This window comes from Paraburkholderia dipogonis (assembly GCF_046027395.1).
GTDB lineage: Bacteria > Pseudomonadota > Gammaproteobacteria > Burkholderiales > Burkholderiaceae > Paraburkholderia > Paraburkholderia dipogonis_A.
This window is the reverse complement of sequence record NZ_JAQQEG010000001.1, coordinates 230,364-288,034: the sequence shown is the minus strand read 5'-3', so window position 1 is coordinate 288,034 and position 57,671 is coordinate 230,364. Positions and strand designations below refer to the sequence as shown.

Below are 57,671 nucleotides of genomic sequence, written 5' to 3'. Positions count from 1 at the left end.
GCCGCTGGCCAGCGAGAGATAAGGATTACTCGACACCGCCACGCCCGGCAACAACACCGCATTGCGGAAATACGGCCGATGATCCCAGCGCGCATCGCGCGGATTCGCCACGGGTTGCAGCGACGCCCCGTCGGTACTCCAGGCCGGCCCCTGCACCTCGTGACCAATCTGCCTGCCCGCGTCGTCGAGAATGAAACAACTGATGCAGCGATCGAACCTCGCCAGCGAAGCGAACGCTTCTTCCATCGCCACGCCGGCCAGCAACGCGTCGGCCGCGAGCCGCAAGGCGACCCGGTAAGGCTCCACTTCGGTTTCGAACAACGCATGCTGATGCGCCCGCCCCTGGGCGATCACATCGAAAGCCTCGTCGATGCGCCGATGCACCGACTCCGGCGGCGCGATCTCTTTAGCCGGCCGCCCCAGCAGGTAGCCCTGCGCGAAATCCACATTCGATTCCACTGCGAGAATCAGTTCCTCCGTGGTCTCCACACCTTCCACGACCACCAGCATCCCCGCCAGGTGCAGCAGCGACACGAGCTTCGGCAGAATCGGCTGCCCGGTGCCGTGGCCCGTCGCGCGAATCAGTTCGCCGTCGAGCTTGACGAGGTCCGGGCGAATCCTGAACAGGCGGTCGAGATTCGACTGGCCGGCGCCGAAATCGTCGACGGCGATCAGGAAGCCGTGCTTGCGATAAAGCGCCGCCGCCCGCGACATGTCGTCGACGCTGCCGCCATGCGATTCGAGAATCTCCAGAATCACGCGCTCAGGTTCGAGTCCCACGGCCCGCACGATCGTCGCCAGTTGATCGGCGTAGCCTTCGGCAATGAACGTGGCCGGCAGAATGTTGAGGAAAAGCCACGCGTCGTCCGGCAGCGACTTGCGCGCATGGGCCAGATGCACGACGTGACTCGCGCGGTCGAGCGCGCCTTCGTCGCTCGAGGGCCTGGGGGCGAACAGCACCGCGGGCGGCACCAGCGTGCCGTCGTCCTGCTCGCCGCGCAGCAAGGCCTCGAAGCCCACCTGCTTCTGATGCGACAAACTGTAGAGCGGCTGGAAATGCGAGGTGAGGTAGTACTCCTCCCAGCGATGCCGCCGCACTGCCGCGCCGCTCTCGCCGGATCCGTCGTCGGCCAGCAGTTGCAGCGCTTCGCGTGGCAGCGCGCGCTCGGCGCACACCCGGTTTCGGCCGGAGTGCTTGGCGCGCAGCAGGGCTTCGTCGGCGCGATCGAGCAGCACCATGATGCTTTCGCCGTTGCGGTGCTCGGCCACGCCGAAGCTCGCGGTCAGACGGCCGTCCGGCCGCTCGATCGCGGCAATCGCCTGGCGCAGCCGCTCGGCCACATGAAGCGCGCCGGTGAGACCGTCGCGCAGCAGAAGCGCGAATTCCTCGCCGCCGATCCGGCTCACGCTGTCGTCCACGGAAACCTCTTCCATCAGCACCTGGGCGACCTGGTAGAGCGCGTGGTCGCCGATCGCATGGCCGAAGCGGTCGTTCAAGGATTTGAAGTTGTCGATGTCGAGAAAGATCGCGCTGATCCGCGTATCCGGCGAGACGGTGTCGAGGCGGCGCTCGGCCTGCTTGACGAACGCACGACGGTTTTGCAGGCCGGTCAGCGGGTCGGTCGCGGCGAGTTGCGCGAGCTGGCTCTCCAGCAGAAAGTGGTTGCGGCGAAACCGGTAGAAGCCGAAATGAAACACCGCGGAAGTCGGCACGCCGATCGCCACGATCCACATCCACACGACGGTCTCGACGTCATGCGTCAGCGGCGTGCCGAACAGCAGCGCGAACGCCGTCGTATAGAAGAGCACGCTGCCCGTGATGAAGTGCGTCGGCGTGAGCCACAGCGGCGCGGCGCAGATCGGTATTACCACCATCGCGGGCAGCGTCCACAGCAGCGGCTGCGCGACGCCGGCAATGTTCACCGCCAGGCCCGCCACCAGCACCTGCGAGTAAGCGACGCCGATCAGACCGAAGAGCCACGTCGACTTTGCGCGCGGGATCGCCAGCACCAGCAAGGCGAGCAGCAGCGCGCACGCGAGCCGGTAGGCGAGCGGCGCGGCCGGGCCGCCGACCAGGTTGCGCGCCCCGATGAAGCACAGGAACGCGACCACGGTGAATGCCATGGTCACGGTGGACAGCGGACGCTGGTGTTCGAGCGAGCGCCGGTGGAAGCGATCGCGCAAACCGGTGTCGGACGGGTGCTGCGTTGAGGTGGAAAGCATATTGATAGATATCAGGCTGGTTCCGGTCACTCTGCCAATGGATATCGGCAAATGTCTGATAAATATTTATGCCTTCCCCACAAATAGAACGAAGAATGCTCCTTCGCGGCCTCCGCCCTACGCCGCCATCACGCGGTTGCGGCCCGACGCCTTCGCGGCATACAGCGCGCCGTCCGCGCGCGCCATCAGTTGGGCGAGCGATTCGTCGCGCCGAAGCTGGTCCACGCCAACGCTGAAGGTGTACCGCAGCCCACGCGGCAATTCGTCCGGCGCGGCCCCGGCCAGCCCGGCCCGCAGACGGTCGAGCAGGCTCACCGCTTCGGCGGTGGTGGTGGCCGGGCACAGCACGCCGAATTCCTCGCCGCCCAGTCGGCCGAACACATCGCCGACCCGCAGGTTGCGGGCGACGAACGTGGCGAAGTGGTTCAACACCTGGTCGCCGGCGGCGTGGCCGTAGTTGTCGTTGACCGCCTTGAAGGAGTCGATGTCGATGATCGCCAACGCCACCGGCGAGCGGGTTCGCAGCGACGCGTTCAGCAGCGCGTCGCCGATCGCGAGAAACGCGCGGCGCGACAGCGCGCCGGTCAGGTCGTCGACATTGGCCAGCCGTTCGAGGCGTTCGGCGAGGCGGTCGTGTGCCAGCATCACCACCCCGATCGAAAGACAGGGCGGCGCAAGAATGCCGAGCGCGAGAAAAATGATGTTGGACGGCGACACTTGCAGAAGGCCGGTCTGGGTCAACAAACCGAGGCCGTACATGAGCCCGCGCGAGGTATGTCCGGCGCATAGCAGGACGGCTGCCACCGCGAGGAAGTAATAGCTGTAGCGCGGCCGGTTCGCAGGACGGCCGCGCAGCATGATCACGGCAAGCGCGGCGTAGAGGCCTGCGTGAAATGCCGACACCAGCGCGACGCGCGCGTTGAAGTCCGGCGCGGCGAAGGTCCAGTACGAGATGCCGAACAACACGACGACGAGGCCGACGTAAGCCGGCCACGGCCGCGCGCGGCGCCCCAGAAAACGCAAGCAGCCTTCGACCACCAGCAGCAGCGAAGCCGCCAGTAACGCGTTGGACGCCACGAAGGTCAGCCAGCGTGACGCGTGGCCTTGCAAGGCGAAAGCGAGCAGCGCGACGATCGCGACCGCGTTGGCAGAGATCCAGTAACCGACGCCGGGAATCGCCGCGCGCCACAACGAGCCGAGCACGGCCATCGCCATGGCGCTCGACAACACGGTGACCAGAAGAATACTGAGTGGATTGAGCATTGCAGTGAATGAATCAAATGGCATCGTGAACATGCGCCACGCACGCACGTGCTTTTTTGTACGCAACCCGATGCAAGTTCGCAAGCTTAGCGGCTCGGGCAAAAGTTGGGGATGCGAGGCCCCCGAAAGATTTAGAAAGACTTACCGGCGACCGTGATCGCGCTGCTTGAGCGCAATCGCGAAGCGTTGCATTTATGACGAAACGAAAGCGCTCAATCAATTGACGTAGCCAGCCGTTAATCGAGCCATGACCGACGCATTCTTACCGGACAGTCATGATGGGTAAGCGAACGGGCGATTCAGGCAGCAAAAATTACTTAATCGAAAATGCATCCATTGCAATCGATTGCGCGTATAAACAGACGAATGGAAAGTGGCTAAAAGTTAATGTCTTAAGTAGACTGCTTCGAAGTGTGGTGGACAGACTAGACAACCCGGTAAAACTAACCTAGGCCGCGTGCAATACGCGATTTCCCGCACACTTTTTCTTTGCACCCGGCCGTGGGCCTCCGATTTTTTAAGCGGCTGAAGCAACAGCCATTTCCCGGAAAACATGGTCCCAATTCTCGATTACCTGCTGGAACGCCAAATCTCGCCGCAGTGGCGCGGCATGCTCACCGCGTTGGCCACCGAGTTCGAAGCGCAGATCGGCCCCGACGAACTGCGTCAATTGATGCACCGCGTCGGCAGCCGGTTTGCGGCGGCGCATCCGCTGCCCGCCTGCGACTCGACCGCCGAACTCGCGCGGACCTTGAACCTGTACTGGCATGACATGGAATGGGGCTACGTCGAATTGGCGGACGAACCCGAGTCACTGCGCATCGTTCACTACTGCGCGCCGTTGCAGGCATTCGGCGGCACGGCGCTTGCGTGGACGCCGGCGTTTCTCGAAGGCGTGTATCAGACCTGGTTGAGCGCGTTGGGCGCGCAAGGCTTGTCGGTCGCGCAAACGAGCGGGTACAGCGAGGACACCGCGATCGAATTTCGTCTGGGCCGTCATCCTGTTTGAACGCCGCACGTTGATGAACATGTGGCCCGGATAGGTGGGCCGCGTTTGTGAATGGACACAGTAGCAACGAGTCGTAGAGGAACGCGCCAGACCGGTGCGCGTGAAGTAGCAGTGAAGCAGCAGCGTTTCAGGGCCGCGAACGCAAGTCAGGATCGGGGCAAGGGTAGGCATGAATAAGACGGCGGCACTATGAGCTCATCGAGCGACATCGAAAAACTTTTCGATCATTTTGGCGGTGACGCCAACGCGTACCAGGAAATCGGCCGCGAAAACGAAGCGCGTTCGGCGCGCACCCGCTGGCCGCTATTAGTGACGCTCGATCTGACCCAGCCGACCATTCCCGCAATCGGGCAGCGTCGCGAGGCCAAGCCTCAGTCGCACGCGGTCGAGGCGCCGGTGGCCGTCGATCGTCAGGACACCACGCCAAAAGACGCGGCTTCCGTCACGCGAGCGAAGGCGCCGCTGTTCACCCGTTCGCATCGGCGCGACATTCCGCCGGTCGCCGTGGCCGCGCCGGCGACCGTGCCGAAAGGCGCGTCGCGCTTTGGCGAACTCGAAGCGAAAGATGCCGCGATGTCGCAAGCGGGAGCGAGCGCTGTCCGTGGGGAGGCCGCGGCGCCGGTGGTTGCGCAAGCCGCGCCGATCGCTGCTCCGGCTCAGTTCGCGCCGGCTGATGCTCCGGCTGCTGTGCCGACTCGATCCGCGCCGCTTGCTCCCGCAAATCAATCCGCGCAGGCCGCATCCGTGCCGCCCGCCATTCCTTTACGTCCGCCAGTGACGCAAACGTTTTCGTCCGCCGCTCCCAGTTGGGCGCCGGCGCCGGCGCCTGCTTACACGACCGCACCGCCCTCACCCGCCGTGCCGGCGCAACCCGCTTCGATCCTCGGCAAGCTCTTTGCGCCGGAACCCGCATCCGCACCTACGCCGCCGCAAGCGGCCGCGACCCGCGGCGAATCCGCGCCGTTGCAAGCGGTCTTCGACCGCCTGCGCGGCACGCCCGCCCAAGCAGCCGCAGCACCGGCCGGCGCCACCCGCGCCGTCACGCCCGCCACCTCCAACTCGTGGCTGATCAACGGCCCGCGTCGCTCATGAAAGTCATCGCGGTGGTGTCCGCCAAAGGCGGGGTCGGCAAGACCACCCTCGCCGCCAATCTCGCTTCCGTGCTGGCCGCCGGCGGCCGGCGTGTGATCGCGCTCGATCTCGACCCGCAGAACGCGCTGCGTCTGCACTTCGGCGTGCCGCTCGACAGCATCGACGGTTTGTCGCGCGCCACGCTGACGGGTGATCCGTGGCAATCCGTGATGTTCGACGGCGTCGACGGCGTGACCGTGCTGCCCTACGGCGCGTTGCTCGAAGACGACCGCCGCCGCTTCGAAGCGCATATCGACCAGGAGCCGCGCTGGCTCGCGCAGTCGTTGCAGAATCTGCGCCTCGACGCATCCGACATCGTGATTATCGACACGCCGCCGGGTTCTTCCGCATATGTCCGCACCGCCCTGTGCGCGGCCACCTTCACGCTGAACGTCGTACTCGCCGACGCCGCGTCGTACGCCGCGATTCCGCAGATGGAGCGGCTGATCGAAACTTACGCGGCGCCACGCGCCGAGTTCGGCGGCGAAGGCTATGTGATCAACCAGATCGATCAGTCGCGCCAGCTGACCAAGGACGTCCTCAAGGTGTTGCGCCAGATGCTCGGCGCGAAGCTGTTCCCCGGCGTCATCCATCTCGACGAAGGCGTGAGCGAGGCGCTCGCGTGCGACACCACGCTGATTCACTACGATCCACTCAGCCAGGCGGCCGCCGATTTCCGCGCGTGCGGCACGTGGCTGGCGGCGGCGCTCGACGCGATCGCCGTCTCGCCGAGGAACGTCGCATGAGCACGACTCCATCGCCGGGCCTCGAACCCGCCGAGCCGTCGCGGCTCGAACGCTTCGTCGACGCGCGTTTCTGGAACAGCCGCATCGTCACCGGACTCGTCACGCTGTTCGCGCTGGTGATGCTGTACTTCGTGTTCACCGTACCGCTCGCCTTCTACGAACAGTTGACGTTCGCGACCTGCTGCTTCGTGACCGCGCTGATGTTCCGCCGCCTGCAAGGCCGGTACGCGACGATGGTGATGATCATGCTGTCGGTGGTGACTTCGGGCCGCTATATGTACTGGCGGCTGACCGCGACCACGTACTGGGAGCATCCGCTCGACGCCGGCTGGGGTCTGCTGCTGGTCGCCGCCGAAGTCTATTCGACCATCGTGCTGCTGCTCGGCTACTTCCAGACCGCCTGGCCGCTCAAGCGCACGCCGATGCCGCTGCCCGCCTCGCGTGACCAATGGCCGACCGTCGACGTGTTCATTCCGACCTACAACGAGCCGCTCTCGGTGGTGAAGCCGACCATCTACGCCGCGCTCGCGCTCGACTATCCCGCCGAGAAGATCTCTATCCACGTGCTCGACGACGGCCGCCGCCCCGAGTTCAAGGCGTTCTGCGAAGAGGTCGGCGTCAACTGGACCATTCGCACGCACAACCGCCACGCCAAGGCCGGCAACATCAATGAAGCGTTGAAGATCACCAGCGGTGAATTCCTCGCCATCTTCGACTGCGATCACATTCCGACCCGCTCGTTCCTGCAGATCGGCCTCGGCTGGTTCCTGCGCGACAAGCTGCTGTCGATGCTGCAAACGCCGCACCACTTCTTCTCCGCCGATCCGTTCGAACGCAATCTCGGCACCTTCCGCAAGGTGCCGAACGAAGGCGAACTGTTCTACGGCCTCGTGCAGGATGGCAACGATCTGTGGAACGCCACGTTCTTCTGCGGCTCGTGCGCGTTGCTGCGCCGGACCATGGTCGAGGAGATCGGCGGCATCGCGGTCGAGACCGTGACCGAAGACGCACACACCGCTTTGAAGCTGCACCGTCTTGGCTACACCACCGCGTATCTGGCGATTCCGCAAGCCGCGGGGCTCGCCACGGAAAGTCTCTCCGGCCACATCGGCCAGCGGATTCGCTGGGCGCGCGGCATGACGCAGATTTTCCGGATCGACAATCCGCTCACCGGCAAGGGCCTGAAACTTGGCCAGCGCCTGTGCTATCTGAACGCGATGATGCATTTCTTCTACGGCATCCCGCGTCTGGTGTTCCTGACCGCGCCGCTGTCGTACCTGTTCTTCGGCGCGCATGTGATCGAAGCCGCCGCCGGCACGATCGCGATCTACGCACTACCGCACATGATGCACGCGAGCATCACCAACTCGCGTATGCAGCGCTCGTTCCGCCATTCGTTCTGGGCCGAAGTGTATGAATCGGTGCTGGCCTCGTACATCACCGCGCCGACCCTGCTCGCGCTGATCAACCCGAAGCTCGGCAAGTTCAACGTGACGGCCAAGGGCGGCCAGATCGAGAAGAACTACTTCGACTGGGCGATCTCGCGGCCGTATCTGTTCCTGCTGTTGCTGAACCTGATCGGCTTCTGTGTGGGCGTCGTGCATATCTACTTCAACTGGCATGTGCGCAGCGTGGTGCAGACCACCATCCTCAACCTCGGCTGGACCACCTACAACATGCTGATTCTCGGCGCGAGCGTGGCCGCCGCGAGCGAACGCCGGCAAATTCGCGCGGTGCACCGCGTGGCGATGCAGATGCCCGTGATGCTGAAATTTTCGACCGGCCGCACGCTCGCCTGCGAAACCATCGACTACTCGGAAGGCGGCGTCGGCGTGGCGCTGCCCGCCGCGATCCAGGTGCCGATGCACGAACGCGTGACCGTCTCTCTCTTTCGCGGGGACGAGGAATACGCGTTTCCGGCGACGGTCGGCTTCACCGCGCCGGGCCGCGTGGGCCTGCGCTTCTCGGCGATGACGCGCGAGCAGGAGTACGAGTTCGTCAAGACCACCTTTGCACGCGCCGACGCCTGGACCGGCTGGGCGGAAGGACGGCAGCAGGACACGCCCCTGCGCGGCCTGTCGCATGTGCTGACGGTCGGCGCGCGCGGCATCGCGGGGCTGTTCGAGCATCTCTACGCCGACCTTCGCAGTTCGATGAAAAGCCGTCCAATGGACGTCAAGAAGCTAAAAACGAAAGACTGATCTATGCGCAACCGGATGGCGAAGGGCAACATCGAACGCTCGAATCACGAGCGCAGTGGGACCGGATTGAGCATGCATCGCGTTGCACGTTCCGGCTCGCAACGGCTGATACGCGGCCTCGCGTGCTGGCTCGCGTTGCAGACGGCGCTGACCGCGCCGCTGGCGTCGGCGGCTGAGGTCGTGGCGGCGGCCCGCGGCGGCGCGAGTTCGGCGGGCGCTGTTCAAAGCGCCGGTGCAACTCCAGGCGCTCCGGCTGCGACCGGCGTCGGCAGCGTGAGCGCGCCGACTCCGGCGGTGCCCTACGATCCGAACGCGATGGCGCAACCCCAACTGGCGACACCGACGCCGGCGCTCGCCGCGTCGTCGGTGAAAGCGTTGGGCATCAGGACGCCGACCACCGCCGAGCCGGGCACGCTGGTGCCGGGCGGCCGCCGTCAAACGCTGACCTTCGCCGACCTCGGCGCGCTCGATCCGCTGCAATTGCGCGGCACCGATGGCCAGAACGGCGTGGCGTTCTCCGTGCGCGGCGACGAAGTGGTGACGGGCGCGGTCCTGCATCTGGTGTACAGCTACTCGCCCGCGCTGCTCGCGAATCTCTCGCAGCTCAAGGTGCTGGTGAACGGCGAAGTCGCTGCCACCCTGCCCGTGCCGCACGAACAGGCCGGCATGCTGGTGGCGCGCGACGTCTCGATCGATCCGCGCTTCATCACCGAGTTCAACCATCTGAACGTGCAGTTGATCGGCCACTACACGACGAGTTGCGAAGACCCGGCGAACTCCTCGCTGTGGGCCACTGTCAGCAATGCGAGTTCGCTCGATCTGACCTATGCGTCGCTCGCCAGCAAGCCGGATCTGGCTGCGCTGCCGCAGCCGTTCTTCGACCGACGCGACGTGCGTCGGCTGGAGTTACCGTTCGTGTTCGCGCAAAAGCCGGGCAACGCCACGCTCGAAGCGGGCGGCATCGTGGCGTCGTGGTTCGGCGCGCTCGCCGGTTATCGCGGCGCGGTGTTTCCGGCGCAACTGGATAACGCGCCGCTGTCGGGTAACGCCGTCGTGTTCGCGACTTCCGATCAACGTCCGGCCGGCATCAACATCCCGGCGATCTCCGGCCCGACCATCGCGGTGGTCGATCGCGAGGCGCCGGCGCGCGGCAAGCTGCTGCTCGTGCTCGGGCGCACCGAAGCCGAACTGAAAACCGCCGCGAAGTCGCTCGGCATCGGCCAGAACACGCTGACGGGCCAGAGCGCGACCATCACGCAACTCAACGAACTCGCGCCGCGCGCGCCGTACGACGCGCCGAACTGGTTGCCGACCAACCGTCCGGTGCGCTTCGGCGAACTCGCCGATCCGCGCGATCTGACCGTGTCCGGTTACGACGCCGACGCCGTGCGCGTGAATCTGCGTGTGCCGCCCGATCTGTTCATGTGGCACACCAAGGGCGCGCCGATCGATCTGCGCTACCGCTACACGGTGCGGCCGCTACGCGACCGCTCGTCGCTCAACGTGAGCGTGAACAACGGCTTCGTGCAGGCGCTGCCGATTCCGGCCGAATCCGCTTCCGTGTTCGATCTGAGCCATTACTTCGCCACCGTGCTGCCGGACAAGACCGCCGAAGCGCGCCGCACCCTGCACATTCCGCCGCTGCTGCTGACGCCGCGCGCGCAGGTGCGCCTGCACTTCTACTACGACATTCCGAATACCGGCGAATGTCACGGACGTCTGCTCGACAACGTGGTCGGCGCGATCGATCCGAACTCGACCATCGACCTCTCGTCGTTCCCGCACTACATGGCGCTGCCCGATCTGGCCGCGTTCGCCAATAGCGGCTTCCCGTTCACGCGCATGGCGGACCTCTCCGAGACCGCCGCGATCCTGCCGAACGACGCCGATTCGAGCGACTACAGCCTGTATCTGCTGACGATGGGCCGCATGGGCACCTCGACCGGTTATCCGGTCACGGGTGTGTCGGTCGGCACCGCCGACGACGCCGACAAGTTCGCCAGCAAGGACCTGCTGATTTTCGGCGCGCCGGGCAAGCAGCCGTTGTTGCAACGCTGGGCCAAGTCGATGCCGTTCTCCAGCGACGGCGACTCGCGCACCTTCCAGCTCACCGACATCGTCTTCAAACTCGAGGACTGGTGGCATGGCGAACGCGGCGTCGAGCGCACGCCCGCACGCGCCGATCTGACGCTGGTGAGTTCGAACGGCGACGCGCTCCTGACCGGTTTCGAATCGCCGCTGCAAAAGAACCGCAGCGCCGTCGCGCTGGTGAGCGCGGCCGGCCAGTCGGACGCCGACCTGTCCGCGGCGCTGCTCGACTCCGACGTGCTGCCGCAGATTCAAGGCGCGATGGCCGTGATCCACGGCCGCACCGTCACCATCACCTCGAACGGCGAGGCGTATTACGTCGGCCATCTGTCGCCGCAGGAGTATCTGCGCTGGGCGCTGTCGTCGCATCCGCTGCTGTTGATGCTGGGCGGCGTGCTTGCCGCGCTGATCATCGCGGGCCTGTTCTACCGGACGCTGCGCTCGATCGCCGCGCGCCGCCTGAGGGACTAATAGGACTGATATGCGGGTTCGAATCAACAAGAAAATCGGCGTGGCGCTGACGCTCGGACTGGCGGCGTCCACGAGTTTCGCCAATCTCGTCAAGGTGGCGCAGACCACCGCCGCACCCGGCGCCTGCGGCGACTGGAGCGGCTATCGCGCGTTCGTCGAACGCTTCGTGCAGGCCGACGGCCGCGTAATCGACTACTCCACGCCGGCGCAGCAAACCACCTCCGAAGGCCAGTCGTACGCGCTCTTCTTTGCGCTGGTCGCGAACGACCGCGCGACCTTCGACCGGCTGCTCGGCTGGACGCGCACCAATCTCGCGGGCAATCAGTTCGACGCGCAGAACATGCGGCTGCCGTCGTGGCAATGGGGCAGAAAAGCGGACGGCTCGTACGGCGTGCTCGATCCGAATTCCGCCTCGGACTCCGACTTGTGGATCGCTTACGATCTGCTGCAAGCGGGCCGCCTGTGGCATGAAGCGGGTTATACGCAGTTGGGTGAAGCGCTGGCCGCGCAGATCGCGCGTCAGGAAATGACCACCTTGCCGGGCGTCGGGCCGATGCTGCTGCCCGGACCGCAAGGCTTCAAGAGCGGCGGCGTGACACGCCTGAATCCGAGCTATCTGCCACTGCCGGTGCTGCGCTCGCTCGCGCGCGAAATACCGAACGGTCCGTGGGGCAAGCTCGCCGACAGCGCGTACAAGCTCATCAAGACCACCGCGCCGCAGGGCTTCGCGCCCGACTGGGCAGCCTGGCAAAACGGCCAGTTCGTGGTCGATCCGAAAAACGGCGACACCGGCAGCTACGACGCGATCCGCGTCTATCTGTGGGCCGGTCTCGCCTCGGCAGCGGACCCGCTCGCCAAGCCTTGGCTTGCGGCGCTCGGTGGCATGCGCTCACGCGTCGCGCAAACCGGCTTTCCACCGGAGAAGGTTTCGTCGACCACCGGCGCGGCAAGCGGCGAAGGACCGCTGAGCTACTGGGGCGCGCTCGCGCCGTACTTCAAGACGCTCGGCGACGAGCACGGCCTCGGCCTCGCGCGCACGCATCTCGCCGCGCTCGACGCCGGCGTACCGGGCCGCGAACCGGTTTACTACGATCGTGTGCTGGGCTTGTTCGGCACGGGTTTTATCGACGGCCGCTATCGTTTCGACGAAGCCGGACGTCTCGTGCCGAGTTGGAGAAACGCATGCGACTGAGCGCCCTCGCGTTGTCATTGCGCCTCGCGCTGAGCCTCACGGCCGTCTGCTGCGTGGCGACGGTTTCGCCGGACGCGTTGGCGCAGGCGTCGAAAGATCCGCTGAACGTGTTGATCGATCAGGGCAAGTACTGGCAATCGCATCAGCGCGGCGACCTCGCCGAGCAGGCGTGGCAAAAGGTGCTGCGCATCGATCCCAAACAGCCCGACGCGCTCTTCGGCATGGGCATGGTGCTCGCCGACCGCAAGGACGGCGCCGGCGCGCAGCAATATCTGGCGCGCCTGAAAGCGGTCGCGCCGAACTATCCGAATCTGGATGAACTCGGCCGGCGCCTCGGCGAATCGAGCCTGCGCGACCAGACCGTGAACGACGCGCGGCGGCTCGCGCAAAGCGGTCAAAGCGCGAGCGCGGTGCAGGAATACCAGCGCGCGCTGAACGGCAAACCAGCCACGCCTGAATTGCAGCTCGAGTATTACCAGGCGCTCTCCGCAACACCGCAAGGCTGGGATCAGGCACGCCGCGGTCTCGAACAACTCGCGCGCGACAACCCCGACGACCCGCGTTACGCCCTCGCCTACGCGCAGCATCTGACCTATCGCGACGTGACGCGCCGCGACGGCATCGCGCGGCTGCAGAAACTGGCGGGCGACAGCACGGTCGGCGCGTCGGCGAAAAAGAGCTGGCGTCAGGCGCTGTTGTGGCTCGACGCGCGGCCCTCCGATGCCCCGCTCTATCAGGCGTATCTGCTAACCGCCTCCGATGACGCCGCGGTCAAGGCGCGCTTCGATTCGATGGTGCAGCAGGACAGCGCGGCCCGCGCCCGCTCGCAGGAAAACGCTGCCGTGGACGCGCGCGGCCGCACGATCGCTGATGGTTTCGCCGCGCTCGATCGCAACGACGTGGCGACGGCGCGCGCGAAGTTTTCCTCGGTGCTGGCCACCAGCCCGAACGACACCGACGCGCTCGGCGGCATGGGCATCGCCGCATTGAAGCAGGAGCATTTCGCCGAAGCCCGCAACTATCTGGAACGCGCGTCGCGCAACGGCAATCCGGCGCGCTGGAAAACCGCGCTCGACAGCGCGACCTACTGGACCTACACGAGCGACGCGATCGGCGCGCGCAGCAATGGCGAAGTCGCGAAGGCGAAGTCACTGTTCGAGCGCGCGATCGCGCTGAATCCGTCGGACGTCACCGCGCAGGTGCTGCTCGGCGAAATGCTGCTCGCGAACGGCGACCCGAGCGGCGCCGAACAGGCGTACCGGATGGCGCTGCGCCGGCAGGCCGACAACCCCGACGCGGTTCGCGGACTGGTCGGCGCACTCGCCGCGCAAGGCCGCGGCGACGAGGCGCTGCAGTTCGCCAATCAGTTGAACACCGAGCAGCAGTCGAAGGCCGGCGGCATCAACCGTCTGCGTGGCGAAGCGCAGGCGGCGCAAGCGCGCGCCGCCGAAGCGCGCGGCGATCTCGGCAGCGCGCGCAGCCTGTTCGAAGACGCGCTGCTGAACACGCCCGACGATCCGTGGCTGCGCCTCGACCTCGCGCGCATCTACGTGCGCCAGGGCGCGGTCGCCAACGCGCGCAGCATGATGGACGGCCTGCTCGCCGCGCATCCCGACATGACCGACGCGCTGTACGCGAGCGCGTTGCTATCGGCGGAAACACAGGACTGGTCGGCGGGTCTCGCGCAGCTCGACCGCATCCCGGTCGCGCAGCGCACCGACGCGATGACGACCTTGCAGCACCGCTTGTGGGTGCATCAGCAAGCCGATCTCGCCACGCGGATGGCGCGCAACGGGCAGACGCAACAGGCGCTCGCCACGCTGCACGCCGCCGAGCCGGTTGCGGGCAGCAGCCCCGAGTTGATCGGCGTGATCGCCGCCGCTTACAGCCAAGCCGGCGACCCGAACCGCGCGCTCGGACTCGTGCGCGCCGCCATGAACGCGGCGCCTGGCAATACCGATCTGCTGCTGCAATACGCGGGCATTCTGTCCGCCACGCAACAGGAAGCCGAACTCGGCATGGTGATGCGCCGGCTCGCGTCGATGCAATTGACGCCGCAGCAACGCACCGACTTCGGCAACCTGAATCTCGGCATCGTCATCAAGCAGTGCGATGCGGTGCGTCAGCGCGGCGACCTCGCGAGCGCCTACGACGTGATCGCGCCGTGGCTCGCGGCCATGCCCGACAATCCCGATCTGCAAGCGGCGCTCGGCCGCCTCTATTCGAGTGCCGGCGACGATCGCAACGCGCTCGCCAGCTATCGCGTCGCATTGCAACGCAAGCCCGACGATCTGAACCTGTTGCAGGCGACGATCTCCGCCGCGGCCGGCGCGAAACAGTTCAGCTACGCCGAGTCGCTTGCGAAACAGGCCTTGAACGCGGCGCCCGGCGATCCCGGCTTGCTGGCCACGGTCGGCCGCATGTATCGCGCGGAAGGCAAGCTGTCGCTCGCGTCGACTTATCTGCAACGCTCGCTGGTCGCCGCCAACACGCCGCTGATGGCCAACGTCCCGCGCAGCCCGGCGAGCAACGTGCCGCGCGGCTGGGAAGTGGCGATGCGCCGGATCGGCGCGACGCCGCTGCCCGGCACCAATCCCTTCGAAGGCAAAACCGCCGCGGTCACGCCGACCGACGCCGACAACGCCGCGCTTGCCGGCGGCAGCTATAACGCCGCGCGCGCAGCGCTCCCGTATTCGCAGTCCTCCTTGCCGACACAGACCGTGCCGAACTATCCGCCGCCTACGCAGCCCGCGCCTTACGTCGCACCTTATACCGTGCCGGCGCAGCCTTATGCGCCGGGCCCGGCGCCCGCCGCCCTGCCGTACAACGCGCCGCGTCGTGGCGCCGACTCGGGTGGCTACGGCCAGGAGACTTACGGGTCGAGCCAGTCGGGTGCGCCCTTGCAGCCTTATCCGGGGCAAGGACAGCCGACGATGCAGCAGCAGGCGCAGATGCCGCCGATGCAGCAGGCTCCCCAGTACAACCCGGCTTATACCCAGCAAGCGCCATATCCGCAGCAGGCGCAATACGGCGCGCAGGATGGTTATGCGGCCACGCCCTGGCCGATGTCGCCGGCTGCGCGCCAGGCGCAGGCCAATGCCGGTTCGATGCAAGCGCAGCCGTACAGCGCATCGGGCGCAAGCACGAGTTCGAAGCGCTCGACCAGCAGGAAGCCAAGCGCGTCGAAGAATAGCCGCAACGCGCCGGCTTATGCGCAGGCGCCGTATGGGCAACAGCAAGGCTATCCGCAGCAACAGCAGCCCTACTACGGTCAGCCCGCGTATCCCCAACAGCAGCAGGGCTACGCGCAGCAACCTTACCAACCCTATCCGGCGCAACAGCAACAGCCTTACCAGCCGTATCCGCCGCAGCAGCAGGCTTACACGCAACAGCAGCCGTACATTCCGCAGCCGCCCACCGGTTACGCCCAGCCGTACTACCCGGCGCAACCTGGCGCGAACGGCAGTGGCAACACCTACGCGCCGTCGAACGTGGCAAACACGCAAACGCTCGGCGTGGCCGAAGAGTTGGCGCAGGTCAACCGCGAACAGTCGAGCAGCATCTCAGGCGGGATCGTGTTCCGTAACCGCACCGGCGAGGACGGCCTGTCCAACCTCACCGATATCGAAGCGCCGATCCAGGGGCGCATCAAGGCGGGCAACGGCCACGTGGTCGTCACGGCGACGCCCGTCACGCTCGACGCCGGCACTGCCGCCGGCAATGTCTCGACGCTAGCGCGTTTCGGCGCCGGCCTGTCGAACGACGCATCCACCGCGGCTGCCAAGGCGGGCACCAACAACTACGGCAACCAGACGGCGAGCGGCGTGGGCCTGTCGGTCGGCTACGAAGGCCGCAGCATCAGCGGCGATATCGGCGTGACGCCGATCGGTTTCCGCGAGACCAACATCGTGGGCGGCGCGCAATATAACGGCGGCATCACCGACAAGGTGTCGTATTCGCTGGCCGTCGCGCGCCGCGCGGTGACCGACAGTTTGCTGTCCTATGCCGGCGCGCGCGATGCCGGTTCCGGCCTCGAATGGGGCGGCATCACCTCGACGGGCGGCCTTGCCAGCCTCGCATGGGACGACGGCACGAGCGGCCTGTACGTGAACGGGGCGGTTCAGTACTACAAGGGCGACAACGTGCAGGGCAATGTCGCCGTCAAGGGCGGTGGCGGCGTCTACACGCGCCTGCTGAAAGACGCCGATCAGACCTTCACTATCGGCGTGAATACGACGGTGATGGGCTACAACAAGAATCTGTCGTACTTCACGTATGGCCAGGGGGGCTATTTCAGCCCGCAGGAATACGTCATTCTGAACTTGCCGATCGAGTGGACGGGACGTAATGGCGCGTTCACGTACGACGTGAAGGGATCGATCGGGGTGCAGCACTACCGCCAGGATGCGTCGAATTATTTCCCGCTCAATGACGGATCCAACCGGCAGAGTTCGGCGGTAGGCAACGCGGCGCAGTTCGGTACGAGCGTGCAGAGCAACGCGCAGTACCCAAGCCAAAGCAAGACCGGCGTGTCGTATTCGCTCAGCGCGGTGGGCGAATATCAACTCGCGCCGCAACTGGCGTTCGGGGCGACTGCTTCGCTCGGCAATGCTTATGAATATCGCGAGTATCTTGCGGCGGTTTATGTGCGATATAGCTTCAGCAAGCAGACCGGGTTGCAGCCGTTCCCGCCCACGCCGCTTGTTTCGCCGTATCTGTCGTTGTCGAATTGACCTTTGCGTATCTTGCGGCGGCGGCCCGGTTCAGGCTGCCGCCGCCGCGAGCACAACGCATCAAGCGTCATCGCGACCGGTCGCGTAACGCCGGCAATGCTCCAGATAGCCAGCAGCATGGCTGCTCACCAATTCCACGATACCCGTCCATAGCCAGCCTGGCGCATCGAGTGTCTTCGAGCGATTTCTCCGCAGTTCAGTAAGCCACGCCTTGCGCTCGGCGCTATCCATTTGCCGCGCGTGCGCCTTGCCGACCACCATCGCCAGAAAGCGCGCCACCTTCATCGCTTCGTCGCGGGTGAACTGCTCGATGGTCAGTTTCATGTCTTGCGGCAGCAGTTCACGAATCACGACGGCGCGATCCGCCAGACGCGCCGCCCGCATCCGCTCGCCAAGCGACGGCGACAGATGCCGCGCGCCCTCCACCACGCGCTCGGCGTTATCGCGCGGCATCCGCACGCCGGGATAGCGCGGCGCGGCGGCTTGCGCGGCTTCCTTGATATCGATCAGACACAGGTCGTCGCCTTCCACCGCGGCGCCGTCGATGTCGAGCAGCACCGCATAGCGCAACCTGCCGAGCGAGCTGCAGCCTTTCACCCAGTAGGCGGCGTCGAGCACTTCCACGTCGGCCTCGTCGCCCGCGCCGCGCAGCACCGTGGCGAGCCGTGCCAGCGTGCCTTTCTCGAACAGCGCCTCGATCTCGCGACGCTCGCTTTTCGCGAGCGGCCAGAAACGCGGGCCGAGCGGAATGCTCGGTTCGAGATCCTCGATACGCTCCTCCGCCAGATGACGCCACGAACGGCGCACCGCTTCCCTCATCACCACTCGCACCGCCTCGGGCTTTTCCGCGTGGATGTCGGCGTCGCCCGCGGCGTCGTCGAAGGCGCGCTCGTAACCGTCCGCGATCGCTTCCATCATGCGTACGGTCGTCACGCCCGGCAGGTCCGAGCCGCGCGCGGCGGTCGCCAATGACAGGCCGAGGCGAATCAGGTCGTGCGCCGGATTGCCGATCACAGTCTGGTCGAGATCGCGAATCTGTATTTCGACGCGCCCTTGCGCGTCGGCGACGGGTCCGAGATTGCCGGTATGGCAATCGCCGCAAATCCAGATCGCGGGCCCTTCCGGCAAAGCATGACCCTCGATGCCCTCGAGCCATTCGTAGAACTTGCTGGTGTTGCCGCGTACATAAGCGTGCGCTGAGCGCGCCATTCTGGCGTTGCGGCGCGTGATCAACAACGCCTGGCGGGCATCCGCTTTAGGCAGCTTGTTTCGTGTGACGTTTTTCTTTGTCATTGTGCGGTCCGCTTTTGTCGACGTTCAAATTCTCCGTGGTGTCCAGGCCACGGTGCGCCGGTCGGCGCGGGCGAACAAATAGTGACAGCAGGATTCACGCCCGCGTGATGAATGCGATCTGTAAGCGCCATGCGGCAACCCGCATCACGCCGGCCTTATTCGCATGAAATGCCCACCTGTGTGCTTCTTTCCGCTATCCGGGGCACTCGGTTCATCGCCCAGGTAATTCTTGCGAACCCGTTTGCGGACAGGTTCGGCTAAACCCCATAACGCATGCGTGACGGGTCACCGGCCCGGCGTTGTGGCCTACAATTGTCGCAACCGCGTGTCAGCTATCCGCCGGTACGCGGTGCACGGCAGAAGATTCATCCCGCCTCCTGCTGAGAGTGCAAGCGCGTCACGCGCGCCGGCAGAGTGGGGCCACTTTCATCGACGTGACCTCTGTGGAGCGCAGCATGCCATTTCCGGCACAAGACCACGGCTGCCCTGGCTGGCGCGGGGAGATGGCGCAGCGCATCAGCGCATTCGACTGGGCCGCCGCCGGCCTGGGCGCCATCGAAAACTGGCCACGCAGTCTGACTGCCACCGTCCAGTTGCTGCTGGCCTCGCCCGTGCCGCTCGTCCTGCTGTGGGACAAACCCGGCTACATGATCTACAACGACGCCTACGCGATCTTCGCGGGCGGCCGGCATCCCTATCTGCTCGGCTGCCCCGTCGAAAATGGCTGGCCGGAAATCGCCGAATTCAACCGGCATGTCATGACCACCTGTCTCGCGGGCGGCACGCTGTCGTATCGCGACAAGGAGCTGGTGCTGCTGCGCGACGGCAAGCCGGAAGACGTGTGGATGGATCTCTACTACAGCCCGGTCGCCGACGACAGCGGCGCGCCGGCCGGCGTACTGGCAATGGTCGTCGAAACCACCGCGCGCGTGCTCACCGAACGCTGGCGACTGCGCGCCGAGGCCGAACTGCACGAAACCAACGAGCGGCTGCAACTCGCGCTCAATACCGGCACCGTGCTCGGCACATGGGTGCTGGACGTGCGCACGGGCAAGGTCAGCGGCGACGAACGTTTCGCGCGCACCTTTTCCTTTCTGCAAGATGAAGCCGCGAAGGGTGTCGAACGCAATGCCGCCGTCCAGATGCTTCATCCGGACGACCAGGGGCTCAACGAGCAACTGACCTACGAGGCGGTACGCACGGGCCAGCCGTTTCGCGCCGAGTTTCGAATCCGCCGGCCCGATGGCGACTATCTCTGGGTGCAGGCAAACGGCCAGTGCGAATTCGACGAGCATGGCGAACCGACACGCTTTCCCGGCGTGCTGATCGACATTCACGAACGCAAGATCGCCGAACAGTCGCTGCGCCAGTTGACCGAGACGCTCGAACAGCGCGTCGCCGACGCGGTCGCGGCACGCGCTTTGGCCGAAGAACAATTGCGCCAGGCGCAGAAGATGGAAGCGATCGGCAGCCTCACGGGCGGCGTCGCGCACGACTTCAATAACGTGCTGCAGGTGATCAACGGCAACCTGCAAATGCTCGCCGCCGATGCCGGTGGCCACCCGGCCACGTTGCGCCGCCTGTCCGCCGCGACGGACGCCGTCAAACGCGGCGCGAAACTGGCCGCGCATCTGCTTGCCTTCGCGCGGCGCCAGCCGCTCTCGCCGACCGTGCTGAACCCGCGCCGTCTGCTCCGCGGCATGAGCGAGATGCTGCATCGCGCGCTCGGCGAAACCGTCCGGATCGATACGGTCCTGAGCGACGATCTGTGGAACGTGCAGGTCGATCGCAATCAACTGGAAAACGCACTGCTCAATCTCGCGATCAACGCGCGTGACGCGATGCAGGCGGACGGCACGCTCACCGTGCGCGCGGCCAACCGCGTGCTGGATACCGCGTTCTGCCGCGGCAAACCGGAACTCTCACCGGGTGAATACGTGGTGTTTTCCGTCACCGACACCGGGGCCGGCATGCCGCCCGAGATCCTGCAACGCGTGTTCGAACCGTTCTTCACCACCAAACCCGACGGGCACGGCACCGGCCTCGGCCTGAGCATGGTGTTCGGCTTCGTCAGGCAAAGCGGCGGTCACACGTTGATCGACAGCGAAGTGGGACGCGGCACCACCGTCTCGCTGTTTTTCCCGCGCTGCTGCGAAGCCGAAACGTCGGAAGCCGTCGACGAGACCGCGGCGCCGAGCGGCGGCGGCGAAACGGTTCTGGTCGTCGAGGACGATGCCGACGTGCGCCTGACCGCCGTCGAGATGCTCGCGCAACTCGGCTACAAGGTGCTGACCGCGTCGAGCGGCGACGCGGCGATCGAGTTCATCGACAGCGATGTGCCGATCGATCTGCTGTTTACGGACGTGGTCATGCCCGGCAAGGTGAAAAGCGTGGAACTCGCGCAACGTGCCGCGGCGCGCTCGCCCGCGGTGCCGACGCTCTTTACTTCCGGCTATACGCGCGACGAAATCGTCCATCACGGCAAACTCGACGCCGGCATCACGCTGCTCTCGAAGCCGTACCGGCGCGACGATCTCGCCCGCAAGGTGCGCGGCGTGTTGCGCGCCGGCGCGGCCACGGCGGCGGGCGTGTTGCCCGTGTCCGTGGCCGATGGGCAGATCGCCGCCTGCGTGCCACCGGCTGTGTACGACCCTGGCAGGGAGTCGAAGCAGCAAAGCCAGCATGCCGCTGCCGAGGCTGCGCCTCGAAGTCATTCACCCTTGGATGCGCCGCGCTCGCCCGGCACGCCGGCTCGCGTGCTGCTGGTCGAAGACGACATGGATTCACGCGAAGCGTTCAGTGATCTGCTGAACGCCCTCGGCCTCGATTGCACCGCGGTCGCGAGCGCGGAAGAAGCGCTGCCGCTCGTGCCCGCGCAACACTTCGACATCCTCTTCACGGACCTCACGTTGCCCGGCATGTCCGGCGACAGTCTTGCACGCGCCGTGCTGCGCCAGCAGCCGGGTATTCGCGTGCTGCTGGTGTCGGGCTACGGCAAGAGCGCGCAGATCGGCGACGCCATTCCCGGCGCGCGGCTGCTCGGCAAACCGCTCGATATCGCGGAACTGCGGCGCGAACTCGCGGACTGGATCGATCACACCGAAGAAGCGTCCTAGCCGGCGCACGCCACGCATTCAACCGACTTCGCCGATGGACATTCGCTGCGGCACCGCAGGCTGGACCGACAAAACGCTGATTGCCTGCAAGCGCTTTTATCCACGCGGCAGCAGCAGCGCTGAAGCACGTCTGCGTTTTTATGCATCGCAGTTCCCGCTGGTCGAAGTCGATTCGGCTTACTACGCGATGCCTTCGGCGAGCAATGCGCAGTTGTGGTTCGAGCGCACGCCTGAAGGCTTCACGTTCAACTTCAAGGCGTTTCGTCTCTTCACCGGGCATCAGACTTCGCCCGACGCGCTGCCGCGAGACATTGCGATGGCGCTGCCGGAAGGCATCACCGGCCCGCGCAAGAAGAACGTGTACTACCGCGACATGCCGGACGATATCCGCGATGAACTGTGGCGGCGCTATCTGGAAGCGCTCGAACCGCTGCGCGTGAGCGGGCGACTCGGCGCCGTGCTGTTCCAGTTCGCGCCGTGGATCACGCGCGCGCCGGACGGCCTCGCCCTGGTCGAGGAATGCCGGGCGCGGATGGCGGGGTACATGATGGCGGCTGAGTTTCGCAATCAGTCGTGGTTCGATGACGAGCATGCAGCGTGGTCGCTCGAATTTCTGCGCGAGCGCGGCATCGTGCATGTGATCGTAGACGCGCCGCCGGACGTGAGCAATCGCGTACATACCGTGTGGGAGGCGACGAATCCTGAGTTGGCGATGGTGCGTCTGCATGGACGCAATACGCAGACGTGGAGCGCGACAGGCGCGGCGAGCGCCGCGGATCGCTTCGACTATGACTACAACGAGGCGGAACTGACGGAACTGGCCGTCCCGATCCAGGCGATAGCGCGACGGGCGGGGCGCACGCATGTCATTTTCAATAATTGTTTCGAGGATCAGGGGCAGCGGAATGCGCGGACGCTGATGGGCGTTTTGGGGGTGATTGAGAACCTGCTGTGACGAGGTTTGGTTGGTGAAGGCGGCAACCGGCCATAGGCGGTCGTTGGCCATATGCGTCACCGGGACATTAGAATGGCCGCTTCGCTCAAACAGTCGGCGTCAATGGCCGGGCGACGTTGACTGGACCTCGTGCTTTGCGGACGTTCGCGTTTGAGCGACAAGAAGCCAACTTTTTCCGCTTTTAACTTTCTCCTTCGCCGTCGAGTCGGTGTTCATATCTTTACATCGAGTTCAGGCATCTGACGCAACGTAAATCGGCACACGAACGTTGTGCCCATCCGCCATCTCGAACTCTACGCTCGCTTTCCCGGGGAAAATGGCGCTGTGGTCGCCAAAGTAGACTTCGATGGCCTTGCCTTCGTCATACGGGCAAAATTCGAGCTCAGAGAAGGCGGTCAGCGTCTGGGTACTTCCTGTCGCTTGATCGACTGCATTAGTAAAGCGCACGCTGACCACCTCATCCAATCCGGTCCCTGTCCAGGTTGCGCAGACTGCACTACGCGCAACGATTCGGGGAGGTTTTGACTGCGTGTCGACAGATGGCCTTACATGTCCCTCTCCAACGCTTGGAATGCGTAGCGTATAGGTCTCCGCCTCGCCGAATCGCACGAGTATGTATTCGAAGTTATCGACAATAGCTGTCGATATCTCGAATCGATACTCAGTCTTTCCTCGCTTGGTCAATGCTGAAGACTTGCCTTCTACGTAAGCCTGATCTAATTCAACGGTCAGGTGTGCTTGCAACGGCACTGCAATGGCTATTCGAAAGGTTGTTTTTTGGCTGTCGCCCCCTATTCGCATAATCGTCGGGTCGAGAAAGCTCAGCGGTTTTGTCGCTTGGCAATCAGCGCCGCAGAATGGGATGCGTACGGTGACCGACGGGTTTTTGGTAAGCGCTTCGACCGGAATCCACGCCCCAATTCGAACGCAATTTGATGGTTTTGGATGCTTTTGTTGTTGCGAGTTATTCTTTATGGACTCAGTGAAATTGTCATAGTCATAGGGAGGGGCCGCTACGTGGTCTCCGACACATAGAATCAGGTCTGGCATCTGGGTTAGTTTTTCGACGGTGAATTCGACGCTAGTGTTGGCGTAGATTCCCTGAACTACCAGACTAATTCTCTGTTTGTTCAGATTTCTCCTCGGATGAATGGTCGCCTGAACTATCGAGAGAGCGATAGCGCGCTGACTAGCAGGAACCTCGAGTTTCATAGATGGCCCGAACCGTCCACTGAGAACGGCGTCTCCTGATAGCAGCCCGTCAATCGTGGTATTGAATTCAAAGTCCTGATCTGACTTTAAAGTGAGCGTCTTATCACCTTCGCTATAGACTTTGCTGGAGATAAGTACCTTGGTTCCAGAGAAAAAATTGGCGCCTTTTACTATTACGTGACATAATTTTTTCCAAAGTTAACCCATCGAATCTTAATTATTCGCGGCAGCAGCGCTTCTTCAACGCTGACCGTATTTGGAATCTCTAACTTTTGAACATCCGATTCGCGCATGTACGAGCCGTCGACTGCATTCGGGATGAGTCGCCACCTGGGACTGCTGGTTCCATGCCTCCAGCTATAGCGACGCCAATAGCAGCGAGTTTTAACTTCAAGAACGATAGTTTCCGGACTGCTCTGGTCTTCCACAGGCACCGCGACGACAGCAAGCATTTGGCGCATTCCGGATGAGACGGCCCTTTGACCAAGTACGGGCCGAAATTCCCAACCAAAAACAGTTTCCGGCGAAGCTGCTCCGAAAATTTTTGGATTACTGCGATAGTCCCGTTCAAACGCAATTATGTCGGAGTCTCGCTGAATTACCAATTTTCTCGATACGCTCTTGTTTTCGAGCCCGAATTTGAAGAAACGCCGAGTTCCGGAGCCACCGAGCGTTCTTGAAATCGCGTCCACTGATTGCGCATTATAAGATTTTTCGTTAGGTATTAACGCCACGACAGATATTGACTCATTTGAGCCAACTAAACGAACGGCGATTTCTACCACGCCAACGCAGTTCCTCTGACCATCCGACGGCGTGACGGATATCTGAAAACCCAACACCGCCTGAAGCCTCGCACGTCCGTCAATCAACCTGTCCGTCAAAGACCGTTCATATAGCATTTCGAGATTCATGATCTGCGACGCAAGGTTGAGTTGATCCCTCAAAATGTCGCTCGCAGCGAGTCCGATCGTGGATTTTAGTTGTTCAGGCTCGGACTCGCTGTGAGAACGTTTTGTCCGTTCCGGTTCCGAGTTTGCGCCTTGGCGGTCCGCCGGCCTGGAATTCTTGCTTTCGTTGGATGGACCGTCGACGTCAAGCCTCGCCTCCCAGGTTGTTTCTGTGGAGTGCTTTGCCTGTAATGGTGCAACATTTTCAACTAGCTTCTGATTAATCGTCTTGAGTTCTTCTAAACCATGACTCAGTCGCTCGATTCTCAATTGCAGGGATCTGTTATCGAAAGCTTTCGCCAATCCAATAGAAATTCCGTTTTGAAACTTGTCGTACGGACCAAATATTATTCGCGCAAGCTTCTGAGCGAATGTATAAGCAACAGCAGCGGCGATTATCCATATGGCTATCAGGCGCCATTCGATATGCCATAGCCACGCGATCATCTACACACATACTGGTAAACGATGGTGCCGTCTGGGTGGACGGTTTCTTCCCATACCGCTTCGGTGCCATCCGGACATGTATGAGCGCGCCCCGTCGTGTCAATGCGAATCGATTTTATGTCCCCGTCAACGCCAGCCTCACTCAACGCTTCCTTTACCAGATCCAGAACTCGGTCTTTCGTTTGTTTGGGTTCGGTTGACATTGATGTCTCCTCCCTGCGTTATCGTGGTCGGGATAGTGTATTTAAGGATGACCGGCGACGCTCATTCCGGTGAGGCAAATAGGAATGCCGGTATGCCGTGGCATCGTCAAAGCCTGACCGAAAACGTCGCGCAGTGTCTGTTCGGAGCCGCACATTCCACGCCCGCGTGTCTGCCCGGAAGTGGCGTCTTTCGACACGTGCGACCTTCTTGTTTGGCACAGTCCATTCAAGAGGTGACACAGATTTAACTCGCCGGCCTGAGAAAACGTGTGATCGCAAAGGAAGCAAGCGCATAAAGGACGTCGACCGCGTGTCCCATGTTGATGCCGGATCGTCGCATGATGGAGTAGCCGCGAAGCTATGAGAGTTCCGGCGGTCGTGCCTGTGGGCCGCTCCATCGTGTCGAACGCGTCTATCCGCTTTTGGCGATGTCAGCCTTCGCAGTTTTCCCGGGTTTCGATGGTCGGAAGTTGAGCGACAGCTAACGCATCCAGACGGATGCGCAAAAGGTCGGAATGGCCGATGAACCATCGGCAAATTCGACCAGTAAATGACCGCTGCACTTCGGAATGCGACACCGGATTGGTAATGTGATGACCAGCCGCTCAAGGCCAGCTGCCGCTCCAGACACGCCCAAGGCCAACGGATCTTTCGAGCCTTCATCGCAAAAGTTTCTCGAAGCAACTCGACGATAAAACGAGCCTCGCCGCAATCTGCTTGATTTGCATACTTCTCGAACGCCGAGAACCGTGGATCAGCTTGATTGTCGAGTAAAAAATTCCTATTTCCGGCCAAACATTGATTCACTCTGCCATTAGCGATAGCCTTAAATCGTTCATGGTCGTCGAATGCTGGTCAACCAGGAGGCAACCGTTTCGTGAAGCGAGCGTGGGCTTTCTCCTGCATCCTCGTCTTGAACGCGATCCTCGGAGGATGCGGCAAGGGCGGATCGCAGAATACTACTCAGGAACAGGGCGCATCCGCGAGTCAGGCGGCGAGTCTTGGGCCGACCGCGAGCGAAGCATCCGCCGCATCGGGGCCGGTCGCCGTCACCAAGGCGCAGTTGCCGGGGGAAGCAGCCGAAACACTGCGTCTGATCAAAGCGGGCGGTCCCTTCCCTTTTGGCGAGGACGGCGTCCTGTTCCGCAACAGCGCGGGGTTGCTGCCGCAGCATCCGCGCGGCTACTACCACGCATACACAGTTCGCACGCCTGGCTCGGCGGATCGCGGGCAGCGCCGCATCGTATGTGGTGGACTGCGCAAGCAGACCGGCGACTGCTACTACACCGACAACTACTACGCCAGCTTCAAACGCATCGCAGAATAGCCTGAGCCAATGAAAATCGCCCCGGGCCTCCGATAAAGGAGACGCCGGGGCGTTATGTTTTCAGAGACCGGTCAAATCCCTTCAGCCTTGGTCTCATGACGATCACCGCCAGGCACTAACGCCGCCCCCTACCCCGAACCTTGACACCAAGACATCATGACGTCATGATGTCTCACATGACCACCGACCGCAGCAACCAGCTCCCGCTCTACGCCCAAGTCGAAGCCACCCTCGCCGCGCGCATCGCCGACGGCACCTATCCGCCGGGCACCCAGCTACCCAACGAAGCCAGCCTGCTCGCCAGCTTCAACATCAGCCGCACCACCCTGCAGAAGACGGTGCAGAACCTGATCGCGCGCGGCCTGATCGAAATCCGCCGTGGCAAAGGCACCTTCGTCTCGCAACCGCGTCTGACCCAGCCGCTCACCGAACTGAGCGGCTTCGTCGAAGATATGCGCGCGCACGGCCGTCATCCGACCGCCCGGCTGGTCGGCAAGCAGATCGAAAAGGCCAGCGAAGCGGTGGCCGGCAAGCTGTCGCTCGAGCCCGGCACGCCGGTCGTGCACATCCGGCGCGTGCGCATCGCCGACGGCACGCCGCTCTCGTTCGACGAAACCTGGCTGCCGCAAGACATCGGCGAAAAGATCATGGAAGACGATCTGGAGGCCGAGCCGATCTTTACGCTGCTCGAGCAGAAGTACGGCATGCCGCTGATCGAGGCGGAGTACCGCCTCGAAGCAATCGCCGCCGACAAAGCCGTGGCGCGGGCGCTCGACATCGCGCCCGGCAGTCCGATCTTCCTGATCGAGCGCACCTCGTATGGCGACGGCAACCGTCCCGTCGACTACGAAAAGCTCTACTACCGCGGCGACCAGATCCAGTTCGTGACCCGCCTCGCGCGGCGCAGGCCGCGCGGCCAATGACGGGCGCGGCGGCGATGGATCTGCACTACACGTTATGGCTGTTCGCGGTGTCGCTCGGCGCGAGCGCGCTGGGCGGCATGCTCGGCATGGCGAGCGGCATTTTCATCGTGCCGGTCCTGACCATGTTCGGCCACGTCGATATCCACGTCGCGATCGGCGCCAGCATCGTGTCGGTGATCGCCTGTTCGTGCGGCGGCGCGGCGCCCTTCCTGCGCGGACGCCTGACCAACGTCCGGCTCGCGCTCGTGCTGGAAACGGCGACCACGCTCGGCGCGTTGTCCGGCGTGCTGCTGAGCGGGCTGATTCCCGTGCCTGTGCTGTACTTCATCTTCGCCGTAATCCTGCTGTTGTCGGCGCAGCAAATGCTCGCGCGGCGCACCGATCCGGCGACCGCCGCCGCGGCCGCCGACATGCCCGTCGCCGACTCATGGGGCACCTCGTTGCGGCTGGATTCGAGCTATCCGGACCGCGCGCTCGGACGCGACGTCGCGTACCGTGTGCAGCGCGTGCCGCTGGGCTTGTCGCTGATGGTCGGCGCGGGTCTGATTTCGGCGCTGCTCGGCATCGGCAGCGGCGTCCTCAAGATTCCCGCGATGGATACCGCCCTGCGGCTGCCGATCAAGGTCTCGTCGGCGACCTCGAACTTCATGATCGGCGTGACGGCGGCGGCGAGCGCCGGCGCGTACTTCCTGAAGGGCGAGATCGTCACTGCAATCGCCGGTCCGGTGGCCTTGGGCTCGGTGGCCGGCGCGCTGCTCGGCGCGCGGCTGCTCATGCGCGCCTCCAACGACAGACTGCGCGTGCTGTTCGTCACGGTGCTCGCGGTACTTGCCGTGCAGATGCTGCTCGAAGCATTCAACGTGCAACTGTTCGGAGCGTCGGCATGAGCCGTTTCGCGCGCGCCGGCGCGCGGCTCGAGCACTGGCTGGCGGCGCTGCTGCATTACGGCACGTGGGTCGCGACGTGCACGATCGCGCTCGGTCTCGCCATCGCCCTGGCCGCCGCGCGGACCCAGAGCGCTGGTCAATCGACGTCGGTCGGGATGTCTGTCGTGACCGCCGGCATCGCGCTTTTTATCCTGCTGCCGGTAATGCGGCTTATATTGATGTTAGGCGTGTTCCTGCATCAACGGGATTACCGGTTCAGCGCGATTGCCGCACTCGTGCTGGCGATCGTGGCCGCGGGATTGGTGGTCGGCGCGGCGTGAAATGCGCGGCACGCATGCGCCCTGGTATGATGCCCATCGAGCGCCCCTTTCGTGGAGTTCGGTTCACCGGTGCTCCTCACGCTGCTTGTCCTTTCGTCACGAGAACCATCATGCCCGTCCAACCCGACAAAGTCCCCACTGCCAGCACCACGCCGGACAAGGCCCCGCGCAAGGTCATGCCCATCGCCGCGCGCAATCTTCTGATGGTGGCCGTCGGCATCGTGGTCTTCGCGGTCGTGGCGACCGTCGTGCTTTACGGTCCGATTACGTACGGCGACGAGATTCCGAATTTCGGCATCATCCTCATGCTGACCGTTCCGGTGATCGCGGGCGTGGCGTTCCGGGTCGGGCTGGATGCGTGGTTCGACCGGAAGTGAACGAAGAACGCGCAATAGCGGGACGACGCCTCGCAGCATCATCCACGTCTAACGCGTCGAGGCGCTAAGGGGCAACACCACACACACCTCCAGCCCGCCACCCTCGCGCGCATGAAACTCCAGACTGCCGGCATGCAGTCGCGCGATTCGCTCGACGATCGCCAGTCCCAAACCGGTGCCGCCGCTATGCGAACGCGCATTGCGGCCGCGCTGAAACGGTGCTTTCAGTTGCTCCAACTCTTGCGCTGAAAGACCTTTGCCGCGATCGCCGACCGCGACATACACCGCCTCGCCCGTCGCCCAGCTTCGCACCGCCAGTCCGGTCCCGCCGTACACGATCGCGTTCTGCATCAGGTTCATCAGCAGCCGCATCATGCTGATCGGCCGGTACGGCACAGCGGGCAAATTCGCGAGCGACAGCTCGAACTCGTGCCCCAGCCCCGCGAAATCGCCCGCCAGCCGTTCGATCAACGCATTCAGATCGCCGGGCTCGGGCTGTTCGCGCTCACCGCTGCCCGCGTAATCCATGAACTGCTGCAAGATCGTTTCGATCTGGTCCAGATACGATTCGGCGGCGACCACGAAGCTGCTGTCGCTGCCGTTGGGCATGGCCATGGCCATCGAAAGGCGCAGCTTGGTGAGCGGCGTGCGGATGTCGTGCGAGATGCCGGCGAGCATCAGCGCGCGCGTCGCCTCGGCCTGCTGCAACGCCTGCGTCATCTGATTGAAGGCGCCGCTCACCGCGGCGATTTCGGTGGGGCCGTCGGTCGGCAATGGCGCAGGCGTTTCGCCGGCGCTCACGCGGCGCGCCGCCCGCGTCAGTTGCTGGAGCGGCTGGTTCAGGTGGCGCTGGATCACGTAACCGGTCAACGCCGCCAGCGCGCCGAGTCCGAGCGACAGCACGATCGCGGCGTCGAGTCCGTTACCCTGCGCGTCTTCGGGAATCGGCAGCGCGATCCAGTACGGCGCTTGCGGGGCGTCGGCCGGCGCGTGCATGCGGATCCACAGGCGCTGGCCGCCCACCAATTGCCAACGCGTCGGCATGTCAGCGGGCAGATGCGCGCGCAAGCTCTCGAGAAAGACGTTGCGCTGATAGGTGCGATACGCGCGTATGAGATTCGGCGGCGGCGCGGCGGCCGCTTCGTCCGGCGCCTGCGCGCGAGCGTCGAGACGCGCCGTCAATCCTTGACGCGCGTTGGGCGGCGTGGCGGCGAGCAGGTTGTCGAGCGTGGTCACATAAGTGGCGAACACCGCCGCCGCGCGCTCGACGCGCGGCCGCTGCACATAATGCAGCAACACGGCGAGCGAGCACACCTGGCTCAGCATCACGAGCGCAATCAGCAGCGCGATATTGCGCGCCAGCAGGGTTCTGGGCAGCGCCCTTTGCAGCAGCGAGCGCGTCATGAGTCGACGTCCGCGACCAGCATGTAGCCGACACCCCACACGGTCTTGATGAAGCGCGGCTTGGACGGATCGTCCTCGACGATCTGCCTGAGCCGCAGCACCTGCACGTCGATGCTGCGATCGAGCGCATCGTGCTCGCGGCCCCGCGCGCGCGCCAGCAGATTGTCGCGGCTCACCGGCCGGTTCGGCGACGACGCCAGCGCGACCAGCAGCAGCATCTGCGCCGAGTGAATGTCCAGCAACTCGTCCGCGCGCGACAGCTGTTGTTTGGCGACGTCGAGCGAGAAATCGCCGAAGCGCACGCTTTGCGAGGTCACGGTGACCTCGCCCGAGGCGATCTTCTGGCGGCGCAGCAGCGCATTGATACGCGCCACCAGCTCGCGCGGCAGGAACGGTTTGGCGAGATAGTCGTCGGCGCCGGTTTCGAGGCCGACCACCCGGTCGAGCGGATCGCCCTTCGCGGTCAGCATCAGGATCGGCAAGGTCTGGCCCTGCTCACGCAAACGGGCGCAGATGGCGAGGCCGTCCTCTTCGCCGATCATCAGATCGAGCACGAGCAGATCGAACGGCTCGCGCTCCAGATAGCGGTCGAGACGCTTGCCGTCCTCGGCGACTCGCACGTCGAAGCCGTGGCCGCGCAGAAAGCGCTGCAGCATGTTGCGCAATTCGACTTCGTCGTCGAGCACGATGATTTTGGCGGGGCGATCCATGCGAAGGCTCCTCGATTCAGGCTAGGCGTCGGGCGACTTTTGCCGCGCCGCGTGCCGCTCGGCCAGGCGCTGCAACAGCACGTAGAACGACGGAATGAACAGCACGGCGATACAGGTGGAAGCGAGCATCCCCGAAAATACCGCAATCCCGAGCGAACGGCGCGCGCTCGCGCTCGCGCCGGTGGCGATCACGAGCGGCACCACGCCGAGAATAAACGCGAACGAGGTCATCATGATCGGCCGGAACCGCAGGCGCGCGGCTTCGATCGCAGCCTTGGCGATGCTGACGCCCCGCGCGCGCAGGTGCCGCGCGAATTCCACGATCAGGATCGCGTTCTTCGCCGACAGCGCGATCAGCAGCACGAGACCGATCTGCGTGTACAGATTGTTGGCGGCACCGAGCGCGGCGAGCGTGCCGGCCGTGCCGAGCAACGCCAATGGCACCGCCAGCACCACGGCAACGGGCAACAGCCAGCTTTCGTATTGCGCGGCCAGCACGCAGAACACCAGCAACACGCCCACGGCAAACACCCAGTACGCGGAATTGCCGACCAGTTTCTCCTGATACGACATCGCGGTCCACTCGTAGCCGATGCCCGCCGGCAGAATGCGCGCGGCTTCCTGCTCGAACGCGGCGATCGCGTCGCCCGTGCTGTAGCCCGCCGCCGGATTGCCGTTGATGGCCGCGGCCGGCGCGAGGTTGTACAGCGTCGCCACTGCCGGGCCGACACTCGCATGCGCATCGATGAACGTGCCCAACTCGACCATATGGCCGCTATTGCTGCGAATCTGCAGGCGGCGAATGTCGTCGGTTTCACGGCGGAATGCGCCGTCGGCCTGAACGAACACCGGGAACGTATGGTTGAAGGTCGTGAACTGGTTCACGTAGCTCGACCCGACGTAGTCCTGCAGCAGATCGAACACATTGCCGACCGGCACTTGCAACGACTCCGCCTTGGCGCGATCGAGCGTAAGTTCGACGGTCGGCACCGACGCGCGGAACGGGCTGAACACGCGCTGCAATTCGGGCCGCTTCGACACGCTCGCGATCAAGGCATCGGTGGCGTCCTGCAGACGCTGATAGTTCTGCGAGCCGTCGGTCAGCATGACCTGCATCTGCACGCCGCCGCTGTTGCCGAGGCCCTGGATCGGCGGCGGCACGATCACCACGGAGCGGATATCGGGCAGCTTCGCCAGCTCGCTATTCATGCGCAGATAGAGCGAGCGCAGGTCTTCGCCTTTGCCGCGCTTGCTCCAGTCGTCGAGCGTCACGTAGATCAGTGCGGAATTCGGCAGCGAGGCATTGTTATCCAAAGGCGAGATGCCGCCGATCGACACCACGTGGCTCACGCCCGGAATCGCGCCGATACGTTTCTCGATCTGCGTGCTCGCCTCGCGCGTGCGGCCAAGCGAAGCGGCGTCGGCGAGTTGCGCGGCGATCAGCACATAGCCTTGGTCTTCGAGCGGAATGAAGCTGGTGGGGATGCGCGTCAGCAGGAAAGCGGAGCCCGCGCCGAGTACCAGCGCGAGTGTGAGCGCGAGCCCGCAACGCGCGACGAACCACGAAACCACCCGCACGTAGCCCTTTTCGACGCGAGCGTAACCCTTGTCGAACACGCGATACACGATATTCGGCGTGGCCGGCCGCGCGTGCCGCAGCCAGCGCACGCTTTGCACCGGCTTCAGCGTGACCGCGTTGATCGCGCTGATCACTGTCGTTGCGACAACCACCAAGGCAAATTGACGATACATCTGCCCGGTCACGCCACCGAGAAACGCCGACGGCAGAAACACGGAGATCAACACAAGCGTGATGCCGACGATCGGCCCGAGCAATTCATGCATCGCGTCGATGGCGGCCTGCTTCGGCGTCTTGCCCTGCTCGATATGCTGCGTGATGCCTTCGACCACCACGATCGCATCGTCCACCACGATGCCGATGGCCAGCACGATCGCGAACAAGGTCAGCAGGTTGATCGAGAAGCCGAGCATATAGATCGCGCCGAACGTGCCGATGATGGTCACCGGAATCGTCGTGGCCGGCACCAGCATCGCGCGCCAGTTCTGCAAAAACAGCAGGATCACCGCGAGCACGAGCAAGGCCGCTTCGAACAGCGTCTTGTACACGTCGATCACCGATTGCCGCACGAAGGTGGTCGTATCGAACGGCAGCTGGTAGCTGACGCCCTTCGGCATGTCTTTCGCGAGACGCGCCATGGTCGCCTTCACCGCATTGCCGACTTCCAGCGCATTCGCTTCGGGTAACTGATAAATGGCGATGCCCGCCGCCGGCTTGCCGTCGAGATTGAAGAACTGCCCGTAACTCGACGAGCCGAGCTCGGTGTGCCCCACATCGCGAATCCGCACGAAATGGCCGCCGTTGTCCGGATCGGCCTTGACGATGATGTCGTCGAATTCGTGCGGGTCGGAGAGCGCGCCGTGCATCGTCACCGTGAGCTGGAACGCCTGGCCACCCGAGTTCGGCTCGGAACCGAGCTGGCCCGCGCTCACGTCCTTGCTCTGGCTCTGGATCGCCGACATCACGTCGGCGGCGGTCAGATTGCGCTCGCTCAGCTTCTGCGGATCGAGCCACACGCGCATGCTGTACTGCCCGGTGCCGAACACGGTCACGTCGCCTACGCCCGGCAAACGCGCGAGCGTGTCGCGCAGATAGATCACCGCGTAGTTGCTCAGAAACAGTGAATCGTATTTCGGATCCGGCGATTGCAGCGTGTAGAGCTGCAGGATCGCGGTCGAGCGCTTGCGCACGGTCACGCCCTGCTGCTGCACCGCCTGCGGCAGTTGCGCGGTCGCCGCCGACACGCGGTTTTGCACCAGCACCTGCGCCTTGTCGACATCCGTGCCGACGGCGAAGGTGACCGTGAGCGTATAGGTGCCGTCGTTGGTGCTGGTCGACTGCATGTAGAGTGCGTTTTCCACGCCGTTGACCTGCGTTTCGATCGGCAGCGCTACGCGGTCGATCAGCGTCGCGGCGCTGGCGCCGGGAAAGCGCGCCACCACTTGCACGGTCGGCGGCGTGATGGGCGGATATTGCGCGATCGGCAGATTGATCAGCGCCACGGCGCCGAGCAACATCACGATCAGCGCGATCACATTGGCGAGGACCGGCCGCTCGACGAAGAAGCGGATCATGACTGGCCTTGCGTCGCGGCGGACGCCACCTGCACCTTGGTGCCCGGCGCGACCGCCAGCGCGCCGCCCGTCACGACCCGGTCGTCGGCGTTCAGGCCCGACGTGATCGCACGCAGCGAGCCGAACAGCCCGCCGGTCACCACCGCGCGTTTCTCGATCACATTCGCGCCGTTCACGACCAGCAAGAAGGCGCCGGCCTGCTCGCGCAACAACGCGGTATCGGGCACCAGCAACACGTTTTGCGGCGCGCCGGCGGGAATATGCACTTCGACCGACATGCCCGGAATCAGATGCGCGTCCGGATTGGCGATGTCGGCGCGCAGCCTGATCGCGCCACTGTTGGAATCGACCCGCGTATCGACGAATTCGAGCGCGGCGTCCTCGCCCTTGCCGGCCGGCGCGCCGAGCACGTTCACCCGCACCGTGCGCGGTGGCTTCGTGAACAGGCCGATGCGGTTCGCGTCGCGTTCGTTCAGCGTGAAATTCACGTACACCGGCTGGATGCGATCCAGCGTGGCGAGTTTCGTGGAATCGGACGCGCCCACCAGATTGCCGACGTCGAACGAACGCGCGCCGATGCGTCCCGCGAACGGCGCGCGAATCTCCGTATAGCCGAGATTGATGCGCGACATATCGCGTTTGGCGAGCGCCTGGTCGCGCGTGGTCTGCGCTTTCTGCAACGACGACTCAGAGGTCGCGTTGTCGGACGTGAGCTGCTTCTGGCGTGTCAATTCCTGTTCGGCGTTGACGAGTTCGGCCTGGTCGTAGGTGAGCTGCGCGCGGTATGTGTCCGGCTCGATGCGGAACAGCAACTGCCCCTGCTTGACGTTGGCGCCGTCGCTGAAACCGATTTCCTTCAGCATGCCCTGCACGCGCGCCACCAGTGTGACGGTGGCCGAAGGCGCAACCGTGCCGCTCAAGTCGAGTTGCTCACGCACCTCGCGCGGTTGCGGCCGCATCACGCTGACTTGCGGCAAGGGCGCATTCTGGGTGGCCGGCACGTTGCCGTCGCGGCAAGCGGCCAGCGCCATGCCAAGCACGATGCAAATCCCCACCCCGACACGTCTGGTTATCGGGCTCTTATCTGCCATGTTCTTATTTCCCATTCTCCGGCTCGCCTCCGCTCGCGCGCGCCAACGCGGAATTCGCAGGCGGGTTCAACAAGCGGCCCCAATCCGTGCGCCGCGCCATCTGTTCGGCAATCTGTTCGCTCACCACCTGCTGCCCTTGCGCCACTTCCCAGCCTCCGCCGAGCGAGCGATACAGCGCCACCGCGGCAATCGCCGCAAGCCCCTGGTTTTGCGCGAGCGAATCGCCGTCGCGCAGCACGGAACGAGAGGCGTCGAGCACCGTGTCGTAAGTGACCGAGCCCGAGCGATACTGCGCATTGGCGAGCCGCAGCGCACGCTGTGACGCATCCGACGCACGCGAAGACGCGGCCAGCGCGTCGAGCGAGGTGCGCAGTCCGGCAATCGCGTCTTCCACTTCTTTCTGTGCTTGCAGCACCGTGCCCTGATAGTCGAGCACGGCCTCCTGAAAAGTCGCGTCCTGAATCCGCACGGCGTTTTTCAGTTGGCCGCGATCGAGGATCGGCAGCGTAATGCCGGCGGAAAAGAGACCGATGGTCTTGCTGCCCCATTGGGACAGCCCAATGCCGTGCTGTTCGCCCGACGACAGCCCGAACAGGCCCGTCAACGACAAGGACGGATACAGCTTGGCCTTCGCCGCGCCGATCAGCGCCGATTGCGCCGCCGCGTTGAGCGCGGCCTGGCGCACATCGGGCCGGCGCCGCAGCAGATCGGCGGGAATGCCGACATCGATCTGCGTCGGCGGCACGGGGATCGCGCTGCTGCCTTTGAGTTGCGCGTCGACGGCGTCGGGCGGATCGGCGAGCAACACAGCAAGCGTGTCGCGGTCCTGCGCGCGCGCCTTGATGAGCGGTGGAATCTGCGCCTCGGTTTCGGCCACCAGGGTGGCGGCCTGTTCGACATCGAGCTGGCTCGACGCGCCGCGTTTGTAGCGCGCCTGGGTCAGCGCGAGACTCTGCTGGACCGCCTTCAGGTTCTGCTGCGCGACGGCGATGCGTTGTTCGAGTGCACGCAGATCGATATAGGCATTGGCGACGTCGCCGAATAGCGACACCAGCGCGTTGTCATACGCGGCTTCCGACACGCGCAATTGCGCGCGATCCGATTCGATCTGCCGGCGATATTTGCCCCAGAAGTCGATCTCCCAGCCGGCGTTCACGCGCAAATGTTCGGCCCACAGATGGGTCGGCGGAATCGGACCGACGCCGCTCGTGTTGATGTGGTCAGCGCCCACGGACACGCTGCCCGACTGCGGCAGCAGATTCTCCGCGCTGGTCGCGAGTTGCGCGCGCGCCTTGAAGATGTGCAGGCCGGCCACTTGCAGCGACAGGTTGCGCTCATACGCGCGCTGCTCCAGCGCGGTGAGCACGGGATCGTTGAACGCGGTCCACCAGGCGGCTTGCGCGGCAGGCGTGGCATGCGCCTCACCGGGCAAACTTTCGAGCCACTGGTTTTCGAGCGTCGCTTCCGGTTGTTTGAAATCCGGGCCGACGCTCACGCAACCGCTGAGCGCCGCACTGATCGATACAACGATCGACGCGCCGGCGATGCGCAGATGGCGGGACGTGGCAGGTTTCATCGCGCGTTTTTATTGGTTTCAGAGGACGGCTGATGGTTCGGCAGGACGGCTCGCGCGCTGGCGGCACACTGCGCCGCGCCACGGCTTCATGGTCCCGCCGATGCCCGCGCGGCTCAGTGCGCTGCCCCGCGTTCCTGCATGAATGCCTCGATCTGCGCCAGGGTGATGTAGCCCGCCTTCTGCGTATCGATCTCGTCGAAGTGCTTGGCGACCATCGGCATGCCCGCGGCGGCCTGCTCCTTGGTGAGCTTGCCGTCGTGCGTGGTATTGGCATTCGCAAAGCGCGATTGCAATTGCTGGACCATGCGCTCCATGCGCTGCGGGTTGCCGCCTTGAGGCGCGGTTTGAGCAAACGTGACGGTGGATGCGCAGCACAGCAACACGATAGCGATCAACTTCTTCATGACTGACTCCTTCGATTGAGCCACCGAACGTCGCCTGCCGTTTGCCGCGATCCGTTCCGATGACAGGCCGAATTCTTGAGGAAGCGCCGCCCGAAGGCAACGTCAGAATCATGTCGACTTATGTCATGGCTTTCGTGGCATCGCCACGAGCTGCCACGTGTGCCGCCACCGCAAATGCAGCATGCGCTCCATACACATGCGCGCCGCAACACCGCCGCGGCGTGACATCGAATGAAATGAGTTTGCGATGCCGTTTTCACGGCGCTTTGCGTATCTTTCGTCTGCCGGCGCCATCAGCGCCTCGTCGCAACGGCTGAGCTCTCACGTCACCCGAGCCGGCCGGCCCGCCTCTTCAGCCGAAGACGCATCGCATTGCTCAACGCATCAGGAGTACCAATTGACTATCCGTCTCGTCTACGCCTCAACTGTCACCGCCATCGGCCTCGCCTGTTCGTCGACGGCATTCGCCCGTGTGGTCGTCTATCTGCCCGCCGCCGTGGTCTACGCACCGCCGCCGCGCCCGGTCTACTACTCCGTGCCGGTCAATCCCGTGTATGTGGTGGCGCCCCCGCCGGCTCCCCTTCCCTTGGCCGTTCCGGTCGCGGCCACCGTGACAGCGCCGAAGCCCGTTCCCCTGTACACCACCGTCGTCGTACCGGCGCCAACCAACTACGCGATCGTGCCCGCGCCCGCCGTGACCTACGCCCAGCCCGTCATGATGATGCCGCGTTAGGCGCGCTCTGCGTTTTATCAGCCGATGTGCTGATTACAACAAAAGCCGTTGAACCAGCATAGGACATGCCGTTCGCGAGAACGCCTGGTGAATTCCCGTTGTCCTTAAGAAGGTCCGGCGGCGTGCTGCGGAGCGCGAGTCCCTGTTGCAAAACTCCGAACGGACCCTTGGAATAAAGCGGTGGGTTTCGCGGTTATAGAGGGAGGCCAAACGCAGCGCGATTGCGTTCCAGCGGGTGCGGAAGATCGCTTGCTGAATGTCGTTTGTCACGTGGCGCATGTCCATTCGTGGGACATGTCTGTCCAACCATCGGACTCGCGAGCGGCTTCCCGGACAGGTGTCGGGCAAGTCACCACCCTTTTGGGAAACATCAGATGAACTACCAGGAACTCGACAAGGAGATCGCCCACCTCGAACGGGTATTCGGGATGATCTCCACCAACGATCGCATTCCCCTGTCCTATTGGCACAATCGCCTGCAAAATTTGCCCAGGCCGACGTTGATGCCGATACAGCGCGCGCGCATCGCGCGGCTCGAGGAGACGCTGCGTTCGCTGAAAGAAGCGAACGAAGCGTCGTTCGCCGCAGCGCCGCTGCGTCCCACCGGTACGCGGTGGTAACGCGGCGACCTGGAACCCGCCGCCATCCTCGAAGCTGGATTCACGCCTTCAACCGGTCAGAATCCGTGCGCCGAGCGCCAGCACGAGCGCCGGCAACATCACCAGCGCGCCCACCTTCAGAAACTTCATGAAGCTCACGTCTTCGCCCTCGCGGCGAATCGCGTTGAGCCAGAGGATCGTTGCGAGTGAACCGGTGATAGACAGGTTCGGACCGAGGTCGACGCCGATCAGCAGCGCGTCGATCACACGCTCCGGACTGTGCGCCTGCATCACGGTCGAACTGGCGATCAGACCCGCCGGCAAGTTGTTCATCAGATTGCTGCCGAGCGCGATGACGGTGCCCGCCCAGCCCGCCGTGGCCAGTTCGTGCTGTTGCGCGGCGCGCTGCGTGAGTTGGGCCGCCGCCGTGATCACGCCGGTGTGATCCAGCATTTCGACGAGCACGAACAGCGCGGCGACCAGCGGCAGCACGCTCCACGAGATTTCGCGGATCATCGGCAGCGGCGATTTGCGCTCCTGAATCAGCACGACCAGCGCAGTCAGTGCGCCGAGTATCGCGGTTGGCATGCCGAGCGGAACATCGAACGCGGAGACCGTCAGCAGCACGACGGCCGTCACCGCGATGCCCGCGAGCGCCACGCGGCCGCTCGACGACAGCTCGACCGGTTCGAGATTCGCCTCGCAGGCGCCGGCGAGCGCGTCGCGCTGGGTCCAGCGCAGCATCACGTAGGTCGCGACGATCGACAGCAGCGACGGCAGCGTGAAGCGCATCAGCCAGGCGCCGAGTGCGGGCGTGTGATTGCCGTACAGCACGATGTTGGCCGGATTCGAGATCGGCAGCACGAAGCTCGCCGCGTTGGCGATGAACGCGCAGACGAACAGCAAGGGCAGCGGATGCGTCTTCGCCTTTTTGGCGGCGGCGAACACGGCCGGCGTGAGGACGACGGCGGTGGCGTCGTTCGAAAGAAACGCGGTGATCGCCACGCCGACCAGGTAGACCAGCAGGAAGAGCTTGCGCGGCGAACCCTGGGCATGATTGACCGCGAGCACGGCGACCCAGTCGAACAGGCCTTCGCGACGGCCCACTTCCGACAGCAGCATCATGCCGAAGAGGAACAGATAGACGTCGGTGCCCTTGCCGATCGCCTCGAGCGCCAGATGGACCGGCAACAGCCCGAGCGAGACCAGCAGCAGCGCGCCGGCCACGGCCCACACGGCTTCGGGCCATTTGAACGGCCGCGTGATGACGCCCGCCGTGGCGGCGGCGGCGATACCCCAAGACAGGAAAACGGAATTCACTAAGCGAGCCCTGGATGATTGGTGACGCGCGAGCGCGATGTCCGGCATGGCCGGGCGAGCGCACCGATGATGCGGCGGCCGCAGGCGCTCTTACAGCAAGTTACGCGCCCGTGGTTGTGCCGTTGCGCGTGCTCATCGCACGCGGTTCACCGCCGCAATGCAATCGCGGCCGTTGTCCTTCGCGTGGTAGAGCTGCGTATCCACCAGATTGACGAAGGCCACCGGATCGGCCGCCTCGGCCGGAATCGTGGTGCCGACGCCGAAGCTGGCGGTCACCGTTTGCCGGAACGGCGAGCGCTCATGCGCGATCTCTTCGGTCGCAATGCGGTCGCGGCAGCGCTCGGCCACCTGGCGGGCGGCGTCGGCGCCAGTGTTCGGCAGGATCAGCACGAACTCTTCGCCGCCGAAGCGGCCGACAAAGTCGCCCGGCCGAACCGCGCCGCTCAACACGCCGGCGACCCGCTTCAGGCACTCGTCGCCCTGCACGTGACCGTAGTAGTCGTTGTAGGACTTGAAGAAGTCGATATCGACCATGATCAACGAGAGCGGCGCCGCATGACGCAAAGCCGCGCTCCATTCGCGCTGCAAGCCGGCATCGAACGCGCGGCGATTGCCGACGCCCGTCAGGCCGTCCTTGAACGAGAGCGCCTCGAGTTCCCGTTGCAGCGCCGCGAGTTTCTCTTCGGTCTTCTTGCGCTCGCTGATATCGAACATGAAGCCGACCAGCGACTCCACATCGCCGCGCGCGTCGCGCACCACGTGCACCACGTCACGCAGCCAGACGTATTCGCCGCGGCTCGTCAACGCGCGATAGTCCGCTTCGTGATCGGTGCCCGCCTGCGATTGCGCGACACAGAATTCGACCACCTTCTCGCGGTCCTCGGGATGCATGCGCGCGGCCCAGTCCTGCACGGTTTTCCAGCTCGAGGGCGCCCAGCCCAGCAGGGCTTCGATCTGCGGGCCGATATAAGCGAACTCCATGGTCGCCCAATCGATCTTCCACGGAATCGCTTTCGTCGATTCGAGCAACGTGCGGTAGACAGCCGCGTCGTGCTCCATGTAGCCTTCCACCCCGGCTGCGGCAGGTGCCACGGGTGCCATCTCGTGCCGCAGAAAATCCGCGCCTGGCGCGATGTTGTTGTTTTCAATCCTGTTCATCGGTCTCAACTCTCCTGGCGGTTCAGCCGGCAAATTAACACAGCGGACGACCTCCCGGCCCATTACGGGCGCCGCGCCGTTTTATTCCAGCGACATTAGCGTCACGGATACAACAATCTGTTCCCTTCTCCCCGGCTATTCAGTTTTCATTGGCATCCCTATCATTCGCACTCACCTGCAATACCCGATAACCCAAGAACGTCAAAGTATGGATTCCAGCCCTGTCCGTTCAGACCGCTACCACGGCGCCGCCATAGCCTTGCACTGGCTGATCGCGGCGTTGATCATCTGCGGCTTCTATATCGGCTGGATCATGACCGATATCCCCGGATTCACGCCCACCAAGCTGAAGTATTTCTCCTGGCACAAGTGGATCGGCGTGACCGTGTTCATGCTTGCCGTGGCCCGCGTGCTGTGGCGCGCCACCCACCGCGCACCGGCGCTCGACAGCGCCACGCCCGCATGGCAGAAGGCCGCCGCGCATCTGGTGCACGGCGTGCTGTATGTGCTGATGCTGGCGATTCCGCTGTCCGGCTATTTCTATAGTTCCGCCGCAGGCATTCAGGTGGTGTATCTCGGCATCGTGCCGCTGCCTACCATCATCGGCCCGGATCAGGCGCTCAAGGCAAGCCTGCGCACTGTCCACGTGCTGCTCAATTACACGTTGCTTGCACTGGTTGCGATGCATGTGGCGGCAGCGCTCAAGCATCAATTCGTCGACCGCGACGGATTGCTGGCTCGAATGATTCCATTCCTCAAGTAACAGCCGGCGATTGGCTACGGCTTGTTGGCAATCTAATTCCCAGCGGTGTGCAATCAACGCGCGCGGGTTCGATAGGATGCGTACCACCATGAAATCAAACTTTTACCACTCCGTTCAACGTGTGACGCTCGCCGGCATCACGGCTTTGTCGCTGTTCGGCGCGAACCTCGCGCACGCCGATGTCGACACGAGCAAGAGCAGCGTGATCGCCACCACGAAACAGATGAACGTGCCCGTCGACGGCAAGTTCAAAAAGTTCTCGGCGCAACTGAATTTCGATCCGGCCAGGCCGACTGCCGGCAGCGCCAATGTCTCGATCGACACCAGCAGCTACGACCTCGGCGCCGAGGACTACAACAAGCAGGCCCAAGGCAAGGAATGGTTCGACAGCGCCACCTTCCCGGCCGCGACCTTCGTCTCGAGCGCGATCGCGCCGGCGGGCGGCAACCAGTACAAGATCACCGGCAAGCTCACCATCAAGGGCAAGTCGCAAACCGTCGTGGTGCCCGTCACCATCGCCAGCCAGGGCGCCACGCAAACCTTCGACGGCGCGTTGCCGATCAAGCGCTCGCAATTCGACGTCGGCACCGGCGAATGGAAAGACACGTCGGTGGTCGCCGATGAAGTCGTCATCAAATTTCACATCGTCGCTTCGAAGAAATAACTCGACACGAAGCGTCGCAACACTTTCTGAAACCTGGAGAACACCTTGAAGAAACAACTTTTGCTCGCCGCAGGCGCGCTGGCCACCGCATTGTCGTTCAACGCCATGGCAGCCGATACGTATCAGCTCGACCCGACGCACACCTACCCGAGCTTCGAAACCGATCACTTCGGCGGCCTGTCGATCTGGCGCGGCAAGTTCAAGAAGAGCAGCGGCACCGTGGTGCTGGATCGCGCGGCGAAGACCGGCACGGTCGACGTGACGATCGACATGAGCTCGGTGGATATCGGCAACGACAAGCTCGACGCCGAACTGGTCACGGACAAGTTCTTCGACGCCGCGAAGTATCCGACCGCGACCTACAAGGGCACGCAGATCCGCTTCGACGGCGACAAGCCGGTGGAAGTGATCGGCACGCTGACCATGCACGGCATCACCAAGCCGATCAATCTGAAGATCGAATCGTTCAAGTGCATCATGAATCCGATGCTTAAGCGTGAAGTGTGCGGCACGGAATCGACTGCGACGTTCAATCGCGACGACTTCGGCGTCGACTTCGGCAAGACCTACGGCTTCAAGATGCAGACCACGCTGCATATTCAGGCCGAAGGCATCAAGCAGTAAGCCCCTGCCTATCAGGCTTGCGTTTCGCGGTTGCGGCAACCGGTCCCTCGACCATCATGTCGCCGCAACCCGCCCCCTACTCTCCACGCCGTCCCGCGAACTCGCTCAGCCGCTCACCAGCGAGCGGAACGTGTCCACGCTTTCCGTGTAAGTCCCCGTCTGCCCATTCGATGTCACCGTAATGCCGACCGTCGACGCGTCTTTCGGCGTGATGGTCTCGATGGTATCGCTCGTCGACAACTGGATCACGCCGGCCTGCACGTTGCCGCCGCTGATCGTGACCGGCGTCGGCGTCGCGACGTTGAAGGCGATCACCGCGTCGGCCACGTTCACGCTGATGTTGCCGCTGGTAGTGAGCGTGTCCGTGACCGGATCCGTGCCGTGCACGCGCGAGTAATTCAGCGACGTGATCGTGATATTGCCGCTGATATTGCCCGAGCCCGCCGGCTGCGAGCGGCCGAGCGTCACCGTCGGCGCGCTGGCGGTGGTGGTGGTGACGCCCGTCTTCGCGTCGTAGCTCATGGTGAAGCTGACGGTGCCGTTCACCACGGTCGTGCTGTTCGCTGAAACCAGCGTCAACGCGTTGGCGGTTTCAACGGCCGTGTACGACCAGTCGTTCGACGCCTTGCCGACCACGCCCTGCGAGCTTTGAATCTGCACGCTCACCGTGCCGGTAATCGAGGCACTGTCCGATACGCCGGGCGCCTTCACCTGTCCCACGCATTGATTGAAGCTGACGGCGGCGGTTTCGCCGCTCTGCAGGCCGCTCGCGCCGGCGCTTTGCGTTGCCACGCTGATCGAACCGCCAACCGGACAGGCAGTCGTGCTATTGGGCGTACCGGCTGTGACACCGCTCACCAGCGACTGCACCACCGAGGTGTAAATCACCGCCACCCCAGGCCCGGACAGCATGCCGAACGCGCCGGCATAACGCGCGACATGCTCGCTTTGCACCGCCGAAGACAATTTCAGCACGTTGCTGCTGGTGCTGGCGCTACTGCCGCCCGAGCCACCGCATGCGCTCAGTAAAACCGTTGCGGCGACAACCACTGCGGCGCCGAACGATCGTGACGTTTGAGACGAAAACATAACTGCTCCAGATCCAGAAAAGCCGGTCGCGCACACCATCACGACACACGCAAAATGAAGCGCAACGCGCTCTTTTTATCAGACGAATCGACCCGTTTCTCGAGTGCCGTGTGCGTGGCAAACGGGTCTTCTGCGAGAGTCATTATCGAAGCACGCCGTTTGGTTCGATTCACCGAATAGCCCTTTAAAACAGGCCTATTCTGCGCACCATGTGCGATTCAATCGCCGGTTCGGCAGGATTTACAGGTCATAAATTCCGTTTTCTCCCGACCGCAAAACTTGAACGCGAAGAGTCGCCATAACTGCCCGCTATTCATGCATTTGAACCGCATGGTTAAACCGTAAAGTCGCCACACGGAAATAATCCTTGTCGGGGAGATGGTGCGGTGAAACGGGTAAAAAATGCGGCTGTGGTCGCGACGTTGGCGACGGTGATGGTGGGAGCAGCACAGGCGCAGGAGATTTATGTGCATGGCGGCACGCTCGGTGCGGGTGTCGGCGCCGCCTTGCCGCTGAATTCATGGGCAGGCGTGCATGCGGAACTGGAAGGCTTCGGGCTGTCGCATACGGTCCACGCCAACGACAACGAGTACGACGGCCACCTCAAACTCTTGCAGGGCGGCCTGTACCTCGATCTGTTCCCGTTCAGCTCCAGCGGCTTTCGCGTGACGGCCGGCGCACTCATCAACGACGACGAACTGAGCGCGCATGCCGTGCCGAACGCGCAAGGCAACTACAAGATCGGCGACGACTTCGTGCCGGCCGTGGGCGCCGCGCCCTCGGCCACGGTCACGCTGCCGCGCGTCATGCCTTACCTCGGCATTGGTTACGGCCATAAGCCGGTCTCGAAGGGCTTCGGGATGACGTTCGATCTCGGCGTGGCATACGGCCGCCCGCGCGCCTCATACAACGTGCCGGCGATCTATTCGATGTTCACGCCGCAGTCGAACATCGACGAGCAGGAACGCAAGATCAGCGACAAGGTAGAGCGATACAAGCTCTATCCGGTGCTGCAGATCGGGGTGAGCTACCGCTTCTGAGCGGTCCCTGGCCGGGCGGAGCAAGGTACTATTACGGTTTGGCCGTTGTCGTCGGCCGTTTTTTTGCCACCCATGAGTTCTGCCAGCCGCCACATCGCGCACCTCGACATGGACGCGTTCTACGCGTCCGTCGAGCTTTTGCGCTATCCGGAACTGCGTGGCCAGGCGGTGGTGATCGGGGGCGGCCGTAACGGCGTGCCGCAAACACTCGAAGACGGCACGCGCCGCTTCGCGAAGCTGCGCGATTACGCAGGCCGCGGCGTGGTGACCACCTCCACTTATGAAGCCCGCGCGCTCGGCGTGTTCTCGGCCATGGGCATGATGAAGGCCGCCGTGCTCGCGCCGGACGCGATCCTGCTACCCACCGACTTCGACTCCTATCGCCACTATTCGCGCCTGTTCAAGGCGGCGGTCGCCACGTTTACAGACCGCATCGAAGACCGCGGCATCGACGAAATCTATATCGATCTGACTGAACTGCCGGGCGAGCCACAAGAGATCGCCGCGCGCATCAAGCAGGCGGTCAATCAGGCCACCGGCCTCACCTGCTCGATTTGCGTGGCGCCGAACAAGCTGCTCGCGAAGATCGGCTCCGAACTCGACAAACCCGATGGCCTCACCATCCTCACGCCCGCTGACATACCCTTGCGCGTCTGGCCGCTGCCGGTGCGCAAGGTCAACGGTATCGGACCGAAGGCCGCGGAGAAACTGACCGCGCTCGGTCTCGCCACGGTCGGCGATCTGGCGGCGGCGGACGCGGGGCTCTTGCAGGACCACTTCGGGCGCAGCTACTCGGCGTGGCTCATGCAGGTCGCGCAAGGCCACGACGAGCGGCCGGTGGTCGTCGAATCGGAGCCCAAGTCGATGAGCCGCGAGACGACTTTCGAGCGCGATCTGCATCCGCGTCACGACCGGCCGGCGCTGTCCAGTTCGTTTACCGGCTTGTGCGTGCGCGTGGCGGAAGATCTGGTGCGCAAGGGCTACATGGGGCGCACCGTGGGCATCAAATTGCGTTACGACGATTTCCGCACGGTCACGCGCGATCTGACGCTGGACGTGCCGACCGCCGACGCCGCCGAAATCCGGCGCGCCGCGACCGAATGCCTGCGCAGAGTGGAGTTGAACCGCAAGCTGCGGCTCCTCGGCGTGCGCGTCAGCGCGTTGACGCCGGCCAATGCGCTGCTGCCGCCGCGGCGTCTGCCGGTTCAGGCCGACTTGCCTTTCACCAGCGACGAATAACCGCTTCCCTCACCCGCCGCACTCGCGTTCGAGCGCGCCGCCGGCATGCCGGCTTCCATCGGCGAGACTGCCGCGACCGAGAATGCAAACGTATTAATGCCGTGCGCGCTTTGCGCCGACACGGTGCCGCGATGCATCTCCGCAATCGCTTTCACGATCGCGAGACCCAGCCCGTGGTTTTCGCGGCTGTTCGTGCGCGAGACCTCGGCGCGATAGAAGCGGTCGAACAGATGTTCGAGCACATCAGGCGCGATCGGCTCGCCGGGGTTGGCCACCGCGACACGTACCTGATCCTGGTCGCTCACGATCGTCACGCTGATCTGGGCGCCCGGTTCGCAATGCTGGATGGCGTTCATCAACAGATTCGTGCAGGCGCGGCCGAACAGCGAGCGGTTCACCCGCGCCATGGCGTCGCCACGCAGTTGCGCACGCACCCGCGCTTCTTCGAGCGGGATCTCCAGAAACTCCAGCGTATGCGCGACTTCCGCGGCCAGCGACGCGTCGATGAGGCCCGTCGCGCGTTCGCCCTGATCGGCGCGGGCGAGGAACAGCATGTCGTTGATGATCGCCCGCATGCGCTCGAATTCTTCGAGATTCGATTGCAACGTATGGCGCAGATCGTCGACCGAGCGATTGCGTGTCAACGCCACTTCCGTCTGGCCGATCAGAATCGTCACCGGCGTGCGCAGTTCATGGGCCACGTCCGCATTGAACGATTCGAGGCGGCCATACGCGCCGTCAAGCCGCTCGAGCGCACCGTTGAAGGAGTTGGCCAGGTCGTTCAGTTCGAGCGGCAGCGAGGCCGTGTTCAGACGCTGCGAGCGGTTGTTCGGGCTCACGGCGGAAGCGTCGCGCGTGAGGCGCGTGAGCGGCGCGAGGCCGAGCCGCGTGACCGAATAGCTGAGCAGCAGCACGCCGAGACTGCCCAGCGCTGACAGCGCGGCGAGCGCAAAGCCGAACACGCGCATGGTGCGCACGTTGGGCGAATAGCTCGAGGCGACCTGCAATTGCACCGCCGGGCGCGCGCCGTAGGCCGGAATCGTGGCCGTCGAGGTCAGCATGTCCTGCCCGCCGCCGGCCGGCGTCACGCGCGCATAGCCGCCCGCCCAGCTCGTGACCACCGAACCGTCGACCGGCGTGCCGTAATGGAAATACGGATCGGTGCTCGACACCGCGTACACCGTGCTGCCGTCGTGCGGCGTCATGTCGGTGAGCTTTTCGCGTGCCATGCGCCACTTTTCCGGCGTCACGGCGTGATAGACGATGATGCGCGCGATCTGCGTGCGATCGTCGAGCGACTCGCGCAGATGGTGTTCGAGCTGCGTGCGCAGCACCAGAAAGAGCCCCGTGCCGACCAGCGTGAACACGAACAGCGCGACGAACGCGAACATCAACGCGAGGCGCCGGGCAATCGAGCGGTTCATGACTGCTCCGCCTCTTCCCGCACTTCGAGCACGTAACCCATGCCGCGCACGGTATGCAGCAGTTTGGAGGGGAATGGGCCGTCGAGCTTGGCGCGCAATCGTTTGATCGCGGTCTCGACCACGTTCGTATGGCTGTCGAAATTGACGTCCCAAACGAGTTCGGTGATCGCGGTCTTCGACAGAATGTCGCCTTGCCGGCGCGCCAGCACGCTGAGCAACTGGAATTCCTTCGCGGTCAGATCGAGGCGCACGCCGTCACGGGTCGCGCGCCGTCCGATCAGATCGACGAACAGATCGCCGACGGAAATCAGCGTCGACTCCTGTGAGCGCGTGCGGCGCGCGAGAGCATGCAGCCGCTCGACCAGTTCGAGAAACGAAAAGGGTTTGGTGAGGTAGTCGTCGGCGCCTTCGCGCAGGCCACGCACGCGGTCGTTCACATGATCGCGCGCGGTGAGCATGATGACCGGCGTGGACTTGCGCATGCGCAGCGCCTTCAGCACGCTGAAGCCGTCGCGTTTAGGCAGCATCACGTCGAGGACGATCACGTCGTAATCGAATTCGGTGGCCAGATGCATGCCTTCCTCGCCGTCGAGCGCGACGTCGACGACCCACCCCTGTTCTGTCAAACCGGAGCGCAGGTAGTCCACCACCTTGTGCTCGTCTTCAACAATCAGCAATTTCATGCGCGTCCCCTTGTATGTGCATTATACGAAACGCCTTGCATTTCTCTTGCGCACCGCTTGTGTGCCGCTTTGACTGCTTCATGTTCTCCGGTAGCTCACCGCGCGGGAGCCATCGCCTCCTTCGTGTCGTTCGGCTGCGCGCCCGTGGGCGCATTCGACATGTCCGTGCCGACGTCCCAGCCGCCGCCGAGCGCCTTCACGAGCGAAACCGACAGGGTCATCTGCTGGCCATGAATCTGCACGTCCTGGCGCTCGCTGGTGAGCAGCGACTGTTGCGCGGTGATCACGTCGAGGTAAGCAACGAGGCCACCCGAATAGCGGTCGTTGGCGAGCGCGAGCAGATGCTGCGCATCGGTGACGGCCTCGCTCGACTGCTTCGCCGCGCCGTCCAGCACCGAGAGTCCGGTGATGCCGTCCTGCACCTGCTGGAACGCGGTGAGCACGGTCTGCCGGTAGTTCGCCTCGGTGGCCCTGTAGCCTTCGCTCGCGAACTTCACGTTGGCCGCGCGGCGGCCGCCGTCGAACAGCACCTGGCCGACCGCCGCGCCGAGCGTCCACATCAGCGTGGGCGCGCTCAGCAGACTGGCGAACTGCGTGCTTTCCCAGCCGATGCTCGGCGCCAGCGTGAGACTCGGGAAAAACGCCGCCTTGGCGACGCCGATCTGCGCATTCGCCGCGGCCATCGCGCGCTCCGCCGAGGCGACATCGGGCCGCCGCTGCAACACGTCGCTGGGCACGCCGAGCGGGATCGACGGAACCTGCACCGCGAGCACCTTGGGCTCAACCGAGAACTGCGGCGCGGGCACGCCGACCAGCGCGGCGATCGCATGTTCGAACTGCGCGCGCTGATTCAGCAGCAGTTGCGCCTGCACGCGCGTCGAGTCGAGCAGCGATTTCTGCTGCAGCACGTCGAGCCCCGACACTGAGCCGAGATCGTGTTCCGTGGTGACGTAGTCGAGCGCCTTCTGCTGCAGTTTCACCGACTGATTCAGTACGTCGATCTCGGCGTCGAGTTCGCGCAGCGAGAAATAGTCGGTGGCGAGATCGGTGGTGAGCACGAGCCGCGCGTTGGCGAGATCGTCGGCCGATTGCTGCGCGGAAGCCGCCGCGCCTTCCACTTCACGACGTATCCGGCCGAATAGATCGGTGTCGTAGCTGATGGTGGGGCCGAGCTGCACATTGTTCTGCACCGTCGACGTCGTGGGCGTGCCGTAATTCGTCTGCGGACGGTTTTGCGAAATCCGGAAGCGCGATCCCTGCGCCGCGAGATCGACTTCGGGAATCTGCTGCGCGCGGTTGTTCGCGAGCGTCGCCCGCGCCTGCTCGTAATGCGCGCTGGCCGCCACCAACGTCTGATTCTGCGCGAGCGCCTGCGTTTCCAGCGTGGCGAGCGTCGGATCGCTGAACGCGCTCCACCAGTCCGGCGAAATCGGCGCATGAGACGGCACGGCCACGCGCCAGTAGGAATCGGTTTGCCAGGTGGGCGGCACCTCGGCCTGCGGCCGCTGGTAGTCCGGCCCGACCGTGCACGCGGCCAGCAGCGCCGCGCCTGCCAGCGTGGTCAACGCACGGCATGTGGCCACGCGCTTCACGACGCCCCCTTGCCGTTGGCCTGCGGCTGCTGGATCTGCACGTGATCGCCGTCCGCGATCGAATCGCTCGGGTTGATGATGATCTTGTCGTTCGCCTCGATGCCGCTTTCGATTTCGAGCGACTGTCCGAGATCCTGCGCAATCACGATCTTGTGCAACTGCACGTTGCCCTTCGCATCGACTACCGCGACCCGCGGGCCTTCAGCGCGAAACAGCAGGGCGTTGCCCGGCACCATCAATTGCGCGCGCGCGACCGCCGGCACCGCGACCTGGACATAGGCGCCCGGCCGCAGTTTGTCGTCGGGATTCGGCAGCGTCACTTCGACCTGCAGCGAACGCGTCGGCACGTCGATCGCGCCGGAAATGTGCGTGATCGTGCCGTGGAATTGCTGACCCGGCAGTTCGGCCTGCGTCACCACCACCTTCTGTCCCACCGACACGTTTTGCGCATACGCCTGCGGCAGTTGCACATAGACGCGCAGCGGGTCCGACTGCGCGAGCGCGAACAGCGCGCGGCTCGTGCCGCTGCCCGCATCGATCAGGTCGCCGACATCGACATTGCGTTGCGTGACCACGCCCGCGAACGGCGCGACGATCCGCTTGAACGATTCGAGCTGCTGCAGACGCTTGACGTTGGCGTCGGCGGCGGCGAGGTTGGCCACGTCCTGCGTGTACGTGCTCTGCCGTTCGTCGAGTTCCTGCTGCGAGACCGCGTCGCGCTGGCGCAGTTGCTGCCAACGGTCCAGCGAGCTCCTGGCCAGGCCGAGGCTCGAACTGGTTTGCTGGCGCTGCGCCAAAGCCTGCGCGAGTTCCTGATCGATTTCGGGCGTATCGAGATCGGCGAGCAGTTGGCCCTGCTTCACTCGCGTGCCGATATCGGCGTACCAGTGCAGCAGATAGCCGGTGGAGCGCGCGAAAATCGGCGATTCGACGTAGCCGCGCAGCGTACCCGGCAGCAAGGTATTGCCGCCGCCTTCGGTCTGGGTCGGACTCACCACGTTCACATACTGCGTGGCGTTCTGCTTCGTGGTCTCCGCCACCGAATGGTTCTGCATGATGTTGGCGATCACGGTGCGCAACGCCCCGACGGCCAGCAGCGCCAGCACGATCCACATGGCGATTTTGGCGCGTTTCCATTCTTGATGGCGCGGTGGCAAGGCGTGGCCGCCTTCGGTCTCTCGCGCAGGAATCGCTAGCGATGCATGGGTTTTTTCGGTCATCTCAGTCAGCCATCTCAGTCAGCCGTCATTTAACTTTACGCGGGCTTGCCGGCGCCGCCGTGCTCGGGCGCGGGGTCGTCACCGCGGGAACCCGTGTGATTCGCGTCGCCATCGTCACCATCGTCGCGATGGCGGCGTGCGAGGCGGGAGTGAATCGCCGCGAACACCAGCGGCACGAAAAACAGCGTGGACACGGTGGCGAACAGCAAGCCGCCGATCACCGCGCGGCCGAGCGGCGCATTCTGCTCGGCGCCTTCGCCGAGACCGAGCGCCATCGGAATCATGCCGATGATCATCGCGAAGGCGGTCATCAGCACCGGCCTGATCCGGCTTGCACCGGCTTCGAGCGCGGCGGTCAAGGGCGGTGCACCAGCCGAGAGCCGCTGGCGCGCGAACGACACCATCAGAATACTGTTGGCGGTGGCCACGCCCATGGTCATGATCGCGCCCGTCAAAGCCGGTACGCTCAGGTGCGTGCCGGTCAGGAACAGCATCCACACAATGCCCGCCAACGCCGCGGGCAACGCGCTGACGATGATCAGCGGATCGACCCACGACTGGAAATTCACCACGATCAACAGGTACACCAGCACGATCGCCATCGCCACGCCGATGCCCAGACCGAAGAACGAACTGCGCATGGTCTGCACCTGGCCACGCACCGTAATCTGACTGCCGCGCGGCAGCGACGCACGCACGTTGTCCACCAGCTTGTCGACCTGATCCGCCACGCTCCCCAGGTCGCGCTTCTCGACGCTCACATACAGATCGATGACCGGCCTGATGTTGTAGTGCGTGACTTCGGCGAACTGCGTCTGCGGCGCGACCCGCACCAGGTTGCCGAGCAATTGCGTCGGGCCGTTGGCCGAACCCGACACCGGCGTGCGCAACAGTTCATCGATCGACGACACCTGATACTGCGGCGTTTGCACGGCCACGTTGTATTCCACGCCGTTGCGGTTGTTGAACCAGAAACCCGGCGACGTTTGCGAACTGCCCGACAACGAAATGAGCACGTTTTGCGCCACGTTGCTCGCGCTCAGATTGAGTTGCTGAAGGCGCGTGCGATCCATCTGAAGATTGATCGCCGGTTCATCCAGTTTCTGCTGGATGTGGGTGTCCACCGTGCCGGGAATCATGCGCACCTGTTTCAGCAGCTTGCGCGCAATGTCGAAGTTCCCCTCCTGATTCGCGCCGGAAATCTGCACGTCCACGGCAGCAGGCAGGCCGAAGTTGAGAATCTGCGTGACGATGTCGGCGGGCTGAAAGAAAAACTCGACGCCCGGAAAGCGCTGCGGCAGGATCGCGCGCAGTTTGTCCATGTAGATTTGCGTCGGCTTGTGATCTTCATTGAGCGCCACCTGGATCTCGCCGTCAAGCGTGCCGATCGTGCCCGCGTTGCTGTATGAGAGGTTGATACCGCTATAGGGCAAGCCGAGGTTGTCGAGAATGGTGCCGAGTTCTTTTTCCGGCACGACCTCGCGAATCACCTGTTCGACTTGATCCGCGAGACGCGCGGTTTCCTCGATGCGGGTGCCGGTCGGCGCACGCATATGCAGGCGAATATCACCGGCGTCCACGCTAGGGAAGAAGTCTTCGCCGAGCACGAAAATCAGGCCCATCGAGACAACGCAAAAACCGAGGAACACGCTGCCGAACGTACCCCGGCGCACCAGCACGCTGCTGAGAATCATGATGTAGCCGGCGCGCATGCGCTCGAAACCACGATCGAAGCGCTGATAGAGACGCATGAACAGATTCGGCTTCGCGCCCTGCTTCGGCTTGTGCGCGTGACCCATCAGCAGCATCGCGAGAGTCGGCACCAGCGTACGCGAGAGAATGTACGAAGCCAGCATCGCGAACACCACGGCTTCGGCGAGCGGCACGAACAGGTAACGTGCCACGCCGGTCAGGAAAAACATCGGCACGAACACGATACAGATACACAGCGTGGACACCAGCGCCGGGATCGCGATTTCGCCCGCGCCGTCGAGAATCGCATCGTGCAGATTCGTGCCCATATGCAGATGCCGTTCGATGTTCTCGATCGTCACCGTGGCATCGTCCACCAGAATCCCGACCGCCAGCGCGAGACCGCCGAGCGTCATGATATTGATGGTCTGCCCGAGCGCGTGCAGCGCGATCAGCGAGGACAGGATGGACAGCGGAATCGAGATCGCGATGATGCAGGTGCTGCGCCAGTTGCCGAGGAACAGCAGAATCATCGCGGCGGTCAGCGCGGCGGCGACCAGCGCTTCGCGCACCACGCCCTGCACCGCCGCTTTCACGAACACCGACTGATCGAACAATGGCGTGATCTTCAGATCCGGCGGCAACGCGGCTTGTGCATTCGGCAGCAGGCCACGCAGCGTATTGACGATGGAGAGCGTCGACGCGCTGCCGTTCTTGAGCACCGCCATCAGCACGCCGCGATGGCCGTCCTGCCGCACGATATTGGTCTGCGGCGAATAACCGTCACGCACATGCGCGACTTCGCGCAGATACGTGGTCGCGCCGTTGAGCGTGCGCACCGGAATATCGTTGAGCCCTTCCACCGTGGCCGGCGAGCCGTTCATGTTGATCGTGTATTCCTTCGGTCCGATCTTCGCTGTGCCGGTCGGCAGAATCAGGTTTTGCGCGTTGAACGCGCTGACCACATCGGATGGCGTCAGCCCTTTGGCGAGCAAAGCGCGCGTGTCCAGGTCGACCGAGATCAACCGCGACTTGCCGCCATACGGATACGGCACGGACGCGCCGGGAATCGTCACGAGTTGCGGACGCAGGAAGTTCAGCGCCGAGTCGTTGAGCGCCTGTTCGGAGAGCTTCGGGCTCGACAGGCCGAGCTGGATCACCGGAATACTGGAGGCCGAATAGCTGATCACCAGCGGCGGCGTCGCGCCCGGCGGCATCTGCTTGACCTGCGCCTGTTCGACGGCGACCGTCTGCGCGATCGCGGTCTGGATGTTCGCATTCGGCTGCAGGAACACTTTCAGGATCGTGATGCCCGCGAGCGATTGCGATTCGATGTGCTCGATGTCGTTGACCGTGGTGGTCAGACTGCGCTCGTTCACCGACGTGATGCGGTTGGCCATGTCTTCGGCCGACAGGCCCGTGTAGGTCCAGATGATACTGACCACCGGAATATTGATTTCCGGCAACACGTCGACCGGCGTGGTGAACAGCACGAACGGCGTCGCCAGCAAGATCAGAATGGCCATCACGATGAACGTGTATGGCCGTTTAAGCGCAACGTTGACGATCCACATGAAACGCGCCCGAATGAATGCAGGTAAGGGATGGGTGAATCAGCGCTTATGCTAGATCGGTAGCACCAACGCCTGCATGGCGCGAAAATGGCGGAATTGTCAGGAAGGCTAATGTAAGGAAAAGCAGCGCTTGAACTGCGGCGCGGTTTGCTGAAAAACAAACGTTTGATGAGCGAAGATAGCCGAGGTTGAGGCGTCGCTTCAACACGATGTCATGCGAGCGCGTCACAAGACATCGCATCGATCGATTTGCGCAAAGCAAATACTTCATCCACATTCAAAGCTTGGTCGATCACCGTCCATTTGCCAGATCGCTATCTGCGTTACTTCGCAAATAACGCCGACATATCCGCGAACGCCTTGAATTCCAGCGCGTTGCCCGACGGATCGAGGAAGAACATGGTGGCCTGTTCGCCGACTTCGCCTTTGAAACGTACGTGCGGCTCGATGATGAAGTCGATGCCAGCCGCTTGCAGCTTGTCCGCGGCGGCCTGCCATTGCGCCATCGACAGCACCGCGCCGAAGTGACGGACCGGCACGGCGTCGCCGTCGACCTTGCTGGTGTGACGGTGGCCGATTTCCTCAGGCGCGAGGTGCGCGACGATCTGATGGCCGTAGAAATTGAAATCGACCCACGCGTCCGAGCTGCGCCCTTCCGGACAGCCCAGCAGTTCGCCGTAGAACTCGCGCGCGGCGGCAAGGCTGTGAACAGGGAACGCCAGATGGAACGGCGGCAAGACGGTATCGGCAACGCTCATGATGGGGAAACTCGCTGATTGGAATTAGGTTGAACGTGCCAGCGCTTTGAAGGCCACACGCGTGAGGCAAAGTTTAACCATGACTAAAAATGGTGAAAAACGATATATATTTGATCTGACCATCACCAAAATCGATCAATCAATCATGCTGAGCGAACTCAAGACTTTTATCGCCGTGAGCCAGTACGGCACGTTTTCCGGCGCCGGCGCGCGCATCGGCCTGACGCAATCTGCCGTGAGCGCGCAGATGCAGCGGCTCGAAGAGGAACTCGGCTTCGCGCTATTCGACCGTACGGGCCGTTCCGCCACGCTCAACGACGCCGGCCGCGAAACGCTCGCGCTCGCCGAGGAAATGATGACGCTCTACGCGCGGCTCTCCGAACGCGGCGCGGTCGCGGCGGAAAGCGGCATGCTGCGGGTGGGCGCCATCGCGTCGGCGCAAGTGTCGTTTCTCGCCGACGCGCTCGCGCGTTTCCGCGACGACCGCCCCGGCTGGCGCATTCGTGTCGTGCCCGGCGTGTCGCTGGGCTTGTTGGGGCAAGTGGACTCCGGCGAACTGGATCTGGCCGTCATCATCAAACCACCCTTCGCGCTGCCGTCCGAACTCGAATGGCGCACGCTCGTCACCGAGCCGTTCGTGCTGCTCGTGCCCAAGGCGCTCACGCGCGGCAAGGGCGAGGCGCGGTCCTGGCGCGAACTGCTGCGCAGCGAGCCGTTTATCCGCTACGACCGCACCTCGTTCGGCGGCAGGCTGGTCGACCGGTTCCTGCGGCGCTCGCGGCTGAACGTGCACGACGTGATCGAGCTGGACGAATTGCAAGGGATCGTGCAACTGGTCGCGCGCGGCATCGGCGTGGCGCTGCTTCCGAATAGCGCGGGACTCGGCAAGTGGCCGGCCGGCGTCGTCACGCTCGAACTCGGCGAGGCGACGTTTCAGCGGGAAATCGGCCTCGTGCAGCGTCCGCGGCATAGCCGGCAGGCGGTGGCAGGCGCGCTGGCCGACTGCATCGGCGTGGCGGCGGGCGCGTGAGCCGCCGCGCGACTGTATGATCGTGCTGTTGCCGGAAAGGCCAACTGTATCTGTGAGAGTCACCCCGCCGCGCGCGAAAATCCCCTTTCACGCGACGCTTCGTACCCTTTACCCGTGCGCGCACCGAGCCGCACGCCTTGCCCGCCGCCGAGGTCCAGCCCATGATCGCCAGCACCTTCCTCACCGCCGATGTCCTGATCGCCTACAGCGCCTACTTCGTCGGTACGGCGAGCCCCGGGCCGAGCAATCTCGCGATCATGTCACTGGCGATGAGCTCGGGCCGCCGCTCCGCGTTGACCTTCGCGCTCGGCGTGGTGTCGGGTTCGTTCTTCTGGGCGCTACTGGCGTCGCTGGGTTTGTCGGCGATACTCGCCACTTACTCGCAATGTCTGGTGGCGATCAAGATCGCCGGCGGCCTGTATCTGCTGTGGCTCGGCTTCAAATCCGCGCGCTCCGCGTTTCGTCCCAAGGCGCTGCCCACGGGCACGGCGCGTGACAACGAACCACTCAAGCGTCTCTATCTGCGCGGCCTGCTGCTGCATCTCACCAATCCGAAAGCGGTTCTGGTGTGGCTGTCGATCGTCTCGCTGGCCATGTCGCCGGCCGGTGGCGCCTCGCATACCACGCCGGTGGTGCTCGGCTGCATGTGCATCGGCGTATCGGTGTTCAGCAGCTACGCCGTGCTGTTTTCGACCGCTTCCGCACGGCGCATCTACTCGGCGACCCGCCGCTGGCTCGACGGCTCGCTCGCGATCATGTTCGGCATTGCCGGCATCAAGCTGCTGACTTCAAAAACCTGAACGCGCTTCGAGGCGCCCGCTGCTCTGCGATACTGTCGCCGTGACAATTGAAGCGGATAGACGAACACGATGAGCGGCAGCAACGAAGTGAACCCGGCAGCGCAACGCTCGCCCTGGCAGAAGCGGCTCTATATGGCGGGTGTCGCGGCGCTGGTGATCGGCGTGATTCTGGCCGTGATCATCTATGCGACCACGCCGCCGCCGGACAGTGCCGTCTCCATGTACAGCGTGGCCGATCCGCGCTATCAGATCGAATTGCAGCGC

Annotated in this window: 45 protein-coding genes (2 of these 45 cut by a window edge); 24 read left to right on the top strand and 21 right to left on the bottom strand. The window is 63.9% G+C overall.

The window, feature by feature from the left end:
- Nucleotides 1-2,223: the 5' portion of a diguanylate cyclase gene (locus tag PQR32_RS01250; protein ID WP_408221767.1), read on the bottom strand. 111 nt of this gene lie to the left of the window's left edge; 2,223 of the gene's 2,334 nt are visible here — the first part of the coding sequence; its start codon is at nucleotides 2,221-2,223; its stop codon lies off the left edge, out of view.
- A gap of 117 nt (nucleotides 2,224-2,340) precedes the next feature.
- Nucleotides 2,341-3,486 (bottom strand): GGDEF domain-containing protein, encoded by a 1,146-nt coding sequence (locus PQR32_RS01245; protein WP_408221952.1) that lies wholly within the window; start codon nucleotides 3,484-3,486, stop codon nucleotides 2,341-2,343.
- A gap of 553 nt (nucleotides 3,487-4,039) precedes the next feature.
- On the opposite strand from PQR32_RS01245, the gene bcsD reads away from it, so the two are divergent.
- The 7 genes from bcsD (at nucleotide 4,040) to PQR32_RS01210 (ending at nucleotide 17,057) form a co-directional block, all read left to right on the top strand.
- The gene (gene bcsD / locus PQR32_RS01240; RefSeq protein ID WP_408221766.1) at nucleotides 4,040-4,495 is read left to right on the top strand and encodes a cellulose biosynthesis protein BcsD; all 456 of its coding nucleotides are present in this window, start codon (nucleotides 4,040-4,042) and stop codon (nucleotides 4,493-4,495) included.
- A gap of 189 nt (nucleotides 4,496-4,684) precedes the next feature.
- Complete coding sequence (gene bcsP, locus PQR32_RS01235; RefSeq protein WP_408221765.1) at nucleotides 4,685-5,587, top strand: cellulose biosynthesis protein BcsP; 903 nt, start codon at nucleotides 4,685-4,687, stop codon at nucleotides 5,585-5,587.
- Nucleotides 5,584-6,372 carry a cellulose biosynthesis protein BcsQ gene (gene bcsQ, locus PQR32_RS01230; RefSeq protein ID WP_408221764.1) on the top strand — a complete coding sequence of 263 codons (789 nt, stop codon included), beginning with the start codon at nucleotides 5,584-5,586 and terminating at the stop codon, nucleotides 6,370-6,372. Before bcsP ends, bcsQ begins: the two co-directional genes overlap by 4 nt.
- On the top strand, nucleotides 6,369-8,573 hold the full coding sequence (gene bcsA / locus PQR32_RS01225; protein ID WP_408221763.1) for a UDP-forming cellulose synthase catalytic subunit: 2,205 nt from the start codon (nucleotides 6,369-6,371) through the stop codon (nucleotides 8,571-8,573). Before bcsQ ends, bcsA begins: the two co-directional genes overlap by 4 nt.
- Nucleotides 8,574-8,576: 3 nt before the next feature.
- Nucleotides 8,577-11,132, top strand: coding sequence for a cellulose biosynthesis cyclic di-GMP-binding regulatory protein BcsB (gene bcsB, locus PQR32_RS01220; RefSeq protein WP_408221762.1), 2,556 nt, complete (start codon nucleotides 8,577-8,579; stop codon nucleotides 11,130-11,132).
- A 10-nt stretch (nucleotides 11,133-11,142) separates the two neighbouring features.
- On the top strand, nucleotides 11,143-12,324 hold the full coding sequence (gene bcsZ / locus PQR32_RS01215; protein WP_408221761.1) for a cellulose synthase complex periplasmic endoglucanase BcsZ: 1,182 nt from the start codon (nucleotides 11,143-11,145) through the stop codon (nucleotides 12,322-12,324).
- Nucleotides 12,315-17,057, top strand: a complete 4,743-nt coding sequence (locus tag PQR32_RS01210; RefSeq protein ID WP_408221760.1) for a cellulose synthase subunit BcsC-related outer membrane protein — start codon at nucleotides 12,315-12,317, stop codon at nucleotides 17,055-17,057. Before bcsZ ends, PQR32_RS01210 begins: the two co-directional genes overlap by 10 nt.
- Before the next feature lie 60 nt (nucleotides 17,058-17,117).
- Here the strand turns inward: PQR32_RS01210 and PQR32_RS01205 are convergent, their stop codons facing one another.
- A complete protein-coding gene (locus tag PQR32_RS01205) occupies nucleotides 17,118-18,350 on the bottom strand; it encodes a DUF2252 domain-containing protein (protein WP_408221759.1) in 1,233 nt (410 codons plus the stop codon).
- Nucleotides 18,351-18,805: 455 nt separating this feature from the next.
- Between PQR32_RS01205 and PQR32_RS01200 the strand changes: the two genes are divergently transcribed.
- Both PQR32_RS01200 and PQR32_RS01195 read left to right on the top strand, forming a co-directional pair.
- Complete coding sequence (locus PQR32_RS01200) at nucleotides 18,806-21,466, top strand: hybrid sensor histidine kinase/response regulator (RefSeq protein WP_408221758.1); 2,661 nt, start codon at nucleotides 18,806-18,808, stop codon at nucleotides 21,464-21,466.
- Nucleotides 21,467-21,500: 34 nt separating this feature from the next.
- Entirely contained in the window at nucleotides 21,501-22,421 is a 921-nt protein-coding gene (locus PQR32_RS01195) for a DUF72 domain-containing protein (RefSeq protein WP_408221757.1), read from the top strand.
- 231 nt (nucleotides 22,422-22,652) lie between these two features.
- Here PQR32_RS01195 and PQR32_RS01190 read toward each other — a convergent pair whose 3' ends face one another.
- From PQR32_RS01190 to PQR32_RS01180, 3 genes are all read right to left on the bottom strand, one after another.
- A complete protein-coding gene (locus tag PQR32_RS01190; protein ID WP_408221756.1) occupies nucleotides 22,653-23,633 on the bottom strand; it encodes a hypothetical protein in 981 nt (326 codons plus the stop codon).
- Nucleotides 23,634-23,806: 173 nt separating this feature from the next.
- Nucleotides 23,807-25,030, bottom strand: coding sequence for a hypothetical protein (locus PQR32_RS01185; protein ID WP_408221755.1), 1,224 nt, complete (start codon nucleotides 25,028-25,030; stop codon nucleotides 23,807-23,809).
- Complete coding sequence (locus tag PQR32_RS01180) at nucleotides 25,027-25,233, bottom strand: hypothetical protein (protein WP_408221754.1); 207 nt, start codon at nucleotides 25,231-25,233, stop codon at nucleotides 25,027-25,029. The genes PQR32_RS01185 and PQR32_RS01180 overlap by 4 nt, the downstream gene beginning before the upstream one ends.
- A gap of 877 nt (nucleotides 25,234-26,110) precedes the next feature.
- Here PQR32_RS01180 and PQR32_RS01175 point away from each other — a divergent pair.
- The 5 genes from PQR32_RS01175 (at nucleotide 26,111) to PQR32_RS01155 (ending at nucleotide 29,067) form a co-directional block, all read left to right on the top strand.
- Entirely contained in the window at nucleotides 26,111-26,560 is a 450-nt protein-coding gene (locus tag PQR32_RS01175) for a ribonuclease (protein ID WP_408221753.1), read from the top strand.
- A 176-nt stretch (nucleotides 26,561-26,736) separates the two neighbouring features.
- A complete protein-coding gene (locus PQR32_RS01170) occupies nucleotides 26,737-27,483 on the top strand; it encodes a GntR family transcriptional regulator (protein ID WP_408221752.1) in 747 nt (248 codons plus the stop codon).
- On the top strand, nucleotides 27,480-28,370 hold the full coding sequence (locus PQR32_RS01165) for a sulfite exporter TauE/SafE family protein (RefSeq protein ID WP_408221751.1): 891 nt from the start codon (nucleotides 27,480-27,482) through the stop codon (nucleotides 28,368-28,370). The genes PQR32_RS01170 and PQR32_RS01165 overlap by 4 nt, the downstream gene beginning before the upstream one ends.
- A complete protein-coding gene (locus PQR32_RS01160) occupies nucleotides 28,367-28,690 on the top strand; it encodes a DUF1634 domain-containing protein (protein ID WP_408221750.1) in 324 nt (107 codons plus the stop codon). The genes PQR32_RS01165 and PQR32_RS01160 overlap by 4 nt, the downstream gene beginning before the upstream one ends.
- Nucleotides 28,691-28,800: 110 nt before the next feature.
- Nucleotides 28,801-29,067: a hypothetical protein gene (locus tag PQR32_RS01155; protein ID WP_408221749.1), complete on the top strand. Its 267-nt coding sequence runs from the start codon at nucleotides 28,801-28,803 to the stop codon at nucleotides 29,065-29,067.
- Between the two features lie 48 nt (nucleotides 29,068-29,115).
- Here PQR32_RS01155 and PQR32_RS01150 read toward each other — a convergent pair whose 3' ends face one another.
- The 6 genes from PQR32_RS01150 to PQR32_RS01125 all read right to left on the bottom strand — a co-directional run bounded on the left by PQR32_RS01150 (nucleotide 29,116) and on the right by PQR32_RS01125 (nucleotide 37,405).
- Entirely contained in the window at nucleotides 29,116-30,471 is a 1,356-nt protein-coding gene (locus tag PQR32_RS01150) for an ATP-binding protein (protein WP_408221748.1), read from the bottom strand.
- Nucleotides 30,468-31,181, bottom strand: coding sequence for a response regulator (locus PQR32_RS01145; protein WP_408221747.1), 714 nt, complete (start codon nucleotides 31,179-31,181; stop codon nucleotides 30,468-30,470). Before PQR32_RS01145 ends, PQR32_RS01150 begins: the two co-directional genes overlap by 4 nt.
- 21 nt (nucleotides 31,182-31,202) lie before the next feature.
- Nucleotides 31,203-34,334, bottom strand: coding sequence for an efflux RND transporter permease subunit (locus PQR32_RS01140; protein ID WP_408221746.1), 3,132 nt, complete (start codon nucleotides 34,332-34,334; stop codon nucleotides 31,203-31,205).
- Nucleotides 34,331-35,425: an efflux RND transporter periplasmic adaptor subunit gene (locus PQR32_RS01135; RefSeq protein ID WP_408221745.1), complete on the bottom strand. Its 1,095-nt coding sequence runs from the start codon at nucleotides 35,423-35,425 to the stop codon at nucleotides 34,331-34,333. The genes PQR32_RS01140 and PQR32_RS01135 overlap by 4 nt, the downstream gene beginning before the upstream one ends.
- A 4-nt stretch (nucleotides 35,426-35,429) precedes the next feature.
- On the bottom strand, nucleotides 35,430-37,001 hold the full coding sequence (locus PQR32_RS01130; RefSeq protein WP_408221744.1) for an efflux transporter outer membrane subunit: 1,572 nt from the start codon (nucleotides 36,999-37,001) through the stop codon (nucleotides 35,430-35,432).
- A 113-nt stretch (nucleotides 37,002-37,114) separates the two neighbouring features.
- Complete coding sequence (locus PQR32_RS01125; RefSeq protein WP_408221743.1) at nucleotides 37,115-37,405, bottom strand: EF-hand domain-containing protein; 291 nt, start codon at nucleotides 37,403-37,405, stop codon at nucleotides 37,115-37,117.
- A gap of 397 nt (nucleotides 37,406-37,802) precedes the next feature.
- On the opposite strand from PQR32_RS01125, the gene PQR32_RS01120 reads away from it, so the two are divergent.
- Together PQR32_RS01120 and PQR32_RS01115 are read left to right on the top strand one after the other, a co-directional pair.
- Nucleotides 37,803-38,138: a hypothetical protein gene (locus PQR32_RS01120; RefSeq protein WP_408221742.1), complete on the top strand. Its 336-nt coding sequence runs from the start codon at nucleotides 37,803-37,805 to the stop codon at nucleotides 38,136-38,138.
- Between the two features lie 374 nt (nucleotides 38,139-38,512).
- The gene (locus PQR32_RS01115; protein ID WP_408221741.1) at nucleotides 38,513-38,758 is read left to right on the top strand and encodes a hypothetical protein; all 246 of its coding nucleotides are present in this window, start codon (nucleotides 38,513-38,515) and stop codon (nucleotides 38,756-38,758) included.
- 48 nt (nucleotides 38,759-38,806) lie between these two features.
- On the opposite strand, the gene PQR32_RS01110 is transcribed toward PQR32_RS01115, so the two are convergent.
- Together PQR32_RS01110 and PQR32_RS01105 are read right to left on the bottom strand one after the other, a co-directional pair.
- Entirely contained in the window at nucleotides 38,807-40,057 is a 1,251-nt protein-coding gene (locus PQR32_RS01110) for an arsenic transporter (RefSeq protein ID WP_408221740.1), read from the bottom strand.
- Between the two features lie 132 nt (nucleotides 40,058-40,189).
- Nucleotides 40,190-41,215 (bottom strand): GGDEF domain-containing protein, encoded by a 1,026-nt coding sequence (locus PQR32_RS01105; protein ID WP_408221739.1) that lies wholly within the window; start codon nucleotides 41,213-41,215, stop codon nucleotides 40,190-40,192.
- Between the two features lie 208 nt (nucleotides 41,216-41,423).
- Between PQR32_RS01105 and PQR32_RS01100 the strand changes: the two genes are divergently transcribed.
- The 3 genes from PQR32_RS01100 (at nucleotide 41,424) to PQR32_RS01090 (ending at nucleotide 43,266) form a co-directional block, all read left to right on the top strand.
- Nucleotides 41,424-41,978, top strand: a complete 555-nt coding sequence (locus PQR32_RS01100; protein WP_408221738.1) for a cytochrome b — start codon at nucleotides 41,424-41,426, stop codon at nucleotides 41,976-41,978.
- 88 nt (nucleotides 41,979-42,066) lie between these two features.
- Nucleotides 42,067-42,642, top strand: coding sequence for a YceI family protein (locus tag PQR32_RS01095; protein ID WP_408221737.1), 576 nt, complete (start codon nucleotides 42,067-42,069; stop codon nucleotides 42,640-42,642).
- A 45-nt stretch (nucleotides 42,643-42,687) separates the two neighbouring features.
- Nucleotides 42,688-43,266, top strand: a complete 579-nt coding sequence (locus PQR32_RS01090; RefSeq protein ID WP_408221736.1) for a YceI family protein — start codon at nucleotides 42,688-42,690, stop codon at nucleotides 43,264-43,266.
- Nucleotides 43,267-43,371: 105 nt separating this feature from the next.
- Here PQR32_RS01090 and PQR32_RS01085 read toward each other — a convergent pair whose 3' ends face one another.
- Nucleotides 43,372-44,355 carry a serine-rich family protein gene (locus PQR32_RS01085; protein WP_408221735.1) on the bottom strand — a complete coding sequence of 328 codons (984 nt, stop codon included), beginning with the start codon at nucleotides 44,353-44,355 and terminating at the stop codon, nucleotides 43,372-43,374.
- Between the two features lie 434 nt (nucleotides 44,356-44,789).
- Between PQR32_RS01085 and PQR32_RS01080 the strand changes: the two genes are divergently transcribed.
- Nucleotides 44,790-45,395: a hypothetical protein gene (locus PQR32_RS01080; protein ID WP_408221951.1), complete on the top strand. Its 606-nt coding sequence runs from the start codon at nucleotides 44,790-44,792 to the stop codon at nucleotides 45,393-45,395.
- 72 nt (nucleotides 45,396-45,467) lie between these two features.
- Complete coding sequence (gene dinB / locus PQR32_RS01075; protein WP_408221734.1) at nucleotides 45,468-46,634, top strand: DNA polymerase IV; 1,167 nt, start codon at nucleotides 45,468-45,470, stop codon at nucleotides 46,632-46,634.
- Here dinB and PQR32_RS01070 read toward each other — a convergent pair.
- The 6 genes from PQR32_RS01070 to PQR32_RS01045 form a co-directional block, all read right to left on the bottom strand.
- Nucleotides 46,601-48,058, bottom strand: a complete 1,458-nt coding sequence (locus tag PQR32_RS01070; protein WP_408221733.1) for a heavy metal sensor histidine kinase — start codon at nucleotides 48,056-48,058, stop codon at nucleotides 46,601-46,603. The two genes, dinB and PQR32_RS01070, sit on opposite strands and share 34 nt — an antisense overlap.
- Nucleotides 48,055-48,741, bottom strand: a complete 687-nt coding sequence (locus PQR32_RS01065) for a heavy metal response regulator transcription factor (RefSeq protein WP_007176723.1) — start codon at nucleotides 48,739-48,741, stop codon at nucleotides 48,055-48,057. Before PQR32_RS01065 ends, PQR32_RS01070 begins: the two co-directional genes overlap by 4 nt.
- Nucleotides 48,742-48,836: 95 nt before the next feature.
- Nucleotides 48,837-50,333 carry an efflux transporter outer membrane subunit gene (locus PQR32_RS01060; RefSeq protein WP_408221732.1) on the bottom strand — a complete coding sequence of 499 codons (1,497 nt, stop codon included), beginning with the start codon at nucleotides 50,331-50,333 and terminating at the stop codon, nucleotides 48,837-48,839.
- Nucleotides 50,330-51,553: an efflux RND transporter periplasmic adaptor subunit gene (locus PQR32_RS01055; protein WP_408221731.1), complete on the bottom strand. Its 1,224-nt coding sequence runs from the start codon at nucleotides 51,551-51,553 to the stop codon at nucleotides 50,330-50,332. The genes PQR32_RS01060 and PQR32_RS01055 overlap by 4 nt, the downstream gene beginning before the upstream one ends.
- Before the next feature lie 35 nt (nucleotides 51,554-51,588).
- Nucleotides 51,589-54,819, bottom strand: coding sequence for an efflux RND transporter permease subunit (locus PQR32_RS01050; protein WP_408221730.1), 3,231 nt, complete (start codon nucleotides 54,817-54,819; stop codon nucleotides 51,589-51,591).
- A 323-nt stretch (nucleotides 54,820-55,142) separates the two neighbouring features.
- Entirely contained in the window at nucleotides 55,143-55,577 is a 435-nt protein-coding gene (locus tag PQR32_RS01045) for a VOC family protein (RefSeq protein WP_012427720.1), read from the bottom strand.
- 145 nt (nucleotides 55,578-55,722) lie between these two features.
- Between PQR32_RS01045 and PQR32_RS01040 the strand changes: the two genes are divergently transcribed.
- The 3 genes from PQR32_RS01040 to PQR32_RS01030 all read left to right on the top strand — a co-directional run.
- Entirely contained in the window at nucleotides 55,723-56,607 is an 885-nt protein-coding gene (locus PQR32_RS01040; RefSeq protein WP_408221729.1) for a LysR family transcriptional regulator, read from the top strand.
- Nucleotides 56,608-56,768: 161 nt separating this feature from the next.
- Nucleotides 56,769-57,407: a LysE family translocator gene (locus PQR32_RS01035; RefSeq protein ID WP_408221728.1), complete on the top strand. Its 639-nt coding sequence runs from the start codon at nucleotides 56,769-56,771 to the stop codon at nucleotides 57,405-57,407.
- A gap of 69 nt (nucleotides 57,408-57,476) precedes the next feature.
- On the top strand, nucleotides 57,477-57,671 hold the 5' portion of the coding sequence (locus tag PQR32_RS01030; RefSeq protein ID WP_408221727.1) for a hypothetical protein. It continues 153 nt past the right edge of the window; 195 of the gene's 348 nt are visible here — the first part of the coding sequence; it begins with the start codon at nucleotides 57,477-57,479; the stop codon falls past the right edge of the window.

What these genes read in the sequence shown, in the direction of transcription:
- PQR32_RS01245 (WP_408221952.1), bottom strand. Translation starts at nt 3,486, where the DNA reads ATGCTCAATCCACTCAGTATTCTTCTGGTCACCGTGTTGTCGAGCGCC.
- bcsD (WP_408221766.1), top strand. Translation starts at nt 4,040, where the DNA reads ATGGTCCCAATTCTCGATTACCTGCTGGAACGCCAAATCTCGCCGCAG.
- bcsP (WP_408221765.1), top strand. Translation starts at nt 4,685, where the DNA reads ATGAGCTCATCGAGCGACATCGAAAAACTTTTCGATCATTTTGGCGGT.
- bcsQ (WP_408221764.1), top strand. Translation starts at nt 5,584, where the DNA reads ATGAAAGTCATCGCGGTGGTGTCCGCCAAAGGCGGGGTCGGCAAGACC.
- bcsA (WP_408221763.1), top strand. Translation starts at nt 6,369, where the DNA reads ATGAGCACGACTCCATCGCCGGGCCTCGAACCCGCCGAGCCGTCGCGG.
- bcsB (WP_408221762.1), top strand. Translation starts at nt 8,577, where the DNA reads ATGCGCAACCGGATGGCGAAGGGCAACATCGAACGCTCGAATCACGAG.
- bcsZ (WP_408221761.1), top strand. Translation starts at nt 11,143, where the DNA reads ATGCGGGTTCGAATCAACAAGAAAATCGGCGTGGCGCTGACGCTCGGA.
- PQR32_RS01210 (WP_408221760.1), top strand. Translation starts at nt 12,315, where the DNA reads ATGCGACTGAGCGCCCTCGCGTTGTCATTGCGCCTCGCGCTGAGCCTC.
- PQR32_RS01205 (WP_408221759.1), bottom strand. Translation starts at nt 18,350, where the DNA reads ATGACAAAGAAAAACGTCACACGAAACAAGCTGCCTAAAGCGGATGCC.
- PQR32_RS01200 (WP_408221758.1), top strand. Translation starts at nt 18,806, where the DNA reads ATGCCATTTCCGGCACAAGACCACGGCTGCCCTGGCTGGCGCGGGGAG.
- PQR32_RS01195 (WP_408221757.1), top strand. Translation starts at nt 21,501, where the DNA reads ATGGACATTCGCTGCGGCACCGCAGGCTGGACCGACAAAACGCTGATT.
- PQR32_RS01190 (WP_408221756.1), bottom strand. Translation starts at nt 23,633, where the DNA reads ATGAAACTCGAGGTTCCTGCTAGTCAGCGCGCTATCGCTCTCTCGATA.
- PQR32_RS01185 (WP_408221755.1), bottom strand. Translation starts at nt 25,030, where the DNA reads ATGATCGCGTGGCTATGGCATATCGAATGGCGCCTGATAGCCATATGG.
- PQR32_RS01180 (WP_408221754.1), bottom strand. Translation starts at nt 25,233, where the DNA reads ATGTCAACCGAACCCAAACAAACGAAAGACCGAGTTCTGGATCTGGTA.
- PQR32_RS01170 (WP_408221752.1), top strand. Translation starts at nt 26,737, where the DNA reads ATGACCACCGACCGCAGCAACCAGCTCCCGCTCTACGCCCAAGTCGAA.
- PQR32_RS01165 (WP_408221751.1), top strand. Translation starts at nt 27,480, where the DNA reads ATGACGGGCGCGGCGGCGATGGATCTGCACTACACGTTATGGCTGTTC.
- PQR32_RS01160 (WP_408221750.1), top strand. Translation starts at nt 28,367, where the DNA reads ATGAGCCGTTTCGCGCGCGCCGGCGCGCGGCTCGAGCACTGGCTGGCG.
- PQR32_RS01155 (WP_408221749.1), top strand. Translation starts at nt 28,801, where the DNA reads ATGCCCGTCCAACCCGACAAAGTCCCCACTGCCAGCACCACGCCGGAC.
- PQR32_RS01150 (WP_408221748.1), bottom strand. Translation starts at nt 30,471, where the DNA reads ATGACGCGCTCGCTGCTGCAAAGGGCGCTGCCCAGAACCCTGCTGGCG.
- PQR32_RS01145 (WP_408221747.1), bottom strand. Translation starts at nt 31,181, where the DNA reads ATGGATCGCCCCGCCAAAATCATCGTGCTCGACGACGAAGTCGAATTG.
- PQR32_RS01140 (WP_408221746.1), bottom strand. Translation starts at nt 34,334, where the DNA reads ATGATCCGCTTCTTCGTCGAGCGGCCGGTCCTCGCCAATGTGATCGCG.
- PQR32_RS01135 (WP_408221745.1), bottom strand. Translation starts at nt 35,425, where the DNA reads ATGGCAGATAAGAGCCCGATAACCAGACGTGTCGGGGTGGGGATTTGC.
- PQR32_RS01130 (WP_408221744.1), bottom strand. Translation starts at nt 37,001, where the DNA reads ATGAAACCTGCCACGTCCCGCCATCTGCGCATCGCCGGCGCGTCGATC.
- PQR32_RS01125 (WP_408221743.1), bottom strand. Translation starts at nt 37,405, where the DNA reads ATGAAGAAGTTGATCGCTATCGTGTTGCTGTGCTGCGCATCCACCGTC.
- PQR32_RS01115 (WP_408221741.1), top strand. Translation starts at nt 38,513, where the DNA reads ATGAACTACCAGGAACTCGACAAGGAGATCGCCCACCTCGAACGGGTA.
- PQR32_RS01105 (WP_408221739.1), bottom strand. Translation starts at nt 41,215, where the DNA reads ATGAACAGGATTGAAAACAACAACATCGCGCCAGGCGCGGATTTTCTG.
- PQR32_RS01100 (WP_408221738.1), top strand. Translation starts at nt 41,424, where the DNA reads ATGGATTCCAGCCCTGTCCGTTCAGACCGCTACCACGGCGCCGCCATA.
- PQR32_RS01095 (WP_408221737.1), top strand. Translation starts at nt 42,067, where the DNA reads ATGAAATCAAACTTTTACCACTCCGTTCAACGTGTGACGCTCGCCGGC.
- PQR32_RS01085 (WP_408221735.1), bottom strand. Translation starts at nt 44,355, where the DNA reads ATGTTTTCGTCTCAAACGTCACGATCGTTCGGCGCCGCAGTGGTTGTC.
- PQR32_RS01080 (WP_408221951.1), top strand. Translation starts at nt 44,790, where the DNA reads ATGGTGGGAGCAGCACAGGCGCAGGAGATTTATGTGCATGGCGGCACG.
- dinB (WP_408221734.1), top strand. Translation starts at nt 45,468, where the DNA reads ATGAGTTCTGCCAGCCGCCACATCGCGCACCTCGACATGGACGCGTTC.
- PQR32_RS01070 (WP_408221733.1), bottom strand. Translation starts at nt 48,058, where the DNA reads ATGAACCGCTCGATTGCCCGGCGCCTCGCGTTGATGTTCGCGTTCGTC.
- PQR32_RS01065 (WP_007176723.1), bottom strand. Translation starts at nt 48,741, where the DNA reads ATGAAATTGCTGATTGTTGAAGACGAGCACAAGGTGGTGGACTACCTG.
- PQR32_RS01055 (WP_408221731.1), bottom strand. Translation starts at nt 51,553, where the DNA reads ATGACCGAAAAAACCCATGCATCGCTAGCGATTCCTGCGCGAGAGACC.
- PQR32_RS01050 (WP_408221730.1), bottom strand. Translation starts at nt 54,819, where the DNA reads ATGTGGATCGTCAACGTTGCGCTTAAACGGCCATACACGTTCATCGTG.
- PQR32_RS01045 (WP_012427720.1), bottom strand. Translation starts at nt 55,577, where the DNA reads ATGAGCGTTGCCGATACCGTCTTGCCGCCGTTCCATCTGGCGTTCCCT.
- PQR32_RS01040 (WP_408221729.1), top strand. Translation starts at nt 55,723, where the DNA reads ATGCTGAGCGAACTCAAGACTTTTATCGCCGTGAGCCAGTACGGCACG.
- PQR32_RS01035 (WP_408221728.1), top strand. Translation starts at nt 56,769, where the DNA reads ATGATCGCCAGCACCTTCCTCACCGCCGATGTCCTGATCGCCTACAGC.